Source organism: Haloarcula vallismortis ATCC 29715 (genome assembly GCF_000337775.1).
In the GTDB taxonomy this organism is placed as follows: Archaea; Halobacteriota; Halobacteria; order Halobacteriales; family Haloarculaceae; genus Haloarcula; species Haloarcula vallismortis.
Genome location: NZ_AOLQ01000021.1, coordinates 55770 through 109801, shown reverse-complemented (window position 1 = coordinate 109801; position 54032 = coordinate 55770). Strand labels below are relative to the sequence as shown.

Here is a 54032-nt window from a genome sequence, read left to right as displayed (position 1 = left end):
CTTCATGCACGGCGGGAACAGCTCCGGGACGACGGTGTCGATCTCGCGGGTGAGTTCCAGTTCCGAGAGGACTTCCTCTAACCGGTCGACCTCTTCGGTCAGTTCGTCGGCGATAGCGTCGGGAACGTTGAACGGCAGCCCATCGGTGACCCGATGGCGAATCGCCTGTTTCAACAGAACGTTCAGTTCCTCGGCGGTGACCCTGACTTCGCCGTCTGTCAGTGGCCGATTGACCAGCCGCCAGGAATCGCCCCGCTGGTCGGCTGCCAGGTCGAGGTACGCCCCGACCTCGACGTGGTAGCGGTCGCCCGTCTCCCTGACCGCGCTTGCGAGGTCGAACTCCGCAAGCAGTTCCGTGCGGTCGAGCGTCTCGCGCTGGGTCGATTTCAGCTCCGTCGTCGTCTCGAACTCCGCAGTGAACCGGTCGTAGGCCGCCTCGGCCTCCGCCTGCGCGTACTTCCGGGTGCAGATGTGGACGTCGACGAGCGACACCAGTACGCGAGCGACCGGGTACGAAAGCAGTTCGACGCGGGTCCGCCGGTGTGGCTCCCCGATGGTGCCGTCCGTGATTGCCGATTCGACCCGCTCCAGCGCGCGCGCTGTGACCGTCTCGTCCGTGGCGACGATTTCGCCCAGATCTACCGCCGCGGCTTCGACAGCGTCCCGCGACCGCGCCAGAAAGGGGTAGCGAGCGTGGAGCGGTTCCATTGCCACCACCTTTCGGACGGGAGCGAATAAAATTGCCGTCACCGGGACGGTCGGTGTTGGATTCCCGACAGTCAGTCCGTGGGACGGGGCGACCATGTTGTGGGGCTATATACATAGAGTCGGACCGGCGGCGAGTGAATACAGCTAGTAGACAAGCGGATACCTGCAACCCCCTACTGACAAAGTGTGGTAAGGACGCGGGTCGGCAACTGCACTCGGTCCGGTCGGGGAACTGGACCAGTGCAGTCATCCGACGAGGTAACTGCCAGACGAGACACGGAGCACACCGATGACGCACGAACACGATACCGATTCACAAGAGGGCATCAGAGCGACATTCGAAGAGTACGACGTCGGCGTGGATACGGTCGCCCACATCGGCGACCCTGAAAATCCGTCTGCGTGGATTCAGTCGACACTCTTCGTCGACGTAACTGAGTAGGACCGGTCGACGTATCGGCGACACCAGCGAAGCGGGCGGTTTTGTGTCTGTATGGAGTGAGTAACCCCACCCAGCCGATCGGTCGCGGTGGGCAACCCGTTTGCTAGGAAGTGGAGGCCGATGTTCTGTGCCAGTCTCAGAGAGAGCGCCGTACCGTTTCCGTGGCGCTCCGGACCACGGTCTCGGCAGGGACGTCCTCGGTTACAGTAGTTCCGGCCCCGATGACAGCGTTTTCCCCGACCGTGACGCCCGGAAGGACCACCGCGTTAGCGCCGACGAAAGCCCCGTTCTCGATAGCTATCTCGTCGAACGTGTCGTTCCGGAACTCCATGCCCGTGTCAGAGAGGTCGTGGGTTACGCCGACGATGGAGGCGTTGGGCCCGACCTGAACGGACTCGCCAAGCGTCGCGTTCTCGACGTATACGTTTGCATTGATATCGGTCGGTCCGTGGATGGTCGCCTTTTTGATCGAGGCTCCCTCATAAATTTGGACGCCATCAGCTATGTCGGCGTCGTGGATTGTCACGTATTCTCGAACCTCGGCAGTGCCCAGCGTCGTATTCTCGACCTGAGCGGTCTCGTGGACAGCCATATGCAGACGTCAGCGCCGACGGTAATCATCGTGGCGGCAGCCAGTGCTGGAGCTGGGGAGAGTCGCCACAGCGCGGCTCAAAAAGTCGCAGTGACCAGCGGTCTGAGAGGTGTCCTCGTTCGAGACTGACTCTGTATCCTCCGCGGGTCGCTTCGCTCCCCGTTCCGGTTCGAGGTTCTTCGCTGCGGTTGGCCTCGCTACTGCTCGCGGTTCCCTTCGGTCACCGCTGCGCGTCTGGCGGGCCGCTCCCTGCGGTCGCGCCCCGCCCTACGTCGCGGCTTCGCCGCTCGCAGTTTGGAGACCCTCGCTCCGCTCGGAGTCTCCCTACGTCCCGTGCTGCCAGGAGTCCATATACTCGGCCTGAGTGTCAGTCAGGGAGTCGAAGTCAACGCCTTCGGCGTCGAGTTTGATTTCCGCGACTTCCTTGTCGAGCCGGTCCGGGACAGCGTGCACACCGGCCTCGTAGTCGTCGCCGTTTTCGACCAGTTCGCGGACACAGACCGCCTGCACGCCGAAGCTCTGGTCCATCACCTCGACGGGGTGGCCCAGTGCGATGGGCGTCGCGAGATTGACCAGACGGCCCTCGGCCAGCACGTTCAGGCGGCGACCGTCAGCCATCTCGTAGGTCTGGACGCCGTCACGGGCCGCGTAGGTGTCGACGGCGAGGTCCGACAGCGCGTCGAGGTCGACCTCCACGTCGAAGTGACCAGCGTTGGCGAGCAGGACGCCGTCCTGCATCGTCTCGAAGTGCTCTTCGACGATGACATCGCGATTGCCGGTGGTCGTGATGAACACGTCGCCCTCGGCGGCGGCTTCGGCCATCGGCTTGACCTCGTAGCCCTCCATGTGCGCTTCGAGTGCACGGCGGGGTTCGACTTCAGTGACGATCACGTCTGCGTTCTGGCCGCTGGCTTTCTTCGCGACACCCTTGCCGCAGTCACCGTAGCCGGAGACGACGACAGTCTTGCCGGCCCACGAGAGGTTCGTCGTCATCGCAATCGAGGCCAGCGAGGACTCGCCGGTGCCATGGACGTTGTCGAACAGGCGCTTCATCGGCGTGTCGTTGACCGCGAACACGGGGTAGTCGAGTTCGCCGTCCTCGTCCATGGCGCGCAGGCGGTGGACGCCGGTCGTCGTCTCCTCTGCCCCACCGATGATGGTGTCGATGAGTTCTGGGTAGTCCTCGTGGATGGCCGCAACGAGGTCCATCCCGTCGTCGACAGTGATGGTCGGCTCGTGGTCGATGACGGCCTCGATGGCCGCGTAGTACTCCTCATCGTCGACGCCACGCTCGGCGTAGGAGGTGACACCGTCGACAGCGTCGAGGGCGGCGCTCACGTCGTCGTGTGTCGAGAGCGGATTACAGCCGGTGATGGCGACTTCCGCGCCGCCGGCCGCGAGGATTTCCGTGAGGACGGCGGTCTTGGCTTCGACGTGCATCGCCATGCCGATTCGCTCGCCGTCGAAGGGCTGGTCGGCCTCGAACTGCTCGCGGAGCGCGCCGCAGATGGGCATATGCTGGATGGCCCAGTCCATCTTTCGGCGCCCGGAATCGCGAGCCTCGTCGAGGTCGTCAAGTCGCTCAGAGATAGGCGTCGTCATGTCGCGATAGAGGAAGAGAACGCCTAAAACGCTACCGAAGCGGTTCAGTTACCGCGGTCGTCCGGCGGGCCGGCGTCGTCCGGTCGGCCGCGGTCGCCGTCGTCGTCATCGTCATCATCGTCGCTATCGTCATCGTCGTCTTGCTCATCCGCGTCCCCAGACTCGTCTTCCGATTCCTCGGTCTCGTTGTCTTCGGTTTCGGTCTCCGAGTCGTCGTCATCGCGGTCCGCGGGTGGGCCAGCGTCTTCAGGCGGGCCACGGCGGTCGTCGTCTGTTTCGTTCTCGTCTGCAGTTTCGTTGTCGTCGTCATCGCGGTCCGGACCGCGGTCCGCAGGCGGACCAGCATCCTCGGGCGGGCCGCGTCGGTCGTCTGTTTCGTTCTCGTCTGCGGTCTCGTTGGCATCGTCACCGAAAATGTCGGCTGGCGGCCCCTGTCGCTCGCTGGGATGGGTTTCGTTCGCGCTCTCGTTCTCACCGGTGACGTGTGCGGGCGGGCCGGCGTGGTCCGGCGCGTTGCCGGGGTTGTTCGCCGTCACGAAGCTGGCGACGGCCGGGCCGATGCCACCGGTCCGGTTCTCGTCGCTCAGCAGGTCGCTGACATAGGCCGATACTTCGAGTCCGAAGGTGTCGAACTCGGTGACGTTCTCGGGTGCGACGGTCAGGTCCGCCGTCGTCGTCGCGGTGTGATTGTCGACTGTCGCGGTCACGTCGACCGTGACATTCTGCTCGGGGGCGGGTAGTCCGACCGTCCCGTTGCTGTCGGCGGTGTAGTTGCCAGTTCCGGCATAGGAAGCGTTGCCAGCGGTCTCCACCGCGACCGAGGCGTTCTCGACGCCCGTCTCGTTCTGTGTGACCGATACCGTCGCGCTGCCGTCGTCGGCCTGCGAGATACCGACCGCGAGGGTATTCCCTGCGCTGGTGTTGCCGGCCGAGTCCGCAGCGGCCGCCAGACCCGGACCGACGGCCAGTAGCGCCAGTCCGACAGCGGCGTACAGTGCGAAGAGTTTGGTGCGCATCGTACCCGGTACGTTCGCCGAGAGAGCGATAAACACCCTCTCCCGTTCATCTCGTTCAGGCCGTTTGCGGGATTAAAAACACCCACTGAGAAATAGTTATACCGTTTAAAGACAGCTCTCAGCGTTTATTCCGCACACTCAGTCGCTAGCTCGTTCGACCAGCGCGGCCGCGTGCTCGCTCGCGCGGTCGCGGACGGCCCGTTCGTTGAACACCTCGACCGAGCGGTCCCGCATGAGGACCTCGCCGTCACAGACCGTATGGCGCACGTCGCTCCCGTGGACGGCATAGGCCAGATGCGAGACGAGGTCGTGGGCGGGCGTCAGGTGCGGCGCGTCGAGGTCGATGACCGCCAGGTCGGCGTTCGTGCCGGCTTCGAGACGGCCGCTGTCGAAGCCGAGCAGGTCCGCGCCGTTTTGTGTTGCCATTTCCACGACTGTCCCGGCGTCGACCGCGCTGGCATCGTCGGCTGCGAGTTTGCCGATCATCGCTGCATCGCGCATCTCGTCGAACATGTCGAGGTCGTTGTTCGAGGCCGCGCCGTCGGTTCCGATACCCACGGTGACGCCGGCGTCAAGCAGGTCCTGAACGGGAGCCATTCCGCTGGCGAGTTTCATATTCGAGGCCGGACAGTGGGCGACGCCGGTGCCGGTCTCGGCCAGCAGGTCGATTTCACTGTCGTCGACGTGGACGCCGTGGGCCACGTAGGTGTCGCCGTCGAGCAGGCCGATGTCGTCGGCGTAGGCGAGCGGACGCTGGCCGTGCTCGTCGACGATGGGCGTCACCTCGTCGCGCGTTTCGTTGGCGTGCAGGTGAATCGAAAGATCATCGGAAAGAGCCTCTGGGACGAACTCACGGAGGTAGTCCTCGCCGACGGTCGTGAGCGAGTGCGGCTGGAACGTCGTCCGAATCCGGCCGTCAGCCGCACCATCGAGTTTCCGAGCTACGTCGAGGCTCTCCCGGAGGTCAGACCGCGCGGCCTCGTCGTCTTTACCGACGGTGACCGCGGTAAAGCCCAGAACTGCCCGCATCCCGGCCTGATCGACGGCGTCTGCGATTTCTTCGACCTCGAAATACATATCCGACAACGCTGTCGTCCCCGACCGAATCATTTCGATCAGCCCGAGTTCTGCCCCGGCGCGGATGTCTTCGGCGGTCAGTTCAGCCTCGACAGGCCAGACATCCTCCTGCAGCCACGCATCGAGCGGTTTGTCGTCAGCGAGGCCCCGCAACAGCGTCATCGCGACGTGGGTGTGAGCGTTGACCAGTCCAGGGATGACCAAGCCGCCGCTGGCGTCGAGTTCGTCGTCACCGTCCAGCGCACCCGGTTCGTCGACTGCCACGATGTCGCCGCTGTCCTGTGAAACCAGTACGTCCGCACGCTCGACAGTCAGGTCCGGGCGGAGAACCTGCCCGCCGGTGACGAGGAGTTCACTCATGGCAGTGGCTTCGCAACCGCGGGTCTTAGTTCGCCGGGTCCACAGCGCCGCTGTGTGGCGTACTGCCACACCGATACAGCGAGCTGACCGCCGAGACGGTGCCTGTTCCGTAGGGGTCTTTCCCCTCCGGCGCGTTCGGGAGGGCAAGAGAATGGCGGCGGCAGAGCAACTCCGACAGCGAGTCAGCGCGATGCGACACGGTAGCCCAGCCCGAATGCTGCTTGCCGTCGCTGCCGGCTGGTTCCTCGTTCTCGGGATGCGGTTTGTCGTGCCTGCGGTGTTGCCGACGATACGGGAGGAGTTCGTCATCTCGAACGCACAGGCAGGGCTGGCGGTCACGGTACTCTGGCTCACGTACGCAGCAGTGCAGTTTCCCGCCGGGGTGCTAATCGACCGAATCGGGGAACGGACACTGCTGGTGGCAGCAGCGTTGCTTTCGGGCGTCGGACTGCTTGGCTACTTCTTCGCACCAGTGTTCTCGCTGTTTCTCATCGCAACAGGCGCGTTCGGGTTCGGGACGGGGCTGTACGGCCCGACACGCGGGACCGCGCTCTCACGGACGTTCGACGCCCGCGAGGGGACCGCCTTCGGTATCGTGATGGCCGCCGGCTCCCTCGGAGCGGCGGCACTTCCTGCCGTCGCCGCGTTCGTCACGACCCGCTACGGCTGGCGACTGGCGCTTGCCAGCGCCGCGCCGCTTTTCATGCTTGTCGCCGTCGCACTCTGGCTCTCAGTCTCGGACCGTCCGACCGTCGAGTCCGAGCGGAGCCTCCGGCGGGACCTCCGAACAGTGCTCGCCGGCTTTCGCAACCGCCGGCTCGTGCTGTCGGTTTCGGGCAAGACACTGATGCTGTTCGCCTTTCAGGCCGTGACAGCGTTTCTCACTACGTATCTAGTCACGGTCCGGGACCTCTCACAGGGGACCGCCGGGGCGCTGCTCTCGGTGCTATTCGTCGGTGGCGCACTCTCACAGACGGTCACTGGCCGGCTCGCCGACCGGTACGGCACGCCCAGTGTCCTGACCGCTGTTGCGCTCGTCAGTACCGTGCCACTCGTACTTATTCCGTCCGTCCACGGCGTGATACCGTTGGCCGTCGTCTCCGGTCTCATTGGAGTTCGGATGAGCGTCGGCCCGCTGGCCAACGCCTACATCGTCGACACGCTGCCTGAGACCGCCGAAGGAACCGGCTGGGGACTGCTCCGGACCGGCTTCTTCGCGATCAGTTCGCTGGGCTCGACCGCTGTTGGCCTGCTCGCCGACCGAAACCTGTTTGCCGTCGCGTTCTACGGTCTCGCTGGCCTGACACTGCTGGCTGGGGCTACCTTCGTTGTCCTCCCACGCCGGGATCGCCTGTAACGGCTCTGCCAACAGGCCCCGGCCGGCCCGAGGGGAAAGACAGTTGCCCCACGGCCTGCCAGTAGACGTATGCGAATCGCCGTCCCCAACAAGGGCCGCCTGCACGAACCAAGCGAGGAACTGCTCGAACGGGCCGGCCTCCATCTGGTCGACGGGGCCGACCGCCAACTGCACGCCGAGACAGTCGACCCGGACGTAACTGTCCTGTACGCCCGTGCCGCCGATATCCCCGAGTACGTCGCAGACGGGGCTGCCGACGTAGGCATCACCGGCCTCGACCAGGTTCGGGAGTCCGATACTGACGACCTCGTCGAGCTCCGCGATCTGGATTTCGGCCGCTGTCGTCTCGTCCTCGCCGCGCCGGAGGACAGCGACATCGAGACCGTTTACGACTTCGAAGGGGGCCGTATCGCCACGGAGTTCCCCACAATCACCCGGCAGTACTTCGACCGGGTCGATGTCGACGTGGATGTGACAGAGGTGTCCGGCGCGACAGAACTGACCCCGCACGTCGACATCGCCGACGGCATCGTCGACATCACCTCGACCGGGACCACGCTCCGGATGAACAGATTGGCCGTCGTCGACGAGGTGCTCGAAAGCTCCGTCCGCCTGTTCGCCCGCGAGGACACTGCCGACGACGAGAAGGTGAAGCAGGTCGACACCGCGCTCGGCTCCGTCCTCGCCGCCGAAGACAAACGCTATCTGATGATGAACGCTCCCGAGAGCGCCCTCGATGACGTGAAAGACGTACTTCCGGGGATGGGCGGCCCAACAGTGATGGACATCGCCGGCTCAGACCAGCTCGCCGTTCACGCCGTCGTCGAGGAGCGGGCCGTCTTCGAAACCATCAGCTCGCTCAAGGACGTGGGCGCGAGCGATATTCTCGTGACGGAGATCGAGCGGCTGGTCGAGTAGTCTCTTTTTATTATCCGTCTCCTCGCGCGCGCTCCCCGCTCAAAAGAACATGAAGATGTTGTTCAGCGCGAACCCGAGTACCGCCGCAAACGCCAGGTGTAACGCGACGAGCGGGGCCGTCGAGCGGGTCGATAGTCGGTAGGAGACGCTGATGGCGATACCGTCGGCGACGAGAGTGAGAAACAGGACGACGGCAACGCCGAGGTCGGCCGAGACGACGCCGGATTCGATTCCCCAGCGCTGGAGGACCAAGGAGACGAGTGCCGGTGCGAGAGCCGCTTTCGCGGCGAGCTGGCTCGGCACGTCACCGATGAAAAACGTCGCAGCCAGGTGGAGCGTGACAGCGTAAAAGAGCCAGGTGACGAGGACGGTCACGAGGACCGCGAGGATACCACCGCCGGTCAGGCTGGAGAACCCGGACTGGAGCATACCCGGGGTTCGGCGGCCGCTCGCTTGTGCGTTTTGTTCCCGGGCGGGACCGGCACGCTCATAGCCGCTCGCCCACACCGCTCGGGCGTGTACGTCCTCGAACTCGGCGGGCAAGACGACGCGTTCGCGCGGCGGGAAGCCGCAAGCGCCGCGAGCGCCGTCGACACCCTCGCGCCCGGACTGGCGACAGCACGGGGCATCAGCGACCGCGTTCGCCACCTCGCGTTCACCCATCGGGCCTGTGACCTGCTCGGAACCACCGACCCAGACATCGAGAGCGCCGCGGCGTTGCTGTCGGCTGCGACCATCGACCGTGAGGGGAGCGTCGCCGTGCGGGCGGTCGACGTGCGAGCGAGCACCGGCATCGACACCCAACAGGCCGAGCGGACGCTGGGCGGCGTGCTCACCGACCGCGACTTTGCCGTCGACCTCGACGACCCCGACCACGTCCTGTATGCCTACCTCTCGGACCCTGCCGGCGACGAGGAGGGTGGAACCGGCGAGGCCTGCTGTGCGCTGGGCTGGCTCGCCGCCGAGAGCGTGCGGGACTTCGGCCAGAGACAGCCAACGGACCGGCCGTTCTTCCAGCCCGGCAGCATGGACCCGCTCGAAGCCCGCGCGCTGGTCAACATCGCCGGAGCAGGGCCGGATACCACGGTACTGGACCCGATGTGTGGCACCGGCGGCCTCCTGCTAGAGGCGGGGCTGGTCGGGGCCGACGTGGTCGGCGGCGATGCACAGGAAAAGATGGTCTCGGGGACGCGCGAGAACCTCAAATACGCGCTCGACGGGGATGGCCACCCTGACAGAGATGCCTATCCCGAGCCGGGCGACTGGGGAGTGGTCCGCTCCGATGCGTCCGCCCTGCCGGTAGCCGGCGACGCTGTCGATGCCGTCGTCTTCGACGCTCCCTATGGCCGCCAGTCCCGTATCGAGGGGGAGTTGGCACCCCTCGTTTCTGGTGCACTCGGCGAAGCCAGTCGCGTTGCAGGGCGGTGCGTACTGGTCGCCGACCGCGACTGGCGGGAGGCTGCCGTCGGCGCGGGCTGGACCGTCACCGACTACTTCCGGCGGCGAGTCCACCGTTCACTTGTCAGGCACGTTCACGTTCTTGAGTGAACATACGTCCACCTTCTCTGGACAGTCATTGTGATTTATTGCGGTATGAGCAAGGTTTATGCCATGACAAATGCTAATTAGTACCAAGTATGCCAACGTGGTCAGACCCCGCCCCATGCGACGACGACGAACAGCTGTTCGAATGTCCCGAGTGTGGCAAGCGCCTCTGCAGTGAACTCTCCACGGTGAGCTGTGACCGCTGTGAGACAGAAATGCAGAACCTCAGCGTCCCGCGACCGGAGTAAGTAGAACAGTACCACTCGAGGAATACACCGACCGCACCACTGTCGTGTGGTCGGATGGATGTTGAATTTCCACCGCTACGATTACTTCGCGTATTGCTTTCTACCGCCGACACGGACAGCCACCCGCATCAATATCCGTTGTTCGCAGTGTATATGGATTCAAGTACACAATTAGGAGGGGAAAACTGCACAAAAGTGGGTCGCTTGTGCCCCGATAGGTGAATCATCAGGGATGTCATTACAGTCTGTTTATCGATACGGGGAGATATATTACCATCTGCTTATCATGCGTCTAAATTATAATCCCACACATAACAATGCAGGCCGTTTGCTAACTGGCTGATAGTACCACAGCTTATGCACTCGCCGAACCCACCTAATGTTGTCTGGCTTACGTTAGATAGCGTACGGGCAGACCACACGACGATGGGTGGGTACGAGCGAGATACCACTCCAGCGCTGCAACGACTCGCTGCCGACGAGCAGGGGAGATACTTCGACCAGTGTCTCAGTCACGGCCGCTACACGCGTGTGTCGAGTAGTTCGATGCTTACTGGAACGTATCCGTCCCGGCATCAGATCGGCTACGGGAATCAGGCAATTCCGTCGTCAATCACCACGGTCGCGGAGCGATTTCAGGACCAGTCCTACCGTACCGGACTTATCTCCGATAACCTGTTCGTCAGCGGTGCACTGGGACTCGACAGAGGGTTCGATAAGTCCGCCTGCCTCATGCCATCGTCGTTGTCGGACCTTCCGGGAACAGTACTCCAGCATGTGGGAGTGAAATCGCTGATAGAGTACCTCGTTGGGCTTCGGAAACACTCGGCTGGGTTTACGACTGATCTGACCAAACACTCCCGGACGCATCTCATTGATTCCGTCGCAACGGAGTGGCTGTCCTCGTTTGAGAGCGAGGAACCGTTCTTTCTGTACATTCACAACGACCAGACCCACAGGCCCTACACCCCGCCGCTGCCGTACCGGGACGAGTTCCTCGACAACACCGACCTCTCGGCGGAGGACGCGTCTGAGACCGCGTTTCGGATTCACGACGAACTGGTCGACATCGTCGCCAATGGCTGCGATCTTACCGAGGACGAGTGGGATGCGCTGTACGCGATGTACGATGCGACACTCCGATACGTCGACGAGTGGCTTGGCGAGTTCGTCGAGTACATCCAGAACGGCCCCTTCGGCGAAACCATTGTTGTCGTCACGTCCGACCACGGGGAATTCTTCGGCGAACACGGACTGCTGGCCCACAAGTGGATACTCGACGATGTCCTCCTCAACGTCCCGCTGGTCACCCACGGACTCGACGTCGAAACCGAGGGCGTGGTCCAGCACAGCGACATAATGGCGACGCTCCTCGGAGTAGCCGGTGCAGACACCGACGGCATCCAGGGGGTCGACCTCCGACACGAGAATCGGGAGTACGCGATCGCACAGGACCACCAGACCAACGCCCCGGAGACGCTCGTATCATACGATGCCGATGTGAGCATCCCCCGCCTGTCGACGACAGAACGGAGCGTCATCCACGACGGGGAGTACAAGCTCCGATTAGATGGCAACTCTCAAGAACTGTACCGGTTGCCCGACGAGACGACCGACGTGTCTGCGGAGTATCCGGAGGCACACGAACGGTTAGCGGACGAACTCACGGAGTGGTTGGAGTCTGAGGGGCAGTCCATCGACGGAACGGCTCGGGGCGAGTTCTCTGATGACATGCGGTCACATCTCGCCGACCTCGGGTACATGGAAAACGAACTGCCGGAAGACGAACGCGCCTGACCGAAAGCCCCGCGATTCAATTCGGAGGCCACACGAACGCCCGTACGTCAGAACGAAACGCTACACGGAGACCAGGTCGAACGCCCTCTCGGTATCGCCGTCCATCCGCTCCAGCAGCGACCGGACCCGGTCCCGGTCCCGCGCCGCCTCGCCGCAGTCCGCCAGCACCATCCCCTCGTCCGGCTGCCCGTACACCACGCTGGCCCCGGCCGGCGCGGCGAGCACTGCGGGGAGTGTGGCGAGGTCCTCCTCACCCTCGACATCCAGAAGCGTGGTTTCGTCGTTGTCGATACCCTCCCTGAGCGCAGCAAGCAGTTCCGCGGTGAGTGTCGCGGCCGGGTTCGCCACCGCCCGCGTCCGGTCGAAACCGTTGATTGTCGCCGCCACGTCCGCGTCGACGGCCGAGCGTTTGGTTCGTTCGTCGACCAGCGCGAGGTCAGGCACCCGTCCGGCCTCGATAAGGTGGTACGTGACCATGTCGCCGACGGCGATGATTGGGTCGCCGGCGTCGGCGAGCAGCGCCGCTGTATCGGTGTAAATCTCTCCGAGCGGCTCTTTCAGCTCGTGCCGGAGGTCACTCGGGAGTTCGAGAACGACGGCGGACACGTTAGCGGACTTTCAGCGCGTACTTGCCCGGCTCGGTCACTTCCATCTCCTCGGCGATGTCGGAGCGCTCCGGATGCGCGATGACGACGTAGCCGGCCCAGTCCTCTGTCAGTGCGGTGCCGCCACAGGCCTCACACTGGCTTTCGATCTCCGCGCCCTGGACGCGGTGACAGTCGCGACAGACGAGTCGGTCCGCCATCAGCTATCACCGGCTTCCGCCGTGCCCTCGCGGCGCTCGCGCTCCTCCTGGAGCCAGCCGTGCTTGCCCAGGCCGACCTGTTTCGCCGTCAGGCCGATCTTGGAGTCCCGTGGGTTGCGCTCGTCGATGCTCTTCGTGACGATGCGCGCCCGGACGGCGTCGCCGACGGTGAGCGTGCGGTTGGACTCTCTGGAGGCCAGTTGCTGGTTCTCCTCGTCGTAGGCCAGATACTCGTCGGAGATCTGGGAGACGTGGAGCAGGCCATCGACCGGCCCGATGCCGATGAAGGCCCCGAAGTTGACGACCTCGACGACCTCGCCGTCGACCACTTCCTGCATCTGTGGGTCGAACGTGAGGGCGTCGAACTCGGCCTCGTAGTAGACGCCGGGCTTGTTCGGCAACACGGCGCCGGTGCCGATGTCGTGGACCTCGATGACGGAGACGACGCTGCCGACGTCCTCGTCCATTCGACCTTCGAGCTTCTCTTGCAGGAGCCGTTTGACCAGCCCCGGACTGACCTCCGCCAGAAAGCGTGGCGGGACTTCGACCGTATCGCGTAGGCGTACCCGTTTATACATGTGTTATGGTTGAGTGATACCCAGTTTGTTCCCGCCCCTTAAACTAATTACTGGAACGCCCGCGTCCAGCAGGCGTCGTTTGAGGGGGTTGTCGTTCGTGACCGCGTGCGTTGCATCGTCCGTCTGTGCCAGTTCGAGGACAGCGTCGTCCGCGTAGTCCGCCGTCGTCTCCCGGACCGTACAGCGGTCGAGCAGGTCCTGCCCGACCGAGGCGGCGGTCGCTTCCGCGCCGGCCCCGTCGGCCAGTTTCACCAGCTCGTCGCGGACGGCGGTGGGCGCGACGTACTCTGTCGCGTCCGGGAGCACCCTGTCGAGTTCCTCGAACAGTCGGACGTTGCATTCGACCGGCATCATCAGCGCGTTCGTGTCGAGCACGATCATCACCGCAGCGTGCCGACGCCGATGAGCCGCCACCGAGCGCCGACACGGCGGTTGATGGCGATCTTCGAGCCCGACGCCGCACAGACCGGGCGCTTGAGCGCGACTTCACATTCGTCGTCGCGCGCGCTCGTGACCGAGCCGACCGTAGTAGCGGTGCCGATAGTCAACATGAGCGGTTCGCCGGTCGAAATCTCGTCGACCTCGCCGCCGTCGTCACCGACGATGCGCTCGAGCAGGTCCACGTCCATCGTGAACGTCTCGTGGACCGGCGGGAGGCTGCCGGGCGGGCCGGCGACCTGGCCGGCGAGCGCGTCGCCTTTCGTGATTGCGGGGTCGAGACCGGTCCCGACGCCGAGCAGGCCACCGGGCGTGACCGTGTCCACGAAGTCGCCGCCGGACTGCAACGAGCGGACCGTCGTCGTCACGGGCTGCCACTCCGTCTGCCCGCCTTCCTCGACCTCACGGCCAGGGCGGAGTTCGATCTCGTCGTCGACGTCGAGTTGACCGCCGACGAGCGACCCGCCGAGCACGCCGCCCATCAGGTCCTCCCAGGTCGTCCCCGGGCGGTTGATGTCGAACGACCGTGCAACCATCATGCGGGCGTCCTCGTCGGGGTCCCGTTCCGGCGTCGGGATCTCGGACTGGATGGCCTCGATGAGCAGGTCGATGTTGGCTTCCTGGCCCGCGCTGATCGGGACGATAGGTGCACCCTCAGCGACGGTACCTTCGACGAACTCCTGGATCTGCTCGTAGTTCTGCATCGCCCGGTCCTCGTCGACGAGGTCGACCTTGTTCTGGGCGATGACGATGTTGTCGATACCGATGATGTCGAGCGCGCTCAGGTGCTCCTCGGTCTGGGCCTGCGGGACGGGCTCAGTGGCCGAGATGACGAGGACGGCCCCGTCCATGATGGCCGCGCCGGAGAGCATGGTCGCCATTAGCGTCTCGTGGCCGGGCGCGTCCACGAACGACACCGTCCGGAGGTGGTCGGTGTCGACGTCGTGGTCGTCGCAGTGCTCGTCGACGGTAAAGGCCTCCGGCTCCTCGGCCTCCGGGCAGCGACGGAACGTCGCGTCGGCGTAGCCGAGTCGGATAGAGATACCGCGTTTCATCTCCTCGGAGTGCTGGTCGGTCCATTCGCCGGACAGCGCCTGTACGAGCGTCGTCTTTCCGTGGTCGACGTGCCCGACGAGTCCGATGTTCACCTCCGGTTGTTTGTTCGATGTCATTTCGAGAGTAATCTTGGTGGAGTTTCGCCGCGTGCAACTGATAAACCTACTGTTTGCGCCCCGCCGAACCCGGTTCAGTCGCCAATCTGGTCCCTACTGACGGCGACAACGTCACCGTATTGCCCGGTATCGCCCGTGGTATAGCGACGCGACCCCTGTCGCCGAGCGCAAGCGACGGACTGGACGGGTCGGATGTCACGCCGGCAGTCGCCATTGTGATAGATTCAGTTTGGTGACGGAGAGTCCGCCGCCGAGGCAAGCGCGGGCGACAGTCCACACCTCTCAGAAGTGTTACGTAACTGTATTTCTGTGAACGCTTTTGTTCCCAGGGCGAAACGTTCGTGTACGATGCGAGCCGATGAGTCCCCCGAAACTGATGCCGACATCGCTCCGGCGACAGCGTTCTCGGTCATTGCGAGTGAGACGCGTCTGGACATCCTCGAGGCGCTGTGGCGCGCAGACGACCGACCGGTTCGCTTCTCGGAGCTGTTCGATGCCGTGGAACTGGCCGATAGCGGGCAGTTCAACTATCATCTGCAGGAACTCACCGACCAGTTCGTCAGCCAGAGTTCGGCTGGGTACGACCTCCGGCACGCCGGAGCACAGGTCATCCGCGCGGTGCGGGCAGGAACGTTCACGCGGACCCCCGATGTCGAGCCGTTTCCGGTGACGGGAGCCTGTACGCGGTGTGGCGGCGGCCTGCTGGCCGAGTACGCCGACGAGCAGTTCGCCATCGGCTGTGAGGACTGCGGGAAGGCCCACGGCGAGTACCCGTTCCCGCCGGGGGGTCTGGTCGACCGGACGCCGGCAGAAGTCGCAACGGCCTTCGCCGAGCGGGTGCGGCACCTCCACTGTCTGGCCGCCGACGGCGTCTGCCCCGACTGCGCCGGCCGGATGGGGACAGAGATATCTCGTGATGGCGACTGCTGTCTCGACGTGTCGATTCGAGCCGAGTTCGTCTGTGAACAGTGTCGCCACGAACTCTGTTCACCCGTCGGCCTGACGCTTCTGGACGACTCCCGCGTCGCAGCGTTCTACGACGACCACGGCGTCGACCTGTCGAGTCGGCCCTACTGGACGCTTCCCTGGTGTGTCGACGACCAGTACACCACCGTCGAGGACACCGACCCGTGGCGACTCGCGGTCCGGATTCCGCTGGCCGAGGCGGAACTGACTGCCTATCTGGACGGGGCGCTCCAGCCGGTCGAGTTCGAGCGACAGGCCTGCGAGCACTGAGCCGACCCGCCGAATATTCGGTCGGTGCTGTGCCGGCGAGCTGTTTTCTCGCTGACTGAAATCGTCTTCAGGAGAGCGCTCAGACGCGCTCTCCACAGAAATATCATTCAGATTATGCTTATCGCGTTTCGGGACCACCGTCTTACTGTAATGTACCAACCCGCGCCCTACGCCGATCCCGAGCTGTACCGGCCGACGTACCCACCGCTGAGCGTTCGTTCCCTCCTCGGAGTTCTGACTGCATATCTCGGGTTGCTGACGATACTCTCACAGAGTCTGGTCCTCGCGCTAGCGGCGCTGACGTGTTTCGTTGTCGCTACCCGGTAACCGGGCGCGGGGCTTTTGGCCGTCCCAGCCCTGCCTCCGGTCGTGCGGGAGTTCGACTTCGAACTGGCGCTGTGTGCCCACCTCGAACGCGAGGGCCGGATAGTGAGCCGCCAGCTGGGCGGGGCCGTCCACGGCCGGCGCGTCCTCGACACCGTCGTCGTCGAGCCGGGCCCGGAGTTCGACGAGCGAGCAGCCATCACTCCCAGGCCGTTACCGACGGCGGCAATCGAAAGTAGCGTCGGCCCGGGCCGCGCCCGGTACTGGAAAGACGCCTTCGACTGCCATCCCGACCGCGCCGAGCGGGCCGTCGAACTGGCTGTCGAGCGAGGCTTTTTCGAGCGCGAGCGCCGCGGCGGCCGGACCTACGTCCGCCAGACGGCGCGATATCCCGACTGGTTCGACGGCATTCTGGCTATCGAGAACAAGCCCGACCTCGGCCGGCCCGGCGATCTGGAATCACAGTTGCGGACCGACGTGTCGCTGGCGCTCGCCGACCGCGTCGTGCTGGCGACGGCCTCCTACGTCACCGGCGCCCACCTCAACCGGATTCCCGAGGAGGTCGGTGTCTGGCGGTTCGACCCTGACAGCGGGAAGATAGACATCCGCCGAGCGGCGACACAACTGCCGACAGACGACGCCGCTATCGAACTCCTCGAAGAGCGCCCGGTCCAGACGGATGTGCGCGTAGTCAGCGCCGCGGAGAAGGGGCGTGCGCGCCGGCAACTGGCCGAGCGGGCCTACGGCAAGGGGTGGAGAAGCTTCGACTACCCGGCGTGTGACCGCTGTTTGCCCGACGACGATGGGATTCCGTACTGTGAGTGGAAGGACCGCGCGGTCCGCGAGAGCGACGAATGCAGCCCGGACTGCGGCGGGTACGAGGCAGCCGACCCACCAGCTATCGACGGCGAGTCGCTCCGGGCCGAGCGAACGCCGTGGCGAGCGGACCCTGACGGCCGCCAGCGTCGCCAGTCGGGACTAGATCGGTTCGGGTAGCCGCGAGGAGTCGGCAAGGCTACCGGTCGTTGTTCGTTGCGGACGCGTCATCGGCCGGGACGCCACCGTCGCCCGCGGTCGGGCGGCCGTGCTGTTCATAGTTGTCTTCGGTCACCGCCGGTGCCTCGGTGGCGACCTGGGCTGCGTGTTTCGTTCTGGCTTGGTAGTTCGCCGCGGCCGCGATACCGACACAGGCCGCCAGTCCCACCACAAGCACCCAGTCGATACTGCTCGCGATGATCTGCTGGGCGGTGATTGCGAGAACGCCGCCGGCCAGCGACAGCCCACCGACCTCCGCGATGCCACGCCTGTCCATACAGTCGGATCATTCGCCAGTGCCTATAAGCTACGGCCTGTTTCACGGAGCCGAACGGGGCATTAGAGCGTGAATCGCTCGCCGTCGAGCCCGATGTCGTCGGCGAAGGCTCGGTCCGCAGGGACATAGTGGGCAGTGTGGACGATACGATAGTCGTCGGCGTCGATGTCTTCGGCGAAGTCCCGCGCGCCGGGCAGAGTCATATGTTTCGTGCCGAAGGTCCGCGGGACACCGTCATCGGTGAAGTGGTCGCCACCTTTCGGGTGGTACTCGCAGGCCTCCGGATGGACGATGCCCTCGACGAGTGCGAGGTCGGCCCCGGTCAGCACGGCTTTCGAGCGGTCGGGCACGTCGTAGCAGGTGTCCCCGGAGATCGACAGCACCGCCCCAGTCTGTGGCTCCTCGATGCGCAGGCCGTAACACAGCAACGGCGGGTGCGTGACCGGGACCAGCGTCACCTCGAAGCCGGCGATAGTGAATGGCTCGAACGGGGTCTGTGCGTGGACCGACACCGTATCGAGGTACTCATAGCGACTCCGGATACCCTCGGCGACGCTCTCGCCGGTCACCGGATCGGTCTCGTCGGCGGCGTGGACTGGCAGTTCATCGAACAGTCGGTAGGCGTTGCCGAGGCCGTCGAGGTGGTCGAAGTGGACGTGCGTGACGATAGCCGCGTCCGGCAGCGGGACCGACTCGCGGAGGAACTGGTGGCGGAAATCCGGGCTCAGGTCGATGAGTAGCGACTCCCCGGTTTCGCCGTTCGCCACGGCGACGGAGAAGCGCGACCGTTCGACGCCGCCAGTCGGGTCGATGCCGCGCTCGCGAACGCGGGCCCGGAGTTTCTCGTCGGGGTCGCGTGCCCGTTCGCACGTGTTACAGTCGCACTGGACAGTCGGCGTCCCCGTCGTGTCGCCGGTCCCAAGCAGCGTGACCTCCATTATTGGTCCTTCGGAGGGCGGCCCGCCTAAGCCCCTCGCTTTCGTTACTGGCTATCGGCTAGGTCCGCGGGGTCGATGCCCTGTCGCTCCACCGTCGTCGCCAGCAGAGACCGGGCGCGCTCGTCCGCAAGGTCATCGAACAGGCACTCGAAGAACCCCTCAAGTAACTCCGGCCGGATGCGCAGGTCGACGTACTCGACCTGTTTCTCGGCGATAACCACGTCGACGTCCCACTCGCCTTCGTCGGGGTCAGTCATGCGAACGTCGACCCACGACTCCGCGGGGTCGTCTGTCTCAGTGAACACGTCGTCGGATGCCATGGCTACACCAAATGGTTTCTGAGTTGATAAGTAGATCGGCCACAGCGACGATAGCTGGCGGTCGTTAGACGGGAGGCCGCTCAGTGGTCGTGATCGTGGTCGTGATCACTGCCACCGTCGCCGGAGAAGCCGCCGCTCCCGGCGACCAGCGCGTCGGCGTCGCCGTCCATCATGTCCATGTTCTTCAGATTGTCACGCTCTTCGAAGTCGATGATCGCGTCCTCAAGATCCTGCTGGGTCAGCGTGGTCCGCTCTTCGGTCAGGGCGTTGAGGACGGCCTCACGGAGCACGAGTCGGAGGTCGCTGCCAGTCAGTCCCTCGGTTAGCTCCGCCAGCGTCTCCGGGTCGAAGTCATCGATCTCCATCTGCTGGGTGACAATGCGGAGGATGTCCGCGCGCATCCCGCTGTCGGGCTTCGGGAAGTTAACGATCTCGTCGAAGCGCCGCCAGGCGGCGGCGTCGAGCTGGTCGGGGTGGTTCGTCGCGCCGATGAGCAACACCTCGTCCTGGATGAGCGAAATCTCGTCGATGCTCTTGAGCAGGGTGTTGACGGCCCGCTTGATGGCAGCGTGTTCGTCGGAGGAACGCGTCTTGGCGACGAAGTCGAACTCGTCCATGAAGAGGATACACGGCGAGAGTCGCTTTGCGACCTCGAACACCTTCTCGACGTTCTTGGCCGTCTCGCCGAGGTACTGGCTGGTAATCATCGACAGCTTCACCTCGACAAAGGGGAGGTCGAGGTCGTGAGCGAGCGCACGAGCGACGCTGGTCTTGCCGGTCCCCGGCGGCCCGACAAAGAGCAGTTTCCCGATCTCCCGCAGCCCGATGCGGGCGAGGTAGTCGCGGTGTTCGATGGCCTTGACGATTTTCTGGATCTCGTCTTCCTGGTCGGTGGTCAACACCAGGTCGGCCAGCGTCATCTCGACCTCCTCGGGAGCGCGCACGTCGACCAGGTCGAGCATCTCCTCGTCGTCCTCGTCGTCGGTGTCGAACGCCTCCTCCAGTTTGGCGTCGATGAACGCACGGTCGGCCCGTGACGGGCGGTTCTGCTCGCGGGCCCGCTCGTAGTCAGCGCCCTCGACCTGATCCTCGAAGGCCTTCGCAAGGACCGGGTTGTCTTCGAGATCCGAGGCGTCGACCCGTTCGAGGAACCACTCCTCGGCGAGGTCGCGGTCCGTCATGGAAATACTCCCCGAGAAATCGTCGCGGTCTGTGAACATCAGGCCGGAGATAGCTGCCCAGGGCCGGTCGATACCGGTGGCCTCGCTCGCGGTTGTGTTGGTAACCGACAGCGGTCGTTCGATCTCGCCGTCGCTCCAGAAGACGGTCCGGTACGAGGCCGGCAAATCGTCCGGCTCAAGGTCCCGCCGCTCGCTGTAGATAGTGGCCGTCAGCAGAAACTCAACGACATCCAGTTCCGGATTGCTCATTCCCACTGATGTTACCACGCAATCGGTATAAGTCACTCGAAGCCCCGGTGACGGACACCAATGTAATATACCACCGCAGTGTCTACCCGACGTGGCAACTGACAACGCATTAATATCTGTGTACCGGAGTCGAATCGGTGAGCCGACAACCGATGACGAGGTCTACGGCTACTGGCTGTTCGTCATCGGCATCGTACTCGGCATTGTCGGTCTCCTGCTGTTTTACCTGACAGCGTCCCGCAGCACGCCGCGACAGTTCGGCTATCTGCTGGGAGCCATCGGCCTCATCTCGCTGTTTGCAGGGCCGACGATTCGGTTACCGCTGACACGTCGGGGCCTGATACTCACCTACCTCGGTGCCGTGGTGGGGCTGGTTGCGATGGTGTGGTTCACCACGTTCTATCCCTCGAACTGGAGTGGCCCCGAGGGGAACCCGGCGGTGACGCTATACATCGTCGGCCTCGGGCTGATGGCGGTCGGCGCGGTCGTCTCGCCGCTGTTGACCGGCCGGAAAGAGGCCTACGACGAGGCCGTACGGACGGCACAGGAAGCGACCGAAGTGGCCGAACAGGCCACCCAAGAGGCTGAGACGGCCTCGCGGGAAGCGACACAGCAGTCCCAGGCCGCCGAACAGGCGAGCCGCGAGCGCGACACGCTGGCCGAGCAACTGATGACCAGCGAGGCTGCCCGCGAAGAAATGGAAACGGTCACGGCGGCCACCGAGGCCGAACTCGCCGCGGCGCAGGCCACCATCGCGGCTGCGATGGACAGCAAGGCGACGTTCGAACTGTACGAGGACTCGGCGGGCAAGTTCCGCTGGCGGCTCCGCCACCGGAACTCAAACGTCATCGCCGACAGCGCACAGGGGTACTCCTCGCGCCAGAAGGCGATGCAGGGACTCCGCAGCGTCCAGTCCAACGCCGCCGGCGGAGCCGTGGTCTTCTTCGAGGACGCGACCGAGGACGACGCCGCCGAGGACGTCCCGGTCGTGCCGGCACCGGAAAGCGAGGCTACGTTCGAACTGTTCGAGGATTCGGCCGAGGAGTTCCGCTGGCGTCTCCGCCACGACAACGGCAACATCCTCGCCGACAGCGGCGAGGGGTATTCCTCGAAGTCGAACGTCCGCCGGGCGCTGAAAAGTGTGCGCGCACACGTCCCCGGCGCGGCCTATCTCAAGGTCGACCCCGTGGCCTATGAAGTGTACGCCGATGCCGCCGGTCAGTTCCGCTGGCGTCTACTCCACCGAAACGGCAACATCCTCGCCGACAGCGGTGAGGGGTACAGTTCCCGGTCGAACGCCCGACGGGCGGCCCGGCGGGTCAGCGAACTCGCGCCCGACTCCGCGGTCGATGAGCGGTTCGAGGTGTACGAGGACGCTGGCGAGGAGTGGCGCTGGCGGCTGCGGGCCGACAACGGTGAACTCGTCGCCGACAGCGGTGAGGGGTACGCGAACCGGTCGAAAGCCATGGATGCCGTCGAGCGAGTCCAGTCATATGCCGCCGACGCCGATCTACTGGAGATCGGCAGCGCGGCGTTCGAAGTGTACGAGGACCGGGGTAACGAGTGGCGCTGGCGACTCCGCCATCGCAACGGCGAGATCATCGCCGACTCCGGTGAGGGGTACGCCGAGCGCAACAAGGCCGTCGCCGCTATCGAGCGAATCAAGCGCCACGCGCCCGGTGCACCACAGGAAGAGTAGCCCCGGCTGAGAGCCCCCAGCCGCGCAATTCTCCGTAGCGAAGAATAGCCGAATTAATTATACAGGTTTCGGCCGAAGTTACACCCATATGACAATAGACTCACTCGAATCGGCCGGACTCACGCACATGGACGACAGCGACATCGGGGCGTTTCTGTCGAACCAGCGGGTCGGCGTGCTGGGCCTGCCGACCGAGAACGGACCGTACATGATTCCCCTGTCGTTCGGGTACGACGGTGACCGCTCGCTGTACTTCACCTTCATCGGTGGGTCGGGGAGTCGCAAGCAACAGCTGACTGAGGCGGCGGCGGACGCGACCGTGCTCGTGTACAACGTCGAATCGATGTTCCACTGGGAGAGTGTCCTGTTACAGGGCGGTATCGAGGCCGTCCCCGAGTCCGAGTGGGCCGACCTCGCGGAGGTGCTCGACGGGGCGTGGCGACCGGAGGTGTTCGCGGACGCGATCGAGCAAGAGGATGTCGCAATCTACCGGTTCCGTATCGACGAGGAGGAAGGGCTCAGACACGCCGGTCTGCCACCGGGGTTCGAACCCGAGTGAACTCCCTGCGCACCCGCAGTGGGGAGCGGTTGGGCCGGTCGGCCGACAACGGTTCCCCCACTGTGTAGAGTTTGTCAGGATTTAACATAGGTGGCGACGTTCCGTTGTCCATGCCCACACCTGTCATCGTGGATGCAGTCAGAACACCACAGGGAAAGGAGGACGGCGCGCTCGCCGGCGTCCGAAGCGAAGACCTCTCTGTGCCGCTCATCAACCAGCTCCTCGCGTCGACCGGCGTCGAGGCCGAGGCTGTCGACGACCTGCTATGGGGGTGTGCCCAGCAGCGCGGGGAACAGGGCAACAACATGGCCCGCGTCATCGCACTGTTGTCGGACCTCGGCGAGAGCGTCCCCGCATCGACCATCAACCGCTGGTGTGCGTCCTCCGCCGAGGCGCTGATGCGGGCCGCCGACGCCATCGCAGCCGGCCAGCGTGACGTGCTTATCGCCGGCGGCGTCGAGTCGATGTCCCGCGTGCAGATGGACGAAAACACACACAACGTCCATCCGCGACTTGCCGAACACTACAACATCGGGGAACTCCAGATGGGGATGACCGCCGAAAAGGTCGCCAACGAGATGGAGGTCGCCCGGCAGGAACAGGACGAGTATGCGCTTCGGAGCCACCAGCGCGCCGCCGACGCGACGGAATCCGGTCGCTTCGACGACGAAATCGTCCCAATCGATACAGAGGACGGACAGCTCGAGGCAGACGAGGGTATCCGCCCCGACACCACGCTCGAAAAGCTGTCCCAGCTACCGACAGTGTTCAAATCCGACGGCACGGTCACGCCGGGCAACGCCTCGCAGGTCTCCGACGGCGCAGCGGGGCTGATGGTCACCTCCCGTGAATTCGCGGAGGACCGCGGACTCGACATCCTGGCGGAAATCGGTTCCCACGAGGTCGCCGGCGTCGACCCGACCGTGATGGGTATCGGCCCAGTTCCTGCCGTCCGCAAACTCACCGAACGGACAGACCGTGAGACCGAGGACTACGACCTCGTGGAACTCAACGAGGCCTTCGCCTCCCAGTGTCTGTACTGCCAGCGCGAACTCGGCTTCGACGACGACATCTACAACGTCAACGGCGGCGCAATCGCCATCGGCCACCCACTCGGGGCCTCTGGGGCACGACTGCCAGTGACGCTCGTCCACGAGATGAACCGCCGCGACGCGGAGCTTGGTCTGGCGACCGAGTGTGTCGGCTTCGGTCAAGGAGCGGCCATCGAGTTCCGGCTGCCCTGACCGCGAGAACACATGTTTTTCGAGGTGTCACACAGCAAGCAGCGCGCGGGCAGTGCAACAACAAACGGAAGGAACTAATCGGCAGCGACGTCGCCGGCTGTCGCCGCCTCGGCGGGACGCGTGAGCGAGTGAAGATAGTCGTCGAGATCGAGTGCGAAGGTGGCGTCGGTTGGGAGGTCAATCCACGAGAACTCGAACTCCGCGCCGCGCTCCTCGCCCGTCCCGGTGACAGTGTGGACCCAGTGGTCCCGGGTCTCGTGGACGGGGAGATGGTAGAACGACCGCACGTACCGCTTTGGGGGCGACCGGCGGCGGGTCCAGACATCGGTTGCTATGTGTTGCAGGCACTCGAAAGAAGCGAGGCCGCTCTCCTCGACGGCCTCCCGCTGTACGGCGACCCGCGGTTTTTCGCCCGGTTCGACAGTTCCCTTCGGTATCTGTAGCCCGTCGTGGCCCGGGCCGTCAAACACCAGCAGTTCCGACCCGTTTCTGGTGATGTAAGCACAGGCTTTCTTCACGTACGTCGCCCGCTGTGGTTGCATGCCAACCGGTACTGACGGGGAACATATAGTAGTACCCACATATCTGCCTAAAATCATATTAGGACAGCAGATGACTGCATAGGGAATGATTTCGACCAGTAAACCGGGCGCAAGGCCGCCACAGTATGCTGGCGTCCGCATTCTCGGTCGAGAGGACACCGCGATAGTGGCAGTTCCGGATGGCAATCGAGCGTTTCAGAGATGTTAATTTTATATTTTGTCGTTATATTTTAAGTGTTATCAGACAGGATTACTGTATATGGACGGTCACATCACGCCCGGCGAGTGGGAGCGAATCGAAGCGTTCGCACAGAGGCCGAGCTACCTGCGTCGCCCGGAGCACCTGCTTCCAGAAGCAGCTGCGGAAGGCAAAGAGGGAGAGGAGGCGGTAGCAAGCGATTGACAGGAGTGGCTCCCGGAAGAACCGACCACACTTGACCCGTTGCTGTCCGTTCTCGGAGGCTTATCAGACTCGCTTCCGTGGAAATAGCCATGAGTCTCAAATCGATGTTCAACGACATCCCGTTTGTCAAGCAGTTAGGGATGGAGGTCACAGCCGTCGATGACGGCTATGCGGCAGGCGAACTTCCGCTAGAGGACGGCCACTCCTCGAACCCCGAATCGATAATCGCACACGGTGGCGTTACGTACTCGCTTGTCGACACCGTCGGCGGGGCGGCCGTTATCTCGCAATCCGGCACCGTCTCGCCGACAGTTGATATGCGGATCGATTACCTCGCACCAGCGACCGCCGATTTACGGACTGAGGCGGAGGTAATCCGAAGCGGCGGGAGCGTCTCCGTCGTCGACGCAGAAGTGTACGACACCGATGGCCACCACATCGCGAGCGCTCGTGGGACATACAAGACGGACGGCGACCGCGGCGAGTCGCCGTGGACAGCAGGGGTCGACGAATCAGACGTCACCCATCTGACCGACGACTAGTCGCCACTGACCATTTTCATCCCGTCGCGCACGGACTCTCGCCGGCCCAGCAGCGTCACCATGTCGCCTTCTTCGAGGACGTAGTCGGCCGTGGGTACCTCGGCGTTCTCGTGGAGCTCCCCGCTGACAAGCGCGACCAGACAGGCGTCAGGCAGCATCGGCCCGATCTCGCTGATCGGCCTGCCGATGAGGTCCTGATTCTTGACCTCGACCTCCTGAACGTCGCCGCTCCGCCCGACATCAGTCATCCAGTGGGCGATAGCCGGCCGCTCGATCTGGTTGTCGATGGCCCAGGCCGTCGCCATCGCCGAGGAGATGGTCCGGACGCCCAGATCCTCGAAGGCTTCGACGTTGTCCGGATTGTTCGCGCGGGCGATCACTCGGTCGACGCCAAACTTCGAACTCGCCAGCTGTGACACCAGCAGGTTCGCGTCGTCGTCACCGGTCGCCGCGACGACGGTTTTGGCGTTTTCAGCCCCGGCCGACCGCAGTATGTCGGTGTCGGTGCCGTCACCGATCTCGACGGCGTACCCCTCGTTGCGGGCTCGTTCGACAATCTCTTCTTCCTGTTCGATGATGACGACGTTCTCGCCCCGGTCTTCGAGGCGCGCGGCGAGCGCTCGGCCCACCTGTCCGCCGCCAACGATGATGACTCGCATTGGTATCACATCCAGTTTTTCCGCGATGAACCGCGCCAGCCCGCCCTCGAACAGGGCGGTCGCAAAGATGACAAGGAAGACAGTTCCCAGCAGGATGTCTGCCTGCGTTCCCAGCAGTTCAGCCTGTGCCCCGGTGACCTCCTCAGCCGCGGCGTTCAGTTCGACGGCAAACAGCGTCGCGACGGACGCGGGAATAATACCGCGTGGCCCGACAAAGCTGACGAACAGCTTCTCGTTGGTGGTAAACCGGTCACCGACCGTCGAAATAAACACCAGTGCCGGGCGGATGAGCAGGGCGACCGCGAGGACGACGATGATGCCCGACAGCCCGACGTCGATGAGCGAGGCCAGTTCCAGTTGCGCCGCCAGTGCGATGAACACGAACGACAGCACCAACAACGTGATATCGCCTTTGAACTCCTCGATATCTTCCTCGTACGGGTGGTCGACGTTCCCAAGCGCCATCCCCGCCGTGGCGGCGGCGGCGACGCCGGCTTCGGTCGCAATCGTGTTCGCGCCCGCGTAGGCGATGAGCGCCCCGGCGAGTACGAGCAGACGGGAGTTCCGCGGTGCGTCACCGGGCGAGAGGTCGACGTACTGGACGAGGTAGTACACGACGCCAGCGACGATGAGACCAACGAGTAGTCCCGTCCCCAGTCTAAGTGCGAATCCGCGGAGGAGGTTCTCGCTGGTAACGGCGGGGTTGACCGTCTCGAAGATGACAACGGCGATGATGGCCGCGGTCACGTCGTTGACGATTCCTTCCGTCTCCAGCGCGGCGGCGACGCGGTCTCGAACCGGGACGACATCGAGAATTGGCGTGATGACTGTCGGCCCGGTTGCGACCAGCAGTGCACCGATCAGGAACGCAAGGTTCCAGGAGACGGCCGCGGAGTTGAACGCGAACTTGACGGCGATAGCGGTGCCCACGAGCGCGATAGCCGCACCGACGGTCACGAGCCGGAACGTCGCAGCCGGAGCCTCCCGCAGACGGTCGAACCGGAGGTGGTAGGCCCCTTCGAAGACGATGATTGCGACCGCTAAGCCGACGATAGCCGACAGCGCCCCGCCGAAGGTCCCGTCACCGATGATACCCAGTCCGGGCTGGCCGATGATGACACCGACCAGCAAGTAGAAGATGATACTGGGAACGCGAAGTCGTGCAGCGAGGACCTGCGCAAGGACCCCGAGTCCGATGATGCCGGCGACAAGCGGAATCAGTAGCCCCGAGCTACCAGCCACAGTTACCCTCCATCTGTCCAGCCTAACGCATCGCCATCGTATAAGCGCACTCACTCACCGGTAGACGGGGGCGCTATCACTCAGTCTCAGGCCCACTGTGGCGCTGTCTATTCCTCGCGGTTATCGAGCGCCACGAGGACGCCACGGACGTTCAGGCGCATCTCTGCACGGCCTTTGCGCTCGCCCCAAGTGTCGGTGTCAGCCCGCTCGACGAAGTAATCGATGACTGCTTCGTCGTCAGCGAGTTCTTCGCGCTTTCGCTCGACGTCGGCGACCCACTCTGGCAGAATCTCGGCGTAGGTCTCCAGTTTATCGCCGGTTTCGGCGGCACCGAAGTGGCCGAACATGAGTATCTCCGGGCCGAGGTCCTGCAACATCGCCACGTCGTCGAGCGCCTGATCGAGTGTGAAGTTGACCGGCGGCGTCGTGACGTGCATCTCGTCGGTCGTCGGATTGTAGATGCCGGCGGCGTCGGCGGTGAACACGCCGTCGATGACAGGGTCGTAAAAGACGACCTGATGCGGGGCGTGGCCCGGCGCGTACAGGGCTTCGAGGGAGTGGTCGCCCAGGTCGATAACGTCGCCGTCGGTCAGCGTCTCGATGCGGTCGTCGGCGACCGGGACCGGCTTACCGTAGAACTCGATCTGGTCGCCAACGGCGTGTTTGGTCCCCTCCCAGAGCCGTTCGGGGTCGACAAGGTGGCGCTTCCCGGCTTCGTGGATGTACACCGTCGCGTTCGGACAGTCCTCGGCGAGGTAGCCGGCCCCGCCGGCGTGGTCCAGGTGGACGTGGGTCGTCGCGATGACTTCCAGATCCTCTGGCGAGATACCGACCGATTCCATCGCCGAGAGGATAGTTTCGTGTCGCGCGCCGGTGCCGGTGTCGACCAGCGCCGGTCGCTCGGCGTCGATTATGTAGACGGGCCCGTATTCGGCCACGCCGTACATCCCAACGTCGACGTAGTAGACGTCCGTGCAGTCCCCGACCGTCACCTCGTAAACGTCACCGATTCCCATACACTCTCTCCGAACCGGCGGGGGCAAAACCGTTGTGCTGTGGCCGTCGTGACAGCCGGGCATCAGGAAGGGCAAAGCCATTTATCCACACTCAGAAACACCACTGTATGTACGACGCCGTACTCGTTCCGACCGATGGCTCCGACGGGTCTGCCACTGCGGCCGAACACGCCATCGACCTCGCACAGCGTCACAACGCGAGTCTGCACGCGCTACACGTCCTCGAAACCGAACAGGTAGTCGACCAGATACCCGATTTCGAGGACAGCAGCATCTTCGACCGCCTCGCGGACGCCGGCCAGCAAGCCGTCGACGACATCCGCACGCAGGCGGCGGACGCGGGCGTGAATGCCGTCACGTCGGCGGTCGAGCAGGGAGTTCCCCACGAGGAGGTCGTCGATTACATCGAGCGCCACGACATCGACGTCGTGGTGATGGCGACGGAGGGGCGGACCGGGCCGTCCAGGGAACTCATCGGCAGCGTCACCGAATCGGTCGTTCGGGCTTCGCCGGTGCCGGTGCTGGCGGTCAAGGTCGGCGGCGAATCGTAGCGGGGGGTCGACGGTCGGGGCCAGCCCCACCGCGGGACCGACACGCCTAATTTCTGCCGTCGAGAACCGTCGCCCATGTTATCGAGACAGTTCGTCCGGGAGCACCCCGAGACGGTTCGTGACGCTATCGAGCGAAAGGGCGTCACGGGCGTCGACCTCGACGAAATCCTCGAGATCGACGAGGAGTGGCGTGAACTGAAGGCCAAAGGCGACGGCCTCCGACAGGAGCGCAACGAAGTGTCGAGCAAGATCGGCCAACTCAAACAGGAGGGCAAGGACGAGGAGGCACAGGAGGCCATCGACCGCTCGCAGGAACTCAAAGACGAACTGCAGGGCGTCGAAGAGCGCGCCGACGAGCTGGAGTCCCAGCTGGAGGACGCCCTGCTGGAACTGCCGAACATCCCCCACGAGTCGGTGCCGACCGGCGAGGACGAGGCAGACAACGTCGAGCGCTACCGCGAGGGGTTCGACGACCTGCGGGACCTGCCTGACGAAGTGATTCCACACTACGACCTCGGCGAGGACCTGGACCTGCTCGACTTCGAGCGCGGCGCAAAGGTGTCCGGTGGCGGGTACCAGTTCGTCAAAGGCGACGGCGCGCGACTGGAGCACGCACTCATCCAGTTCATGCTCGACGTCCACCGCGAGCAGGAGTACGTCGACGTGCTCCCGCCGATTCCGGTCAACTCCGATTCGATGGAGGGGACCGGCCAGCTGCCGAAGTTCGCCGAGGACGCCTACCGCGTCGGGGCCAGACAGGACGACGACTACGACAGCGACGACCTGTGGCTGCTCCCGACGGCCGAAGTGCCGGTCACCAACATGTACCGCGGCGAGATTCTGCTGGACGACGACCTCCCGGTCAAACATCAGGCGTTCTCGCCGAACTTCCGCCGCGAGGCCGGCGAACACGGGACTGAGACGCGAGGGTACGTCCGCGTCCACCAGTTCCACAAGGTCGAACTCGTCAACTTCGTCCGGCCGGAGAACAGCTACGACCGGCTCGAAGGACTGCTGGACGAAGCCGCCGAGGTACTCGACCGCCTCGAACTGCCCTACCGCGTGCTCGACATGTGCACCGGCGACATGGGCTTCACCCAGGCCAAGAAGTACGACATCGAGGTGTGGGCCCCCGGCGACGACATGGAAGACGGCCCCGACCGCGGCGGTCGCTGGCTCGAAGTCTCCTCGGTGTCGAACTTCGAGGACTTCCAGGCCCGGCGGGCCGGCCTGCGGTACCGGCCCGAACGGCACGAGTCCGCCGACTATCTCCACACGCTGAACGGCTCCGGACTGGCCGTCCCGCGCGTCCTCGTCGCCATCATGGAGTACTACCAGAACGACGACGGCACAATCACCGTGCCCGAACCCCTCCGCCCGTACATGGGCGGTCAGGAGGTCATCGACGGCTCCGAGAAAATCGGCGAGAGCGCCGTCGGTGCGGGCGAGCGGGACTAAGCCACCCGCGGTTCGTTGCCCACGGTCACTTGTGTGTGGCGTGTTACACGAAACCATATTTCAATACACTATTACAATCGTTCGTCAGCACTGTCGGGATATGCCCGATGACGCCTTCGGCCGGATGGTACTGGACTTCCACCGCGACGCCCTCACCGAACAGCCCCGCTACCGTCGTGACGACGACGATGTGACCGAGGCGCATCTAGCGGGGTACTTCGAGCCGCCATCGGCGTGGCATCCCATCGAGCGGGACCTGTTCTCGACGGTGACAGGCCGTGTCCTCGATGCCGGCTGTGGCGTCGGCCGGCACACACTCCCACTGCAGGAGCGGGGCCACAGCGTGCTGGCCGTCGACCGGAGTCCGGGAGCCATCGCGGTCGCCCGCGAGCGCGGCGTCACACATCCTGTTGTCGGCGATCTCCGGCAGCCGCCGGGCGACGGGTTCGAGACGGTCGTTGCGCTGGGCAAGCAGCTCGGCCTCGGCAGTTCGCTTGCCGACCTCCGGACAACGCTCACCGAACTGGCAGCAGTGACACAGCCCGGTGGTCGGCTCGTCGCCGACATGGACACGCTCGACCGGGCAGACCCGGAGACCGACGCGGCCCACCGCACCCGGCCCGGTCTCGCCTACCGGACCTTCCGCGTCGAGTACGACGGGCTGGCCGGCCCGTGGACCGACCTGTTGCTGGTCACGCCGTCGGGCTTTCGCGACGCGGTCAGCGAGACGCCGTGGACCGTGGACGCGTTCGTCGGGACCGAAATCGATGGCTCAGCCTACGGAGTCCAGCTCTCGCTGCCGGAACAGTGAAATACAACTCCGCGGGCGGGCCTCAGCGCGTGTACGTCTCGATGCGCTCGATGTCGTCTCCAGCGAAGGTGAACACGTCGACGAACCCGACGATGCGCTCGCCGTCGGCATCGAGCAGGCGGCCGCGAGCGATGACCTCCGCCGTCGCCGTGTCGTCGTGGGCTGGGTCAACCGCACTGTCCTCCTGACGACAGTAGAGGCCGTCGAGCGGATGGGTGGTGTCTGTCTGGGGCCGTTCTTCGCGCATGAACTGGACGAACTGGCCCCGGCCTTCGATGGTTCGGTCGGGACGGTCGTGGGCGAACGACGGGGCGAGCAGCGAAGCCAACCGGTCGTAATCGTCGCCGTCGATGGCGTCATAGTAGGCCCGTGTCCGCTGAAGGAGCGCGGGTCGCATCACAGGCCTGATTCGGATTCCTCAGGCGTGTCTCTGTCGCTCTCCGTGTCGGATGTCTCGTCAGCTGCTTCTGGACCGGAATCGTCAGCTTGCTCGGGTTCGGCTGCGTCGCCCGTATCGCCGTCGTCGGCCGTCGGGTCGGCCAGGTCCAGCTCGACTGCGTCGTCGGTCTCCGTCTCCGAGGCGGTGGCGGCCTCCGGCGACGAGCCGGCAGTCGACTGCTCGCCGTCCGGCACGTCCTGTGCGGAAGCGTCGTCCGTTTCGCCGACCGTGTCGGGGGGCGCTTCGACCATGGCAGTCGGGGCCTCGTCCAGCGGCTCCGTCGGCTCGGTCTCGGCCTCGCTGGCGGCCAGTTCGGCCTGTATCTCCTCGATATCGGTGTCGTCGACGTCCGAGATCTCTCCCTCCCCGTCAGCCGCCGACACCGGTTCCGGCGGCGCGTCGTCGGCTCCCGACACGCTATCGTCGTCCGCTGTCGACGGGTCCGAAGGTGTGGTCGCAGTCTCCGGACTTGCCGTTTCGTCGGCTGCGTCTTGCATCTCGTCAGTCTCGTCCGCACCCTCGGACGGCGGTATCGAATCCGGCGGCGATTCAGGGGCCGATGGAGCCGTCTCTGCTAGTTCACTGTCTGTCTGCTCGACTTCCTCGTCGATATCAACGTCAAGCGAGGTATCCACAGCCGTCTCGTCCTGCGTGAGGAACGCCGGTCGGTCGTCGTCGTCCTTTTCCAGCGTCTCCATATCTGGCGGCCATGGACCGTCGGGGTCCGGTGGCTCTTCGTAGCCGCGGGCCGTTTCCAGCGGCCGCTCGGCGTCGTCCCGGAGTTGCTGGCCTTCTGCTCCGTCCCCGCTAGAGTACTCGCGGGCGGCCTGTGTGAGCCAGTCGCTAGCCTGCCACAGCGAGTTCGCCTTGGTCTTTGTGTCCTCGTAAATCGGTCTCAGAGACCCATCATCAACGAACCGGACAGCCGTGTCGAAGTGGTCTTCGGCATCGGCGAACTCGTCGCGTGCCTGCTGGAAGTCACCCTGTGCGACCATCCACTCCGACTCGCGGAAAGCATTCATCGCCGCAGTGAACGCGCGCCGACCCTCGGTGTAGTGGGCGTGGCCGACGCGGTAGCGGGCGAACGCGGTGTCGTCGCCACCGGTGTCGGCGATGGCGTCCTTGATTTCTCCGACGCGAGGGAGCTGCTGGAGGTCGTCAGTACTCCACGCGTACTGCACGTCGCCGTCGTGGTCGATGACGACGACGGCCCGCTCGATGAGCTGCTGGCCGATATCGTCGATAAAATCGAGTCCGTACTCGCGGGCGACATCGTGGTCGGTGTCGGACAGGAGCGGGATGTTCAGGCCGTAGCGATCAGCAAAGGCCCGGTGGCTGTACACCGAGTCCGGGCTGATTCCCAGAATAGTCACGTCCTTTTGCATCGTAAACAGGTCGAGTTCGTCCAGGTCACAGGACGTCTCGTCACAGGCCGGATTGAAATCCGCCGGGTAGAACGCGAGGATGACCACGTCCTCGCCGAGATAGTCGGACAGCCCGACTCGCTGGCAGTCGCCGTCGACGAGTGCCGGCAGTTCGAACAGTGGTGCTGCCGTCCCCTCTGAAAGCACACGTTGTACAACCCAGTCCGGCTATAACAGTGTTTGCACGCTATCACAGAACGAGTCGCTTTTATCCGCCACAGTGATAGCTCTCCTGTGGAACTGCACGTCCGGTACGAGGGCGACGACGACCCAGACAAATGTAGCGCGCGGAAACTGGCCCGCATGGACGAGGCCGAACTTCACCGCGCGACGCGGTCGACGCCGCCCGGCATCGTGCTCAACCCCTTCGCCGAGCAGGCGCTGTCCCCGGCTGACCGACCGACCGCCGGCGACGGCGCTCGCCACAGCCGCCTGGTCGCGCTGGATTGCTCCTGGGAAACCGCCGAGCGAGAGGCGTTCGACCTCGAAGGGGTGCACCGCTCGCTCCCCTTCCTCGTCGCCGGCAATCCGGTCAACTACGGAACGGCGTTCCAGCTCAACACCGTCGAAGCGTTCGCCGGCGCACTCGCCATTCTCGGGGAACGTGACCACGCCGAGCGGATTCTCTCGACGTTCTCCTGGGGCCACACGTTTCTGGAACTGAACGAGGAGCCGCTGGCGCGGTACGCGAACTGCGAGGACTCGGGCGACGTTATCGACGTACAGGACGACTACCTCACCGAGGAGTAGTCATCCGGACGTTGCTGGCTTCTCGTGGAGTGGTGCATCACAGTGTGGACAGGCCCGCCGTGCGTGTGCCTCCAGCACGTCGTCGATGCGTTCTCCACAGGCTTGACACCGCATGAGAATAGTTAGTATCCGTACAATAATGTAGCTTCGCCTTCACTTCTCAGGGTGTTTACTGGAACCCGGTTCCGATGCCGCTCGGAGCCGCTGGCGGGGTCAACGGACTCGTCGGCAGGTCCATGTCCGGGTCGGGGTCGTTGTAGCCGCCGGGCGCGACGTCGTTTGGACCGTCGGGGTAGCACAGCGACGCCAGCGCCTGAATATGGTCGCGGCCGACGCCGAGTTCGAACTGGCCGCCGCCGTACAGGTCGATATCGTGTTCCTCGCAGTAGTCGATGGTCGCAAGCACCGACTCGACAGTCCCGCACCGCGAGGGTTTCATGTTGAGCCACGCCGGTTCGAACGGGAGCGCTTCGATGCTCTCGACGCCGGTGATAGGCACGTCCCAGGTGACACGGGCTTCTCGGCCGTCGAAAATCGGCCGGGTCGCCTCGGTCAGGTCGGGGTCTTCGACCAGCGCGTCCGGGAGGCCGTCGACGACGCGGCGGTAGAACTCTGGGTCAGCCGCCACATCGACATCGGTCCCCTCATACAGCCCTTTCAGGTCCAGCACCCGAACGTCGTAGTCGGTCAGTTCGTCGACGAGGGCGTCGCTCCAGGACGGTGTGGGGTCGAGTTTGAACGACAGGTCACCGTAGCGCTCACACAGCGTCGCCAGTCTGTCAGTCGTCGGCGGCGTGTCGTCGTCCGCGTTCGAGAGTCGCGTCGAGACGACGAAGTTCACCGGGTCGTACTGCCGGTCGAGTGCCGTCCCGAGGTCCGTATCGGCCTGCTTCAGCGCCAGGTCCAGCGCCGCGCTCTCGAACCCCCAGCGCCGGTAGTGCCGGAACCGCTCCTCATCTGAGGGTTCGGGCCACAGATCGGCTTCGGAAAGCGCCGTCGAGAACGAGTCGACGGTGTACTCGCCGGCTAGCGGGGAGTCCGCGCCCTGCAGCGCATCGCTGTCCTGCAGCGCGTCGTGAGCCTCGGTCGTGTACGTCACGTCCTCGCCGCTGCCAGTCTCACCCGCACCGGAGAGGTGGACAACAGTCGTCACCCGGTCGAATCCGCTGGAGGTGGCCCGTTCCCGGCGCTCGAACGCACAGCTCTCGACGGTGATCGGGAGGTCTGCGACGTGGTCGTACATACTCCGGCTTCGCCGCTCGGACATCTAAAGCCAGCGGCGACTGGCAGAGGCCCTTCAGACAGCCAGAGGCCCACCCGGTGGCCGTCTGGGCGGCCAAGACGGGAGGGGCGTTCTGGCTCTCGGTATCGTTCCACGCTGAATGGGTTCCGGCCCGAAACTCAAAGCTTAAACGCGCGCACCGGAAACAATCGTGCATGGCTAGCTTCGAGACAGCGTCCGACCGACTCCTCAACAAGCAGATCTGCATGCGGTGTAACGCTCGGAACCCAGAGCGCGCCCAACAGTGCCGGAAATGCGGCTACGGCAACCTGCGCCCGAAGGCGAAAGAAACCCGTAGCGCCTGATTTTCGGCCCAGTTACCGCCGCCATCCGGTGGCAGTTCGTCGTCAGTCCGCTACTGTCCAGTGTGTTCACTGTCCACGGACTGTCGGTCGAGCGTCGCCATGCGAACCGACGCGTGTGAGACGATGAGTTCCAGCAGCTTTTGATCTTCTTCGCCGACAGCCGTCTCATCCGTCGTGACCGAGATGACGACTGTCGTCGTGTCCTCGTCGTCCAGAGCGACCGCCGACACACAATCGGTGACGGATTCGGGGATGTCAACGGGGAACGGCCGGTCGTGAACAGTGACCGCACCCTGTTGCTGTGTCCGGACCGCGCGGGCAAACTCGCCGACGACGTCGGCAGGGATAGTTCGAACAGTGTTCGCGAACGTGACCGTATCACCGTCGCTGAGCCGGATAACGGCCGTTTCATCCATGCCAGTCATCGTACCGAAGGCCTCGACGACGAAGGCAGCGACGCCGTCGACGCTGGGGGCACTTGCGATGGCGCGTCCGTAGTTGTTCACGTCGGCCGCTTTCCCGGCGAACGCTTCGACGCGGTCGCGTTCGGCCGTTAGTTCGCGCAGCCGATTGCGACTTCGGGCATCGTAGAGGCCGACCAGAACGCCCGCAAGCGCGCCGACGGTGATGAGGTCCACTGTCAGATACGACGCTCGGGCGAGTGAGCCGGAGGTCACACGCTGGCTGAACAACAGCAGCGCCGCGATGGCGGCAAACGCCACAACGCCGCCGGCAGCCCATACCGCAACACGGGACGTGGCCCCCTCGAACGTCGTGTCACGAGCGAGCCAGATACCCGCGTACGCTATCGCAAGCCCCATCGCCGCAAAGGGAAGCGCGTCGACCGCGACCGCCACTGGAATCTGTGTCTGCTGGACTGCATGCAGCACCTGCATCGCTGCCAAGATGACACCGGAGAGCGCGAGCGTCGCCCCCGTCAGAAGTCGCTGGTTCATGCAGTCGAGTGTCGGCCCTACCACTAGAGCGTTGTGCCGGTGTCAGGTAGTCACTCGTCGGGGTACTTCGGCTCTCGACGCTCGGCCCGCTCAAGAGCGCGCTCGACGACTTCGCGGACATCGCCGTGGAAGACACCGCCGTGGCCCGAATACATGTGTTCGACGCCTGCCGGCATGCGATCGAGAATGCGCTCGATGCTCTCGATGAGGCGCTCGCGGGACTGACCCGGGCGGTCGGTACGGCCGAAGGAGCCGTCGTCGAACGCGCCGTCGTCGTGGACGACCACGTCACCCGAAAACAGGGACGACTCAGAGACGAGCGAGACGTGGTCGTCGGCGTGGCCCGGAGTATAGATGACCGAACACTCCTCGTCGCCAACGGTGAGCGTGTCGCCGTCGGCGAGGGCGTGGTCCCGGCGCGGATGGGAGCCGTAAGCGTACAGCGGCGCGTCGAAGGCGTCGAGGACAGCGTCGAGTTGCTGGACGTGGTCGCCGTGCTGGTGAGTCAACACGACGGCGTCGAGCGCATCGGCGTGTTCGCGGATGACATCGACGACGCCACGCATCGCGCCGGCGTCGACCAGCGTCGTCTGCGCACCGGTCGCAAGATAGGCGTTGCAGGTGAACGTCTCGGCTTCGGCAGTGACGTTGTGAACGTCCATACACGAAGTCAGTGGCGCGGCTTGCTTGAGTGTACTGTCCGGTTTAGCCGCAGTTGCCACAGCGGTTTCGGCAAAAAAACCGGAGAATATCATGTTGATAGGCTAACACGCCTGAGTCGCCGAGTGATTTTTTACTGTGAACGTCATAGTTGTACACGTACCATGGGGTTCGGGAGCTACGACGAATCGGAACAAGACAATCAGGAGTACGACACAGACTTCGAGGACGAGGACGGCCTCGATGCTGAAGAAAACGCCCACGAGGGCGACATCGAGTACGAGTTCACCGCGTCGAACGACGAACTACTCGACAGACTGGAAGACATCAAGGACAACCAGAACACGTGAAAGCAGGGGCACGGGCCCTCGGCGTCGCGGAGTCGTACCGAGCGGAAACCAGTCAGTTTGCTGGCGCTGTCGTCCGCGCCAGCAGAGTGACTGACGGCTTTGTTTTCAGCACTGCCACGGTCGGCGGGAGCAACGCGACCGAGACGGTGTGTGCGATGGTCGACCGACTGGACCGCGAGGACATCCGCTACCTGCTGGTGGCGGGAATCGCGCCGGCGTGGTTCAACGTCCTCGACCTCCGGCGGATTCACGACCACATCGACCTGCCGGTCGTCTCGGTCACCTTCGAGTCCTCGCCAGGGCTCGAAGGGGCCATCCGCGAGGCGTTCGATGACCCCGATGTCGTGCAGGACCGACTGGCGACCTACCGCGCCCAGCCGGAGCGCCGACCGGTGACGGTGAACGACGAGACGGTGTACGTCCGGAGCGTCGGCCTCGACGACAGCACCGCCGCGGATGTGGTTCGGGCATTCACGCCGGAAGGCGGCCGTCCGGAGCCGCTCCGGGTCGCCCGACTGGCGGCGCGGGGGCTGGTCGAGATGGAGTAAGTCGTACAGCGGTGGTGACAGACCGGAAACGACGTAACGCGAGTCACCAAAACAGCGCCACGGCTGTCAGTTGCCACACCAAAAGTTGGCTATTGCTAAATTAGATATAGCGTTTTGGGGGTATTCAGGCCATTAATGTCGTACAACATCTTACTATTAGCAATAGCTAAAGACAGCCTGATTGTCCGGCACTGTGTTTGTAGAGATACAATGGCAGAAAGCAGAACACAGGCACGGAATGCCGTAGAGCCCGCAGACACGGACGAGCAGACGAATGTCGACAGTAGCGTGAGCCGCTACGAGGGCGACCAGCCGACAGAACACAGCGTCTACGGCACGCGCCAGCAAGACGACCAACTCGTGTTCTTCGACGGCCAGTTCCCCGACGCGGAAACGGTTCGCAGCGGCGACGTGCAGGCACAGACGCTCGCCGCGCTCGACCAGATTCGTGCCATGGCTGCCGAATCCGGTCTCGAACCGCGTGACCTGATGCGGACGACGGTGTACCTCACGGAAATGGAGCAGCTCCCGGCCGTCAAGCAGGCGTACGCAGCATTTTTCGACGGACGGCGACCGTCACGAACCGTCGTCGGCGTTACAGACCTGCCGAACGACGCGGCGGTGCAGATCGAAGCAACGGGTGTACGGCGGTAGTCGCTGCCAGCGTTTTCCGTTGTCGGCCTTAATCCGCGGCCTCCCGGCGGACCGCTGCGTTTGAGAGTCCCCGGTGCAAACGGCAGAGCATGGAGCAGATGGACGGCCTCGACGTCGTCGGCTGTGAGCGCTGTGATGCCCTCTGCAACTCGCGCTCGCGCATTGTCAACGGCGTCGGCCCCGAAGATGCGGACCTGCTGTTCGTCGGGGAGGCCCCCGGCGCGAACGAGGACGAACAGGGCGAGCCGTTCGTCGGGCGGAGCGGTGACGTGCTCGACGAGGCGTTGCGCGAGGCTGGCCTCGACCGCGGCGACGTGCGCATCACCAACTGCGTGCGTTGTCGCCCACCGGACAACCGCGACCCGCGAAAAGGCGAACTCGCGAACTGCCGTGCGTATCTGGAGACAGAAATCGACCGCGTCGACCCTGAAGTCGTGGTGACGCTCGGGAAAGTACCGGCCGAGCACCTGCTAGAGCGCGACGTGGCCGTCACCGGCGAAGCCGGCGACGTGTTCGACGTGGCTATCGCCGGCCAGCCACGCCGCGTCCTCGTCTCCGTCCACCCGGCGGCGACGCTGTATGACCCCAGCCAGAAAGAAACGTTCGAGGCAGCGCTTTCGACCGCCGCAGAGTTCACTGACGCACAAAGCGGACAGTCACGGCTCGGCGAATTTTAACTGTTCCCAGACGTGTCCGGCAGACAGGCTACGCCGTCGCCAGTTCCATCGCCTCTGCCTTCGTGTCGACCAGTGAAATGTCGACACCTGAAATCTCGCCGACCCGACTCTTGAGCGCCATCTTCTTGATCCCTTCAGAGACGATAATCCAGTCTGAGATACCGAACTCCTTGCCCGCCTCCGCGGCCTCCTGTGCGCGTGTGAACACGTCGTCGTTCAGTGACGCCTCCATCTGGAGATTCGAGATGTGCGTATCGACCGCCGGCTGTGAGGCGAGTTCCTCGAACCGTTCATTGACTTTCGCAAACGTCTCGTCCGTCATCTCCATCTCTTCGGGAAACTCAGCGATGAGAACGTTACCGTCGACGTACAGCACGTCTGTAATATCAACCATCACCGACCGTATGCAGTAGATGAATAAAACTGGACAGCCTTATTTTCACAGTTGATATTCTCGTCGGCCCGGGTGTCTGGCTGGCAGCGGCACCACCCATCGGCCAGTGGTTGTACGGAAAGCTTGTTCGAACAGGAAACCACTTACCCCCCGTTCGCCTACGACAACGTATGAGTGTCAGACAGACGACCGCGGACGTGGTCGTCGTCGATTACGGACTGGGAAACCTCCGGAGCGTCACGCGTGGGCTGGAGCGGGCCGGCGCGGACGTGACTCTCTCAGAGGACCCCGCGGAGTTCGACGCGGCCGACGGCATCGTCCTGCCGGGCGTCGGAGCCTTCTCCGAAGGGATGGACAACGCCGGGCCGTTCCGCGAAGCGCTGGTCGAACAGGCCGAGGCCGGCAAGCCACTGTTCGGAATCTGTCTCGGGATGCAGATGCTCCTGACGACGAGCGAGGAGGCGGACCACGAGGGGCAGGGCGACGCCGAGGGGCTGGACCTCATCCCCGGGAAGAACGTCCGGTTCAGCCGCGACCAGACCGTGCCACACATGGGCTGGAACGAACTCGACGTGACGCGGGACCACCCACTTGTCGAGGGTGTCGACGGCGAGCACGCGTACTTCGTCCACTCCTACTACGCCGTCCCCGACGACGAGCACGCGACGGTGGCGACGACGGACTACGGGACGGACTTCGCCTCGATCGTCGCCAACGACGCCGGCAACGTCTTCGGGACGCAGTTCCACCCAGAGAAGTCGGGTGAGACAGGGCTGCGTATCCTCCGGAACTACGTCGACTACTGCCTCGACCGCTGAGCGGTCGCTCGGGGATTCGTATGTCTACAGAAGATTCTGTCGTCCTGCTCACCGGCGCAGCGTCGGGTATCGGCGCGGCGACGGCGCGGGCGTTCGCCGACGCGGGCTGGACCGTCTACGCGACGGACATCGAAAGTGGGTTTCCAGACGACATCCGCGAGCGCTGTCGCTGTCTCGAACTCGACGTGACCGACGACGCACAGATAGCAGCTGTTGTCGACCACATCGGCTCGGAGGCGGGCCGGCTCGATTGTCTGGTGAACAACGCCGGGTACGGTGTTGCCGGCCCAGTTGAAGACGTCTCCAGCGACGAGGTTCGGGAGCAGTTCGACGTGCTGGTTCACGGCCCACACCGGCTCGTACAGGCGGTGCTCCCCGAGATGCGCGAGCACGGTGGGCGCATCATCACGGTCTCCAGCGTGCTGGGCCACACCGCGTCGCCCGGCCTCGGCGCGTATTCGGCCGGGAAAGCCGCCGTAGAGTCGCTTACCGACGCGCTTCGGATCGAGATCGCCGGAGCGGACGAACTCCACGTCTCGCTCGTCGAACCGGCGTGGGTCGAGACCGGCTTCGCCGATGGCGCGCTGGGGCGTCTGAGCGAGGAGGACCGGACGCCGGCCTACGACCGGACGTACGACGGGCTAGAGGACGGCTGGGTACTCACCGGTGGGCCACTGGCGACGACGCCGGAGGCCGTCGCGGCGTCGGTGCTGGCCGCAGCGACCGACGACCCACCGAAGGCCCGCTACCCCGTCGGAGCCTTCGCCACGTTCGTCCGGTGGACCCACTGGCTTCCGGCGCGACTGCAGGACCCGATACACCGCGGGTTCGGTCGAGCAAGCGCGTTTCTGGGGCGGTGGTTGGGATGACGAAACTGACCGACTGCGACCGGGTTCGACTCTCGACCGGCCACGAGGTGACGCTCCCGCTGGTCACCGAGGCGACGGTCGCCGGGGCGATGCTCCCAGCGCGGTACGACGTTGCGGCGTCGCTGCTGCCCGACGGACTGACGCCGGTCCGAGCGACGGCCCGGAGAGCCGCGGTCGTGCTCCTCTGTGTCGAGTACCATCGCATCGGCGACGACGCGATGGCCCCCTACGACGAGTTCGCGGTGATGATTCCAGCGACCACGGCGGGCTGGCGGCCACCGCTGCTCCCACTCCTGACTCGGGCGGCCGGCAGCTACGTCTGGTCGCTGCCGGTGACGACCGAGCCCGCTCGCGCTCTCGGCGACGAAATCTGGGGCTACCCGAAGACGGTCGCCGACATCACCCACCGCGACAACGCGACCCGCCGCGAGACGACGGTCGTCGAGGACGGCGACCGCGTGGCAACGGTCGGCATCGACTGGCCCCGGACCTGGGAGCGCCGGGAAACGCTCGAGAGCTACGCAGTTCGGGAGGGACAGCTCGAACGGACACCAATCGAGTTCCAGGGGAAACTGGGGGCCACACCGCTGAGCGGTCGCGTCGACGTGGACCCGGGCGACCACGAGCGGGCCGACACGCTCCGCTCGCTCGAACTCGGCTCTCGGTCACTACTACGATTCTCGCTGGAGGGACGGATTACGTACGGCGCTGGGCGGCCGGTGGAGCGGTAGCAGGGCAGTCGTTGTAGCAGTAGCACGTCGATAAAATGCAAAACGGTGCGGAAACTGTGCCGCAAGCATACCGCGCGCCAACAGCGCGTGGTTTCACGCGAATCGCGGCGCGATTCGCGCCTTTTTCGCCACCGAAAGACTCGCTTCGCTTGTCTTTCGAGCCTTGCTTCGCTTCGCTCAGCAAAACCACGTTTTTGCCGCGAGCGGTGCGCGTGTAGCGCTCACCCGAGCGGAAAAAAGGTGGTCTAGAGGAATTCGCGGACCTCCGAGTACCACATGTCGTGGTCGTCGACGGCGTCGATGGCCTCGGCGATGCGAACGGCAATCGCATGCCAGCAGAGCTGGTCGGGGTCGTCGGCGTCGAGATTGTACTCGCTGTCGGCGCAGGTACAGCCGCCGTCCTCGACGATGTACTCGTCGTCGTGGCCGACGACGACGGTGAAATCGCGGTACTGCTTGACGCGGCTCTCGCCGACAGCCTCGATGGCCTGATGGCCGCGATCATCGTGGACGGCGACGATAGCCGACACTGCATCCGGGGTCAGCTCCCCGGCGGCTTTGAGCTCGGCCACCCACTCCTCGACTGCGGTCACATCCATGCTACGGAAAGGGGTGACAAAACGGCGTCGGCTTCAATAGCCACGTCCCGGCTGTCTGGCAACCGTCGGAGGAGTTATCAATGCTTGTACTGTGCCCAGAAGCATAAACACGGAGTACAGGTTTGTTCCAACATGAACCTCGACTTCCCGTGGCTGGCGCTGGGCTCGTTTGCCTCGGGAATCGGGTCGCTGTATCTGCTGGCCCAGCTCCAGACGCACTGGGACAAGCCCGGCGCGCGGTGGTTCGTCGCGACCATCGTCACGCAGATAGTCTGGTGTTTCAGCTACGGCGTGGCGCTGCTGGTGTTCGACCGGACACTGCGCCTCGCTCTGGAGATGGTGTCCTGGCTTGGCATCATCTGGATCGGCTTCTGTTTCCTCTCCTTTGCGCTTGGCTACACCGGCCGGACGAACGTCCTCGAAAGTGGCTGGTACCGGGGTGTGGCGGTGCTCCCGCTCGCTGGAACGGCGCTCGTCGTCACGAACCCGCTCCACACAGTCGTCTGGGAGGGGTTCCGGGTCGTGTCGACCGCTGGCAGCGCCGGAGCGGACTACGCCGTCTTGCCGATGGGGCTGCTCACGATCATCGTCGCGATGCTGTTCGTCAGTTTCGGGACCCTGCTGGTGTTCGATACAGTCGTCAGCTACGGCCCGCTGTACCGGCGCGAGGCGCTGGCGGTCGGTCTGAGCCCGATTCCGCCCGGAGCCGCGGTGTTGGTGTGGGCCGGCGGCATCGGACCGGTTCCGACCGTCAATCTGACGACGCTCCTGTTTCTGCCCCACGTCGCGCTGGACCTGTACGCGTTTGTTCGCAGCGACATGTTCGAGTTCCACCCGGCGACCCGCCGGGCCGGCGAGCGGGCGGCCATCCACGATATCGCCACGCCGGTCGCCATCGTGGACGACCAGAGGCGGGTGGTGAACCTCAACCCCGCCGCCGAGGGAATGCTCGGCGTGGATAAGCGTGAGGGGCTGACAGAACCACTGAACGGCTTCCTGATCGGTGATGACATCCCACCCGACGGCGAGAGTTCCCGGGTGTCCATCGAAACCGGAGGCCGACGCCGCGAGTTCAAAATCCGGCAGACGGCGCTCCGTGACGAGGCGGGCACGCAACTGGGATACACGGTCGTCTTTCAGGACATCACCGACGAGATCCGTCGGGAGCGCCGCCTCGAAGTGCTCAATCGCTTTCTCAGACACAACGTCCGCAACGAGAGTGTCGTCATCCAAGCCCGGGCGGAGTTGCTAGCGGCGGAGCTCGACGGCGACCACGCCGACCACGCAGCGACCATCGAGCGGTCGGTCAGTCGTCTGGTCGATTCCGGACAGAAGGCCCGAACACTCGCAGAAGCGGGTGCTGGCGACGCAGCTCTCGAATCCGTTTCACTGGCTGACCTCGTAACCGAAGTCATAGCGACTGCCCGCGACGGAAACGATGGCTCGGTCGCCGTGGAGATACCCGACGACCTCCGGCTGACGACCCAGCCCGCCCTGCTGGAGATTCTACTTGCGAACCTCGTCGAGAACGCCCTCCAGCACGTCCCGGACGCCGTCGTCACCGTCGGCGCGACGGTGGATGGCGGCGACGTCGTGCTGACCGTCAGCGACAACGGACCTGGTATTCCAGAGCACGAACTCGGCGTGCTGGAGCGGGGCCGCGAGACGGACCTGAACCACGGCAGCGGCATCGGCCTCTGGCTCGTCCGCTGGACGACCACGACGCTTGAGGGGGAGCTCGAATTCGACACGAGCGACGGGACGACGGTGACTGTTCGATTGCCCCGAGAGCGGACGGCCGCCGAAGCGGCGTGAGCGGTACTCGCGGAGCCGGTTCGCTGACCGTGCTAAGTGCGATTGTACAGCCGACGTTCTCAGTGCGATGACACCATCAACGTCGGGCGGGACTGAAAGGGGCGAGGCGCTGGCGGACGGCGGGCGATGCAAGCACTGGACGAGCGACTGTAAGGAGCGAGGAAGCGCGCAACGAGCCCCCCCGATGCCAGCGCCTCGGGGCTTTCTGGCTGTTCACAGTTGCCTGAGGAATAGCTGAGACAACAGGCAGGTTCGAACGACTTAACGGCGCAGACACGGACCGGTGAGTATGCGCGTCAGTGAGGGCCGGGTGACGGTCACGGTGCCGGAACAGCCGGAAGCGGGGAAGGGCGCGGACGTGTTCTTCAATCCCGTTCAGGAGCTGAACCGAGACATCACCGTGGCGGCGCTACGGGCCTACCGAGAGCGAACCCCCCGCGTGTCGACATATCTGGACGCCACCGCCGCCAGCGGCATCCGGGGCGTCCGCGCGGCGGCCAACGACTGGGAGACGACGCTGTGTGACATCGACGACGACGCGACGGCGCTGTGTGAACAGAACCTCGAACGCAACGACCTCGCGGCTTCGGTTCGGCGGTCGGACGCGAACGTGCTGATGCACTCAGAGGCGTTCGACGTGGTGGACGTGGACCCCTTTGGCACGCCGATTCCCTTCGCCGACGCGGCTATCCAGGGGACCAAACACCTCCTCTGTGTGACGGCCACCGACACGGCTCCCCTCTGCGGAGCGCACTTCGAGAGCGGCGTCCGCTCCTACGGTGCCGTCCCGCGAAACACCGAGTTCCACGCCGAGATGGGAATGCGCGTCCTGCTGTCGGCGATGGTCCGGACGGCGGCCCGCTACGACATCGCCGCTCGGCCGATTCTCAGCCACGCGACGAAACACTACGCCCGGACCTACCTGGCGTTCGACCACGGCGCGAAGGTCGCCAACGACTGCATCGACGAACTGGGCTATGTCCACCACTGCCAGCACTGCCTCTGGCGCGACCACGATTACGGCCTCATCGCCGACCCGCCCGAGGAGTGTCCGGTCTGTGAGAAACACCTCCAGACGGCTGGCCCTATCTGGCTGGGCCGGACCTGCGACCCCGACTTTACCGACGCCGTCGCCGGCCAGATCACCGAAGAGATGGGCACTGCCGACGAGGCGACAGAGTTGCTGGCGACGCTCGGAGCGGAGATCGACACGCCGACCCACTACGACCAGCACCGCCTCTGCAAACGCTGGGGGCGCGGCGCGGAGGCGATGGATGCTTTCATCGAGAAACTGCGCGACGCCGGCTACGCGGCCTCCCGGACCCACTACGGCGGCACGACGTTCAAGACGGACGCCGACGTGGTGGCAATCCGAGAGGCGACGGCGGAGTAGTGGAGCCGAGAACCGCAACCAATACCGAGAATTGCGACAAGATTGTGACGTTCGAACTGCTTCCTACCGACCGTTTGCACGGCCAAGGCTCTCTCGAACCGCGGAGGCGAGGTCGTAGGCGAGCAGGTACACCGGGCGCAGGAAGTAGTTCGCCATCCCCGCGAGACCGAGCAGCCCGCCGATGGCCTGCACCTCACCGGGCGTGGCAGACAGGCGGACGAGCAGCGCCAGCGCCGTAGCAAGTGGCGCGAGGTACAGCGACCGGCCGACGCCCCCCAGATCGACACCCGCGACGAGACCGAATCGGTCTTCGTCAGGACGAGCAGCGAACAGAACAGCCGTCAGTGCCAGCAGGCCTACGACAATCGGCAGAGACGCGCCGATGCCGGCGACGCCGAGGCCGATAGCCAGTGCGGCCGCGACGAGCAACAGGACGGTTACCTGCATCGTCCCGTGCCGGATGGCCGCTTCCGTATCCATATCCGGTCGTTGCAGCGGCGCTGTATAAACCCTGTGAGGGCGACGCCCCTTTCTTAACACCTTTCCGGGTCGACCGCAAAGCGGCGGCGAACACGTGCCCTCCACGTACAACCCGGTCCGCGGCGTTCTGCTGTTCATCGGTGGCCTGCTCGCGCAGTTCGACCTCGTCGAGCGCGAGCGGGTCCGCCGGGCGACGGACCTGTCCTGGCCCCGGATCGTCACCGGGCTCGCCCGGATGTCGAAGTCGACGGTTGACGTGGCGATGGTCGGCCTGGCACTCGGGCCGACTGCTATCGCCGGCGTGGGCTTCGCCGCCCCGTTCTGGGAACTCGTGTTCGCGCTAGGTGGGGGTGTCGCCGGCGGGACAATCGGGATGGTGTCACAGCGCTACGGAGCCGACGCCGACGAGGAACTGGCGGTCACCGTCACGACCAGCGCCGTCGTCGTAGTTGCAGTGACAGTCCCGTTTGCGGCAGTGTACTGGACCCTACCCAGCACCCTCGTCGCGTTGGTCGGGACAGGTAACCAAGCAATCGGGTACGGTGTACAGTACCTGCGTGTCGTGGCGCTTGGCGTTCCATTCGCGGTGCTCAATCTCATCGGAAGCCGGGCGCTCGTCGGAGCCGACGACGCCTGGACGCCGATGCTGTTGCGGGCCGGCGGCGCGGTCGGAAACATCGTCCTGAGTGCCCTGCTCATTTTTGTGGCTGACCTCGGGGTCGTCGGTGCGGCGCTTGGGACAGTCGTCGCGAACGTTCTCGTCACGGCCGGGTTCGCCGTCGGACTGGCTCGTGGGCGGCTCCCGATTGTCGGTTCGTTGCCGATCCAGATACCGGTCTCTCGACCGTTCTTCGATAGCGAGGTGGCTCGCGACCTCACACGGACCGGGGCACCGCTGGTGGGGGCCAACCTCGCGCGGACCGGGGCGCAGTTCCCCCGACTGTTCATCGTCGGCCTGATCGGCCCTGGCGTCGTATCAGCATACGTCGTGGCGCTACGGGTCCGTGCGCTGCTTGACACGCCGAACTGGGGGCTGAGCCTGGCGTCGAGCAGCCTCGTCGGGCAGGCGCTTGGCGACGGCGATGAAGCCGAGGCAACCGTCTGGGGACAGACCGTCCTCCGACTGAGTATCGGCGTGTACATCGTCGTCGCGGCGACGCTGCTCCCGTTCTCGCGGGGCATCGCCCGCCTGTTCGTCTCTGACCCCACAGTGCTCCCGCTGGTGACGGTATTCGTCGCTGTTGCGTGTGCCAGCGTCGTGTTCAGGGGTGTCGACGGCGGCTCGACCGGGCCGCTCCGTGCCAGCGGCGACACGCGCTGGCCGTTTTACTCACAGCTGGCCGGGATGTACCTCTTTGCCCTCCCGCTGGCGTATCTCGGCTACGTCACGCCGCTCGATGAACTCGCACTGTACGCCTCGCTGGTGGTCGAGACGGCCGTTCCCGCGGCAGTGACCTACTATCGCTTCCGGTCAGGGACGTGGCGGATCGTGAGCCGCTCGTACCGGCCGGACGCGGCGCTCGACGATTGACTGCTGTCGTCCCGGTCGGCTGACATCAGCCAGTCGACAGTATATTTGTGGCTCCACCCAGATGTGCTCGCGTGGACCGCACACGCGCTGTCTCCGTCGGTCGGAATGTCGTCCGCACCATCCGGGAGGAAGAGGTCTCCTTTCTCGCCGCCGGCATCGCCTACTACATGTTCGTCTCGCTGCTGCCCCTGTTGTTGCTGACGCTGGTCGTCGGCACACTGGCGGGCGGGGAGGCATTTGCCGAGCGAATCGTGGCGGCTGCTGGGGACGTGCTCTCGCCGACCGCCTCGACACTGCTTGAAGACGCGCTGACCAGCGGGGCCGGCCGCGGCGGCGCGACCGTCCTCGGTGTTGGCGTTACACTCTGGAGCGCGCTCAAGGTGTTCCGCGGGCTGGATACGGCTTTCAGTCGCGTCTACGGGACGGACGGCCCCGACTCGATTATCGGGGAGCTCGTGGACGGACTAGCCGCGCTGGGCGGCATCGGCGTCGCGCTGGTCGGCCTCGGCGTCATCGGCGCGCTCGGAACAGTACTCGGCGTACAGGTCGCACTCGGCGGCCTCGCGCTCGTTCCCGTGCTGGCAGTCGCCTTCCTCCCGCTGTACTACCTGTTCCCCGACGAGGAAATGACCATCCGGGAGGCCGTCCCCGGCGCAGTGGTCGCCGGCCTCGGGTGGACCCTGCTCGGCACTGGGTTCAACGTCTACGCGGCGCAGGCCGACTCGTATCAGGTGTACGGCGTCATCGGCGCGGTGCTCCTGCTCGTGACGTGGTTCTACTTCGCCGGGCAGGTGCTCCTCGTGGGCGCAGCGGTCAACGCGGCGCTCGCGGACCGGCAACTACAACAGGTATCGCGCCGACGGTCCGGCAAAGCGATGAGTGAGGACGCTGACGAGACCGACACGCCGCCGCCAGCCGGTGCTGACACGTCACGGACGCCCGACGACCTGACCGACGAGGAACTACAGGAACTCCGCGAGGAGTTCGAGTCGTTCCGCGAGGAAATCGAGGGGCGGACGTTGCACCGCGACGAAGTGAAATCGGACCTCAAGCAGTACGTCCGCCGCCGGATGCGGCGCGGCCACGCCCGACAGTGGGGCCCCTACATCGTCTTGCTGTACGGCACCATAATGACTCTTGGCGCGTTCTACTACCTGAAGGAGATATGGGCCGTGCTAGCGATGCTGGTCATCTGGCTGTCGGTGCTGGGCCTTTACGCCATCATGATTGCGGTCGGCGTGACCCTGACTGCGACCGGTCTCCCCGGACGACTCGTCGACCGCGTGCGCGACTGGCGACAGTGATACGGGCTGTCGGCGTCACCGAGGTGCTGTCAGCGCTGCCCGGCGCAGTCGTCGTGCTGTTCGCCCTCATCACCCAACTGGGCGATTTCTGGTTCACCTTCCTGGCCTGTGGCCTGCTGTACTGGCTCGGCCCGTGGACGCCGAAACTCGGTCGCGGCCTCACTCGCGACCGGACGGCGATGCTGGTGGCGCTGCTCGCAGTTGGCGTCGCGCTCGTCGTATCACTGAAGGGACTGTTCATGCTGCCGCGGCCGCCCGGAGCAGGCGCGGCCACCCACGCCGAACTACTTCCAGCGGCGCTACGGGGCGTCTACGAGTCGATGGCGACCGGTGAGGGCTTTGGCTTCCCCAGCGGCCACGCCACCCTTTCGCTGCTCGTCTGGGGCGGTATCGCGTGGGCACTCCGGGTCGGCACGCGCCGACAGCGTACCGCTGCCGCCGGGACAATCATTGCCCTCATCGGACTCTCCCGGCTAGTACTGGGCGTCCACTACCTCGCCGATATCCTCGCAGGCTTTGTCATCGCCGGGACGGCCTTCGCACTCGCTCTCGGGGCGCTCAAAACGCCCGAGCGGGTGTTCGGACTCGCAGCCGTCATCGCCGTGCTGGGACTGCTCGTCACCGGTGTCTCCCGCGATTCGGCCGGGGCGTTGGGTGTCGCCGTTGCGGGTGCCGCTGTCTGGTCGCTACTGGGTGAGACGATTCCGGAACCAACCCGGCGCGGTGTCGGTATCACGGCGTTGCTGGGCGTTGTCTCGGTCGGGACGTTTCTCGGCGTGACATTCGGGTTAGACCCGTCACCGGTCGCCGTCACGCTGCTTGCAGGACTTGGGACCGGGGCCTTGCTGACGCTACCGCTAGCCGGTGAGGGCCTCGTGAAAAAATACTGAACCGGCGGCCGTTTAGAACTTCTCGAGGTAGCGGTCGAGTTCCCAGTCGGAGACGTCGACCAGGTACTCCTTGTGTTCCTGACGCTTGGCCTCGATGAAGTTCTCGAAGACGTGCTCGCCGAGAGCGTCGCTGATGACCTCGTCCTTTTCGAGTTCGTCGACGGCTTCGCCGAGGTTCTCCGGCAGCGTGGTGATGCCGTACTCCTCGCGTTTCTCCTCGTCGAAGTCGTAGATGTTCTCGCGGACCGGGTCTTCACACTCGAGATCTCGCTCGATGCCGTCGAGCCCGGCGTGAATGAGCGCCGCGAAGGCGAGGTACGGGTTACACGACGGGTCGGGGAAGCGAGCCTCGATACGGCTGGCGGCCGGCGTGCGGGCGGCCGGCTTGCGGATGAGCGCCGAGCGGTTGCGGTCCGACCAAGCGACGTAGACCGGGGCTTCGTAGCCCGGGACCAGACGCTTGTAGGAGTTCACCGTCGGGTTAGTGACCGCGGTGATGGCCGGCGCGTGTTCGAGGATACCGGCGGTGAAGCTCTTGGCTGTCTCGGAGAGGTTGAACTCATCGTCCTCGTCGTGGAACGCGTTCTCGCCGTCATCGGTGAACAGCGAGATGTGCGTGTGCATCCCGGAGCCGTTGATTTTCGGGATCGGCTTGGGCATGAACGTCGCGTGCAGGTCGTGCTCGGCCGCGATGGCGCGAACGACGGACCGGAAGGTGGCGACGTTGTCGGCCGTGGTCAGGGCGTCGTCGTAGGTGAAGTTGATCTCGTGTTGCCCCTGTGCGACCTCGTGATGGGAGGCTTCGATGTCGAAGCCCATGTCTTCGAGGCCATAGATGATGTCACGGCGTACGTCGGACGCGAGGTCCTTCGGCGCGAGGTCGAAGTAGCCACCGGCGTCGTTGGTCTTGGTGGTCGCGCGACCGTCTTCGTCTTCCTCGAAGAGGAAGAACTCGGGCTCGGGTGCGGCGTTGACCGTATAGCCCATGTCCTCGGCGCGCTCGATTGCACGCTTCAGGACGCCACGCGGGTCGCCGGAGAACGGCTTGCCGGTCGAAGTGTCGATGACATCACAGATGAGACGGGCACTGGAACCGCCTTCGACGTTTTCTCTCCACGGGAGCACGGAGAACGTCGACGGGTCCGGGTCCAGACGCATGTCGGACTCCTGAATCCGGACGAAGCCGTTAATCGAGGAACCGTCGAAGTAGATTCCCTCTGTGAACGCTTTCTCTGCCTGGTCGGCTGTGATCGAGACGTTCTTGATCGTGCCGAGGATGTCGGTAAACTGGAGTCGGAGGAAATCGACGTTCTTCTCTTCGATCTCCTCAAGTACCTCCTCCGCCGCCTCTGAAAGTTCGCTTGTCATCTTTGGACACCCGATAGGAGCGGTGCTACTACTAAAACCCTGCTGATTTGCGCAAAGGTTTCGACGCTTTCGCTTACATTTGGACATTCGTAAAATTCTAATCCCTGGGGGGCGTCCCCCAATGTAATGACGTACGAAAATCTCGACCGTGAGCTAGTGAATGCCCTTCTTGGGGATGGCCGTGCCAGCCTCCGAAGCCTCGGAGAAGACCTCGACGTGTCGGTAACGACCGTCTCAAACCACCTGTCCGATCTCGAGGATGAGGGGATCATCAACGGGTACACCCCCAAGGTCGATTACGACAAGCTCGGCTACGACGTGACGGCCATCATCCAGCTCAAGGTGGAAGGGTCGTCGCTCCCGGCAGTCACCGATGACCTCGAAGAGCACAAGCAGATGATCTCGGTGTACGAGGTCACCGGCGACTACGACGTCATCGCGGTCGGGAAGTTCACCGACACCGACGGCATGAACGCCCAGATCAAGGAACTCCTCACCGACCCGGACATCAGGGAGTCGAACACCTCCGTCGTGCTCAACGCCGCGAGCGAACACGAGCAGTTCGACCTCGACCTGAAGGAGTAGCGACCGCCCTTCTGCAGTCGATCTGAACGATTTCAGAGCGACAGCTATGGGAGTCTGATTCCCGAGTGACATGGTATGCAACCCCACCCGCAAACAGTACCGACGAATACTTGACTGACCAGTCAGTTAGTCACACGTAATGAACGACGGCGACACGGCCGACGATATTATGGACGCGACGTACCGTGCGCTGTGTACGCACGGCTATGCGGATCTGACGATGCAGGACATCGCCGACGAGTCGGACAAGAGTAAGGCCGCCCTCCACTACCACTACGACAGCAAGCACGACCTCCTCTGTGCATTCCTCGAATATCTGTACGACGGGTTCGTCGACCGGATCGAAGACCCCGACGGCGAGACCCCACACGAGCGCCTGCTGTCGCTCATCGATTCCGTGCTGGACAAGCCGGACGACGGGAGCGAGGAATTCGGGACCGCAATTCTCGAAATCCGCGCCCACGCGCCATACGAACCCGGTTTTCGTGAGCGGCTCACGAAGTTCGACGACTACCTTATCGGCGAGCTCGAAGCGATTCTCGAAGACGGCATCGCCGACGGGACGTTCAAATCTGACCTCGACGCCGAGGAGACCGCCCGGTTCATCGTCACCGTCCTGACCGGGGCCGCGACCGAACGCGTCACGACCGGCCGCCCGGTCGAATGCACCCGGAACATGCTCGCCGAGTACGTTGAAACGCATCTCCTAGACGGTCAGGAGGAGGTCACAGCGTGAGCGTCCGGCAGAAACTGGGCCGTCTCGGTGCGCGGCTCGGCGGTCTGTTCAAGGGGCAGGACGAGCTGGACCTGACCAGCGGCGACATCGGCAAGCCGCTACTGTTCCTTTCTTTCCCCATCGTCATCACGAACCTGCTACAGGTGGCGTACAACTTGGCCGATACGTTCTGGCTGGGCCAGTACTCCACGACGGCGCTTGCGGCCATCTCCTTTGCCTTCCCGATGATCTTCCTGCTCATCTCGCTCGGGATGGGGCTGTCGGTTGCGGGGAGCGTACTGGTCGCGCAGCACACCGGGGCCGAAGAGCACCGCGAGGCCGAGTACGCTGCCTCCCAGACTGTGACGTTCGCACTGCTAGCCTCCGTGTTGCTCGGCGCGACTGGCTACTTCTTCGTCGAGGACTTCCTGTCGCTTCTGGGCGCGTCCAGCGAAGTGCTCCCGGGCGCGACGGGCTATCTACAGGTCGTCTCGCTCGGGCTGACGGCGATGTTCGGCTTCTTCGTGTTCATCTCGCTGATGCGCGGAGCCGGCGACACCATCACGCCGATGCTGGTGATGTTCGGGACCGTTGTGCTGAACATCGTCATCGACCCGTTCCTCATCTTCGGCTGGGGCCCGTTCCCCGAGATGGGCGTCGTCGGCGCGGCCGTCGCGACCATCTTCTCGCGTGGCGTCGCGCTGGTCGTCGGTATCGGTATCCTGCTATCGGGCAGGCGCGGGGTGCGGATTCACCTCGGCGATATGGCACCCGACTTAGAGTATCTCCGGAAGCTGCTCAGGCTGGGCATCCCGGCCTCCGTCGAGGGGACCGGGCGGGCGCTGTCGGTCAACGCCATGCTGTTCATCGTCGGGACGTTTTCCGTTACTGTCGTGGCGGCCTTCGGCGTCGGTATCCGTGTGTTCTCGCTGGTGTTCATGCCCGCTATCGCAATGGATCGGGGCGTCGAGACGATGACCGGCCAGAACCTCGGCGCGGAGCGGCCGGACCGCGCGGCGACGGCCAACCACTTCGCCGCAAAGGTGTCGTTCGCCATCCTCACCGTCCTCGGTGCGATCACTATCTTCGCCGCACCGGCCGTCGTCAGCGTGTTCAGCGACGACCCCGAAGTCGTTCGTATCGGCGCAGAGTTCCTCCAGTGGGTCGCCCCGACCTTCGGGTTCATCGGCATCGTCCGGGCCTACTCCGGCGGGTTCCGCGGGGCCGGCAAGACGCTCACGTCGGCGGCGCTGGCAGTCACCATGCTGGGAATCATCCGTCTGCCAGTCGCCTGGGTCGCCTCCCGCCCGGTCGCCGTCCCGGCCTGGCTCGGTCCGCAGATTGGTGACCTCTTCGCGTACTCGTTGGCCGAGCAGGGCATCTGGCTGGCCTTCGCCGTCTCGAACGTCCTTGCGGCCGGCCTCGCAGCGGCCTGGTTCCTTCGGGGAACGTGGCGCGAGGCCGACGCACGGGCCGGCAGCGAACCGGCCGTCGCCGACGACTGACTGCGTGGCTTGGTGAGAGAGCCACAAAAGGTTCTGCCAGCGCGCGTCA

62 protein-coding genes (2 of these 62 cut by a window edge) are annotated in these 54032 nt (G+C 64.6%); 34 read left to right on the top strand and 28 right to left on the bottom strand.

The window, feature by feature from the left end; genetic code table 11:
- Nucleotides 1-708: the 5' portion of a DNA primase regulatory subunit PriL gene (priL, locus tag C437_RS06040; RefSeq protein WP_004516021.1), read on the bottom strand. 369 nt of this gene lie to the left of the window's left edge; 708 of the gene's 1077 nt are visible here — the first part of the coding sequence; the start codon lies at nucleotides 706-708; the stop codon falls past the left edge of the window.
- Between the two features lie 289 nt (nucleotides 709-997).
- Here priL and C437_RS20505 point away from each other — a divergent pair, with 289 nt between their 5' ends.
- Complete coding sequence (locus C437_RS20505) at nucleotides 998-1150, top strand: hypothetical protein (RefSeq protein WP_004516020.1); 153 nt, start codon at nucleotides 998-1000, stop codon at nucleotides 1148-1150.
- 136 nt (nucleotides 1151-1286) lie between these two features.
- Here the strand turns inward: C437_RS20505 and C437_RS06035 are convergent, their stop codons facing one another.
- From C437_RS06035 to C437_RS06020, 4 genes are all read right to left on the bottom strand, one after another.
- Nucleotides 1287-1742, bottom strand: coding sequence for an acyltransferase (locus tag C437_RS06035; protein WP_004516019.1), 456 nt, complete (start codon nucleotides 1740-1742; stop codon nucleotides 1287-1289).
- A 324-nt stretch (nucleotides 1743-2066) separates the two neighbouring features.
- Nucleotides 2067-3344: an adenosylhomocysteinase gene (locus tag C437_RS06030; protein WP_004516018.1), complete on the bottom strand. Its 1278-nt coding sequence runs from the start codon at nucleotides 3342-3344 to the stop codon at nucleotides 2067-2069.
- A gap of 44 nt (nucleotides 3345-3388) precedes the next feature.
- A complete protein-coding gene (locus C437_RS06025) occupies nucleotides 3389-4360 on the bottom strand; it encodes a hypothetical protein (protein WP_004516017.1) in 972 nt (323 codons plus the stop codon).
- A 138-nt stretch (nucleotides 4361-4498) separates the two neighbouring features.
- Nucleotides 4499-5797, bottom strand: a complete 1299-nt coding sequence (locus C437_RS06020; RefSeq protein WP_004516016.1) for an amidohydrolase — start codon at nucleotides 5795-5797, stop codon at nucleotides 4499-4501.
- Nucleotides 5798-6011: 214 nt separating this feature from the next.
- Between C437_RS06020 and C437_RS06015 the strand changes: the two genes are divergently transcribed.
- Together C437_RS06015 and hisG are read left to right on the top strand one after the other, a co-directional pair.
- Nucleotides 6012-7154, top strand: a complete 1143-nt coding sequence (locus tag C437_RS06015) for an MFS transporter (RefSeq protein ID WP_004516015.1) — start codon at nucleotides 6012-6014, stop codon at nucleotides 7152-7154.
- A gap of 69 nt (nucleotides 7155-7223) precedes the next feature.
- On the top strand, nucleotides 7224-8072 hold the full coding sequence (hisG, locus tag C437_RS06010) for an ATP phosphoribosyltransferase (protein ID WP_004516014.1): 849 nt from the start codon (nucleotides 7224-7226) through the stop codon (nucleotides 8070-8072).
- 39 nt (nucleotides 8073-8111) lie between these two features.
- Here the strand turns inward: hisG and C437_RS06005 are convergent, their stop codons facing one another.
- Nucleotides 8112-8501, bottom strand: a complete 390-nt coding sequence (locus C437_RS06005; protein ID WP_004516013.1) for a DUF7473 family protein — start codon at nucleotides 8499-8501, stop codon at nucleotides 8112-8114.
- Nucleotides 8502-8588: 87 nt separating this feature from the next.
- Here C437_RS06005 and C437_RS06000 point away from each other — a divergent pair, with 87 nt between their 5' ends.
- The 3 genes from C437_RS06000 (at nucleotide 8589) to C437_RS05995 (ending at nucleotide 11662) form a co-directional block, all read left to right on the top strand.
- Nucleotides 8589-9620, top strand: coding sequence for an RNA methylase (locus C437_RS06000; protein ID WP_004516012.1), 1032 nt, complete (start codon nucleotides 8589-8591; stop codon nucleotides 9618-9620).
- 89 nt (nucleotides 9621-9709) lie between these two features.
- Nucleotides 9710-9865 (top strand): rubrerythrin-like domain-containing protein, encoded by a 156-nt coding sequence (locus C437_RS20115; RefSeq protein ID WP_004516011.1) that lies wholly within the window; start codon nucleotides 9710-9712, stop codon nucleotides 9863-9865.
- 357 nt (nucleotides 9866-10222) lie between these two features.
- A complete protein-coding gene (locus tag C437_RS05995; RefSeq protein ID WP_074654906.1) occupies nucleotides 10223-11662 on the top strand; it encodes a sulfatase-like hydrolase/transferase in 1440 nt (479 codons plus the stop codon).
- A 60-nt stretch (nucleotides 11663-11722) separates the two neighbouring features.
- Here C437_RS05995 and C437_RS05990 read toward each other — a convergent pair whose 3' ends face one another.
- The 5 genes from C437_RS05990 to C437_RS05970 are packed head-to-tail and all read right to left on the bottom strand — an operon-like array spanning nucleotide 11723 to nucleotide 14655.
- Entirely contained in the window at nucleotides 11723-12268 is a 546-nt protein-coding gene (locus tag C437_RS05990) for a GTP-dependent dephospho-CoA kinase family protein (protein ID WP_004516009.1), read from the bottom strand.
- Nucleotide 12269: 1 nt separating this feature from the next.
- Nucleotides 12270-12467: a transcription elongation factor subunit Spt4 gene (gene spt4, locus C437_RS05985; protein WP_004516008.1), complete on the bottom strand. Its 198-nt coding sequence runs from the start codon at nucleotides 12465-12467 to the stop codon at nucleotides 12270-12272.
- The gene (locus C437_RS05980; RefSeq protein ID WP_004516007.1) at nucleotides 12467-13045 is read right to left on the bottom strand and encodes a DNA-directed RNA polymerase; all 579 of its coding nucleotides are present in this window, start codon (nucleotides 13043-13045) and stop codon (nucleotides 12467-12469) included. Before C437_RS05980 ends, spt4 begins: the two co-directional genes overlap by 1 nt.
- 3 nt (nucleotides 13046-13048) lie before the next feature.
- On the bottom strand, nucleotides 13049-13426 hold the full coding sequence (locus tag C437_RS05975; protein ID WP_004516006.1) for a hypothetical protein: 378 nt from the start codon (nucleotides 13424-13426) through the stop codon (nucleotides 13049-13051).
- Nucleotides 13426-14655: a translation initiation factor IF-2 subunit gamma gene (locus tag C437_RS05970; RefSeq protein ID WP_004516005.1), complete on the bottom strand. Its 1230-nt coding sequence runs from the start codon at nucleotides 14653-14655 to the stop codon at nucleotides 13426-13428. Before C437_RS05970 ends, C437_RS05975 begins: the two co-directional genes overlap by 1 nt.
- A gap of 348 nt (nucleotides 14656-15003) precedes the next feature.
- Between C437_RS05970 and C437_RS05965 the strand changes: the two genes are divergently transcribed.
- The 3 genes from C437_RS05965 to C437_RS05960 all read left to right on the top strand — a co-directional run bounded on the left by C437_RS05965 (nucleotide 15004) and on the right by C437_RS05960 (nucleotide 17211).
- Nucleotides 15004-15891: a DUF7351 domain-containing protein gene (locus C437_RS05965; protein ID WP_004516004.1), complete on the top strand. Its 888-nt coding sequence runs from the start codon at nucleotides 15004-15006 to the stop codon at nucleotides 15889-15891.
- Between the two features lie 150 nt (nucleotides 15892-16041).
- Nucleotides 16042-16218 (top strand): hypothetical protein, encoded by a 177-nt coding sequence (locus C437_RS20500; protein WP_169331082.1) that lies wholly within the window; start codon nucleotides 16042-16044, stop codon nucleotides 16216-16218.
- Between the two features lie 42 nt (nucleotides 16219-16260).
- A complete protein-coding gene (locus C437_RS05960) occupies nucleotides 16261-17211 on the top strand; it encodes a DUF5787 family protein (RefSeq protein WP_004516002.1) in 951 nt (316 codons plus the stop codon).
- A gap of 19 nt (nucleotides 17212-17230) precedes the next feature.
- Here C437_RS05960 and C437_RS05955 read toward each other — a convergent pair whose 3' ends face one another.
- From C437_RS05955 to C437_RS05940, 4 genes are all read right to left on the bottom strand, one after another.
- Complete coding sequence (locus C437_RS05955; protein ID WP_004516001.1) at nucleotides 17231-17527, bottom strand: hypothetical protein; 297 nt, start codon at nucleotides 17525-17527, stop codon at nucleotides 17231-17233.
- A 62-nt stretch (nucleotides 17528-17589) separates the two neighbouring features.
- Entirely contained in the window at nucleotides 17590-18465 is an 876-nt protein-coding gene (locus C437_RS05950) for an MBL fold metallo-hydrolase (RefSeq protein WP_004516000.1), read from the bottom strand.
- Nucleotides 18466-18509: 44 nt separating this feature from the next.
- Entirely contained in the window at nucleotides 18510-18785 is a 276-nt protein-coding gene (locus C437_RS05945; protein ID WP_004515999.1) for a hypothetical protein, read from the bottom strand.
- 80 nt (nucleotides 18786-18865) lie between these two features.
- Nucleotides 18866-20215: an ATP-binding protein gene (locus C437_RS05940; protein WP_004515998.1), complete on the bottom strand. Its 1350-nt coding sequence runs from the start codon at nucleotides 20213-20215 to the stop codon at nucleotides 18866-18868.
- A gap of 118 nt (nucleotides 20216-20333) precedes the next feature.
- Between C437_RS05940 and C437_RS05935 the strand changes: the two genes are divergently transcribed.
- The 3 genes from C437_RS05935 (at nucleotide 20334) to C437_RS05925 (ending at nucleotide 23717) form a co-directional block, all read left to right on the top strand.
- Entirely contained in the window at nucleotides 20334-21914 is a 1581-nt protein-coding gene (locus C437_RS05935) for a YegP family protein (RefSeq protein WP_004515997.1), read from the top strand.
- An 88-nt stretch (nucleotides 21915-22002) separates the two neighbouring features.
- Nucleotides 22003-22473, top strand: a complete 471-nt coding sequence (locus C437_RS05930; protein WP_004515996.1) for a pyridoxamine 5'-phosphate oxidase family protein — start codon at nucleotides 22003-22005, stop codon at nucleotides 22471-22473.
- 110 nt (nucleotides 22474-22583) lie between these two features.
- Complete coding sequence (locus C437_RS05925) at nucleotides 22584-23717, top strand: thiolase family protein (RefSeq protein WP_004515995.1); 1134 nt, start codon at nucleotides 22584-22586, stop codon at nucleotides 23715-23717.
- 74 nt (nucleotides 23718-23791) lie between these two features.
- Here the strand turns inward: C437_RS05925 and C437_RS05920 are convergent, their stop codons facing one another.
- On the bottom strand, nucleotides 23792-24259 hold the full coding sequence (locus C437_RS05920) for an NUDIX hydrolase (protein ID WP_004515994.1): 468 nt from the start codon (nucleotides 24257-24259) through the stop codon (nucleotides 23792-23794).
- Between the two features lie 259 nt (nucleotides 24260-24518).
- On the opposite strand from C437_RS05920, the gene C437_RS20495 reads away from it, so the two are divergent.
- Both C437_RS20495 and C437_RS05915 read left to right on the top strand, forming a co-directional pair.
- Nucleotides 24519-24662 (top strand): hypothetical protein, encoded by a 144-nt coding sequence (locus C437_RS20495; protein ID WP_004515993.1) that lies wholly within the window; start codon nucleotides 24519-24521, stop codon nucleotides 24660-24662.
- An 89-nt stretch (nucleotides 24663-24751) separates the two neighbouring features.
- On the top strand, nucleotides 24752-25204 hold the full coding sequence (locus C437_RS05915) for a PaaI family thioesterase (RefSeq protein WP_004515992.1): 453 nt from the start codon (nucleotides 24752-24754) through the stop codon (nucleotides 25202-25204).
- Here C437_RS05915 and C437_RS05910 read toward each other — a convergent pair.
- Together C437_RS05910 and C437_RS05905 are read right to left on the bottom strand one after the other, a co-directional pair.
- On the bottom strand, nucleotides 25201-27105 hold the full coding sequence (locus C437_RS05910) for a cation:proton antiporter domain-containing protein (RefSeq protein WP_004515991.1): 1905 nt from the start codon (nucleotides 27103-27105) through the stop codon (nucleotides 25201-25203). The two genes, C437_RS05915 and C437_RS05910, sit on opposite strands and share 4 nt — an antisense overlap.
- A gap of 107 nt (nucleotides 27106-27212) precedes the next feature.
- On the bottom strand, nucleotides 27213-28121 hold the full coding sequence (locus tag C437_RS05905; RefSeq protein ID WP_004515990.1) for an MBL fold metallo-hydrolase: 909 nt from the start codon (nucleotides 28119-28121) through the stop codon (nucleotides 27213-27215).
- A gap of 107 nt (nucleotides 28122-28228) precedes the next feature.
- On the opposite strand from C437_RS05905, the gene C437_RS05900 reads away from it, so the two are divergent.
- The 3 genes from C437_RS05900 to C437_RS05890 all read left to right on the top strand — a co-directional run bounded on the left by C437_RS05900 (nucleotide 28229) and on the right by C437_RS05890 (nucleotide 30941).
- The gene (locus tag C437_RS05900; protein WP_004515989.1) at nucleotides 28229-28672 is read left to right on the top strand and encodes a universal stress protein; all 444 of its coding nucleotides are present in this window, start codon (nucleotides 28229-28231) and stop codon (nucleotides 28670-28672) included.
- Between the two features lie 75 nt (nucleotides 28673-28747).
- Nucleotides 28748-30130 (top strand): serine--tRNA ligase, encoded by a 1383-nt coding sequence (gene serS, locus C437_RS05895; RefSeq protein WP_004515988.1) that lies wholly within the window; start codon nucleotides 28748-28750, stop codon nucleotides 30128-30130.
- Nucleotides 30131-30230: 100 nt separating this feature from the next.
- Nucleotides 30231-30941: a class I SAM-dependent methyltransferase gene (locus C437_RS05890; protein ID WP_004515987.1), complete on the top strand. Its 711-nt coding sequence runs from the start codon at nucleotides 30231-30233 to the stop codon at nucleotides 30939-30941.
- A gap of 22 nt (nucleotides 30942-30963) precedes the next feature.
- Here the strand turns inward: C437_RS05890 and C437_RS05885 are convergent, their stop codons facing one another.
- On the bottom strand, nucleotides 30964-31341 hold the full coding sequence (locus tag C437_RS05885) for a nuclear transport factor 2 family protein (RefSeq protein WP_049919641.1): 378 nt from the start codon (nucleotides 31339-31341) through the stop codon (nucleotides 30964-30966).
- Nucleotides 31338-32951 carry a redoxin domain-containing protein gene (locus tag C437_RS05880; RefSeq protein ID WP_004515985.1) on the bottom strand — a complete coding sequence of 538 codons (1614 nt, stop codon included), beginning with the start codon at nucleotides 32949-32951 and terminating at the stop codon, nucleotides 31338-31340. The genes C437_RS05885 and C437_RS05880 overlap by 4 nt, the downstream gene beginning before the upstream one ends.
- Nucleotides 32952-33038: 87 nt before the next feature.
- On the opposite strand from C437_RS05880, the gene C437_RS05875 reads away from it, so the two are divergent.
- Nucleotides 33039-33554 carry a DUF367 family protein gene (locus C437_RS05875; RefSeq protein WP_004515984.1) on the top strand — a complete coding sequence of 172 codons (516 nt, stop codon included), beginning with the start codon at nucleotides 33039-33041 and terminating at the stop codon, nucleotides 33552-33554.
- Between the two features lie 169 nt (nucleotides 33555-33723).
- Here the strand turns inward: C437_RS05875 and C437_RS05870 are convergent, their stop codons facing one another.
- A complete protein-coding gene (locus C437_RS05870; RefSeq protein ID WP_004515983.1) occupies nucleotides 33724-34797 on the bottom strand; it encodes an enolase-like domain-containing protein in 1074 nt (357 codons plus the stop codon).
- 194 nt (nucleotides 34798-34991) lie between these two features.
- On the opposite strand from C437_RS05870, the gene C437_RS19775 reads away from it, so the two are divergent.
- Nucleotides 34992-35141 (top strand): 50S ribosomal protein L40e, encoded by a 150-nt coding sequence (locus tag C437_RS19775; protein ID WP_004515982.1) that lies wholly within the window; start codon nucleotides 34992-34994, stop codon nucleotides 35139-35141.
- Nucleotides 35142-35191: 50 nt separating this feature from the next.
- On the opposite strand, the gene C437_RS05865 is transcribed toward C437_RS19775, so the two are convergent.
- Both C437_RS05865 and C437_RS05860 read right to left on the bottom strand, forming a co-directional pair.
- A complete protein-coding gene (locus C437_RS05865; protein ID WP_004515981.1) occupies nucleotides 35192-36097 on the bottom strand; it encodes a hypothetical protein in 906 nt (301 codons plus the stop codon).
- Between the two features lie 50 nt (nucleotides 36098-36147).
- Nucleotides 36148-36759, bottom strand: a complete 612-nt coding sequence (locus tag C437_RS05860; protein WP_004515980.1) for an MBL fold metallo-hydrolase — start codon at nucleotides 36757-36759, stop codon at nucleotides 36148-36150.
- A gap of 162 nt (nucleotides 36760-36921) precedes the next feature.
- Between C437_RS05860 and C437_RS05855 the strand changes: the two genes are divergently transcribed.
- From C437_RS05855 to C437_RS05840, 4 genes are all read left to right on the top strand, one after another.
- On the top strand, nucleotides 36922-37107 hold the full coding sequence (locus C437_RS05855) for a DUF5786 family protein (RefSeq protein ID WP_004515979.1): 186 nt from the start codon (nucleotides 36922-36924) through the stop codon (nucleotides 37105-37107).
- The gene (locus C437_RS05850; protein WP_004515978.1) at nucleotides 37104-37655 is read left to right on the top strand and encodes an endonuclease dU; all 552 of its coding nucleotides are present in this window, start codon (nucleotides 37104-37106) and stop codon (nucleotides 37653-37655) included. Before C437_RS05855 ends, C437_RS05850 begins: the two co-directional genes overlap by 4 nt.
- Before the next feature lie 210 nt (nucleotides 37656-37865).
- Nucleotides 37866-38309 carry a RidA family protein gene (locus C437_RS05845; RefSeq protein WP_004515977.1) on the top strand — a complete coding sequence of 148 codons (444 nt, stop codon included), beginning with the start codon at nucleotides 37866-37868 and terminating at the stop codon, nucleotides 38307-38309.
- Nucleotides 38310-38398: 89 nt separating this feature from the next.
- The gene (locus C437_RS05840; protein WP_004515976.1) at nucleotides 38399-38986 is read left to right on the top strand and encodes a uracil-DNA glycosylase; all 588 of its coding nucleotides are present in this window, start codon (nucleotides 38399-38401) and stop codon (nucleotides 38984-38986) included.
- 28 nt (nucleotides 38987-39014) lie between these two features.
- Here C437_RS05840 and C437_RS05835 read toward each other — a convergent pair whose 3' ends face one another.
- Nucleotides 39015-39380 (bottom strand): hypothetical protein, encoded by a 366-nt coding sequence (locus C437_RS05835; RefSeq protein WP_004515975.1) that lies wholly within the window; start codon nucleotides 39378-39380, stop codon nucleotides 39015-39017.
- A 170-nt stretch (nucleotides 39381-39550) separates the two neighbouring features.
- On the opposite strand from C437_RS05835, the gene hisH reads away from it, so the two are divergent.
- Genes hisH through C437_RS05820 form a run of 3 tightly spaced genes read left to right on the top strand, consistent with a single transcriptional unit; the run spans nucleotide 39551 to nucleotide 41798 of the window.
- Entirely contained in the window at nucleotides 39551-40198 is a 648-nt protein-coding gene (hisH, locus tag C437_RS05830; RefSeq protein ID WP_004515974.1) for an imidazole glycerol phosphate synthase subunit HisH, read from the top strand.
- Between the two features lie 20 nt (nucleotides 40199-40218).
- Complete coding sequence (locus tag C437_RS05825) at nucleotides 40219-41067, top strand: SDR family NAD(P)-dependent oxidoreductase (RefSeq protein WP_004515973.1); 849 nt, start codon at nucleotides 40219-40221, stop codon at nucleotides 41065-41067.
- Nucleotides 41064-41798 (top strand): acetoacetate decarboxylase family protein, encoded by a 735-nt coding sequence (locus tag C437_RS05820; RefSeq protein ID WP_004515972.1) that lies wholly within the window; start codon nucleotides 41064-41066, stop codon nucleotides 41796-41798. The genes C437_RS05825 and C437_RS05820 overlap by 4 nt, the downstream gene beginning before the upstream one ends.
- A 245-nt stretch (nucleotides 41799-42043) precedes the next feature.
- On the opposite strand, the gene C437_RS05815 is transcribed toward C437_RS05820, so the two are convergent.
- Nucleotides 42044-42397 carry a hypothetical protein gene (locus C437_RS05815; protein WP_004515971.1) on the bottom strand — a complete coding sequence of 118 codons (354 nt, stop codon included), beginning with the start codon at nucleotides 42395-42397 and terminating at the stop codon, nucleotides 42044-42046.
- Between the two features lie 132 nt (nucleotides 42398-42529).
- On the opposite strand from C437_RS05815, the gene C437_RS05810 reads away from it, so the two are divergent.
- Together C437_RS05810 and C437_RS05805 are read left to right on the top strand one after the other, a co-directional pair.
- The gene (locus C437_RS05810) at nucleotides 42530-44212 is read left to right on the top strand and encodes a histidine kinase N-terminal 7TM domain-containing protein (RefSeq protein ID WP_004515970.1); all 1683 of its coding nucleotides are present in this window, start codon (nucleotides 42530-42532) and stop codon (nucleotides 44210-44212) included.
- 289 nt (nucleotides 44213-44501) lie between these two features.
- On the top strand, nucleotides 44502-45605 hold the full coding sequence (locus tag C437_RS05805; protein WP_004515969.1) for a tRNA (guanine(26)-N(2))-dimethyltransferase: 1104 nt from the start codon (nucleotides 44502-44504) through the stop codon (nucleotides 45603-45605).
- A gap of 63 nt (nucleotides 45606-45668) precedes the next feature.
- Here the strand turns inward: C437_RS05805 and C437_RS05800 are convergent, their stop codons facing one another.
- Nucleotides 45669-46085, bottom strand: a complete 417-nt coding sequence (locus C437_RS05800) for a hypothetical protein (protein WP_004515968.1) — start codon at nucleotides 46083-46085, stop codon at nucleotides 45669-45671.
- 94 nt (nucleotides 46086-46179) lie between these two features.
- Between C437_RS05800 and C437_RS05795 the strand changes: the two genes are divergently transcribed.
- From C437_RS05795 to C437_RS05785, 3 genes are all read left to right on the top strand, one after another.
- The gene (locus C437_RS05795) at nucleotides 46180-47616 is read left to right on the top strand and encodes an MATE family efflux transporter (protein WP_004515967.1); all 1437 of its coding nucleotides are present in this window, start codon (nucleotides 46180-46182) and stop codon (nucleotides 47614-47616) included.
- Nucleotides 47617-47687: 71 nt separating this feature from the next.
- Nucleotides 47688-48920, top strand: a complete 1233-nt coding sequence (locus C437_RS05790) for a YihY/virulence factor BrkB family protein (protein ID WP_004515966.1) — start codon at nucleotides 47688-47690, stop codon at nucleotides 48918-48920.
- Nucleotides 48917-49810: a phosphatase PAP2 family protein gene (locus C437_RS05785; protein ID WP_004515965.1), complete on the top strand. Its 894-nt coding sequence runs from the start codon at nucleotides 48917-48919 to the stop codon at nucleotides 49808-49810. Before C437_RS05790 ends, C437_RS05785 begins: the two co-directional genes overlap by 4 nt.
- Before the next feature lie 12 nt (nucleotides 49811-49822).
- Here the strand turns inward: C437_RS05785 and glnA are convergent, their stop codons facing one another.
- Complete coding sequence (gene glnA, locus C437_RS05780) at nucleotides 49823-51178, bottom strand: type I glutamate--ammonia ligase (protein ID WP_004515964.1); 1356 nt, start codon at nucleotides 51176-51178, stop codon at nucleotides 49823-49825.
- A gap of 126 nt (nucleotides 51179-51304) precedes the next feature.
- On the opposite strand from glnA, the gene lrp reads away from it, so the two are divergent.
- The 3 genes from lrp to C437_RS05765 all read left to right on the top strand — a co-directional run bounded on the left by lrp (nucleotide 51305) and on the right by C437_RS05765 (nucleotide 53983).
- Nucleotides 51305-51763 carry an HTH-type transcriptional regulator Lrp gene (gene lrp, locus C437_RS05775; protein WP_004515963.1) on the top strand — a complete coding sequence of 153 codons (459 nt, stop codon included), beginning with the start codon at nucleotides 51305-51307 and terminating at the stop codon, nucleotides 51761-51763.
- Nucleotides 51764-51902: 139 nt separating this feature from the next.
- Nucleotides 51903-52499 carry a TetR/AcrR family transcriptional regulator gene (locus C437_RS05770; protein ID WP_004515962.1) on the top strand — a complete coding sequence of 199 codons (597 nt, stop codon included), beginning with the start codon at nucleotides 51903-51905 and terminating at the stop codon, nucleotides 52497-52499.
- Nucleotides 52496-53983 carry an MATE family efflux transporter gene (locus C437_RS05765; protein WP_004515961.1) on the top strand — a complete coding sequence of 496 codons (1488 nt, stop codon included), beginning with the start codon at nucleotides 52496-52498 and terminating at the stop codon, nucleotides 53981-53983. Before C437_RS05770 ends, C437_RS05765 begins: the two co-directional genes overlap by 4 nt.
- Before the next feature lie 46 nt (nucleotides 53984-54029).
- On the opposite strand, the gene C437_RS05760 is transcribed toward C437_RS05765, so the two are convergent.
- A protein-coding gene (locus tag C437_RS05760; protein WP_004515960.1) for a Rieske (2Fe-2S) protein crosses the window boundary here: on the bottom strand, nucleotides 54030-54032 show its 3' portion. It continues 549 nt past the right edge of the window; 3 of the gene's 552 nt are visible here — the last part of the coding sequence; its start codon lies beyond the right edge, outside the window — the gene reads right to left on this strand; it ends in the stop codon at nucleotides 54030-54032.

What these genes read in the sequence shown, in the direction of transcription:
- C437_RS20505 (WP_004516020.1), top strand. Translation starts at nt 998, where the DNA reads ATGACGCACGAACACGATACCGATTCACAAGAGGGCATCAGAGCGACA.
- C437_RS06035 (WP_004516019.1), bottom strand. Translation starts at nt 1,742, where the DNA reads ATGGCTGTCCACGAGACCGCTCAGGTCGAGAATACGACGCTGGGCACT.
- C437_RS06030 (WP_004516018.1), bottom strand. Translation starts at nt 3,344, where the DNA reads ATGACGACGCCTATCTCTGAGCGACTTGACGACCTCGACGAGGCTCGC.
- C437_RS06025 (WP_004516017.1), bottom strand. Translation starts at nt 4,360, where the DNA reads ATGCGCACCAAACTCTTCGCACTGTACGCCGCTGTCGGACTGGCGCTA.
- C437_RS06020 (WP_004516016.1), bottom strand. Translation starts at nt 5,797, where the DNA reads ATGAGTGAACTCCTCGTCACCGGCGGGCAGGTTCTCCGCCCGGACCTG.
- C437_RS06015 (WP_004516015.1), top strand. Translation starts at nt 6,012, where the DNA reads ATGCTGCTTGCCGTCGCTGCCGGCTGGTTCCTCGTTCTCGGGATGCGG.
- hisG (WP_004516014.1), top strand. Translation starts at nt 7,224, where the DNA reads ATGCGAATCGCCGTCCCCAACAAGGGCCGCCTGCACGAACCAAGCGAG.
- C437_RS06005 (WP_004516013.1), bottom strand. Translation starts at nt 8,501, where the DNA reads ATGCTCCAGTCCGGGTTCTCCAGCCTGACCGGCGGTGGTATCCTCGCG.
- C437_RS20115 (WP_004516011.1), top strand. Translation starts at nt 9,710, where the DNA reads ATGCCAACGTGGTCAGACCCCGCCCCATGCGACGACGACGAACAGCTG.
- C437_RS05995 (WP_074654906.1), top strand. Translation starts at nt 10,223, where the DNA reads ATGCACTCGCCGAACCCACCTAATGTTGTCTGGCTTACGTTAGATAGC.
- spt4 (WP_004516008.1), bottom strand. Translation starts at nt 12,467, where the DNA reads ATGGCGGACCGACTCGTCTGTCGCGACTGTCACCGCGTCCAGGGCGCG.
- C437_RS05980 (WP_004516007.1), bottom strand. Translation starts at nt 13,045, where the DNA reads ATGTATAAACGGGTACGCCTACGCGATACGGTCGAAGTCCCGCCACGC.
- C437_RS05975 (WP_004516006.1), bottom strand. Translation starts at nt 13,426, where the DNA reads ATGATCGTGCTCGACACGAACGCGCTGATGATGCCGGTCGAATGCAAC.
- C437_RS05970 (WP_004516005.1), bottom strand. Translation starts at nt 14,655, where the DNA reads ATGACATCGAACAAACAACCGGAGGTGAACATCGGACTCGTCGGGCAC.
- C437_RS05965 (WP_004516004.1), top strand. Translation starts at nt 15,004, where the DNA reads ATGCGAGCCGATGAGTCCCCCGAAACTGATGCCGACATCGCTCCGGCG.
- C437_RS20500 (WP_169331082.1), top strand. Translation starts at nt 16,042, where the DNA reads ATGTACCAACCCGCGCCCTACGCCGATCCCGAGCTGTACCGGCCGACG.
- C437_RS05955 (WP_004516001.1), bottom strand. Translation starts at nt 17,527, where the DNA reads ATGGACAGGCGTGGCATCGCGGAGGTCGGTGGGCTGTCGCTGGCCGGC.
- C437_RS05950 (WP_004516000.1), bottom strand. Translation starts at nt 18,465, where the DNA reads ATGGAGGTCACGCTGCTTGGGACCGGCGACACGACGGGGACGCCGACT.
- C437_RS05945 (WP_004515999.1), bottom strand. Translation starts at nt 18,785, where the DNA reads ATGGCATCCGACGACGTGTTCACTGAGACAGACGACCCCGCGGAGTCG.
- C437_RS05940 (WP_004515998.1), bottom strand. Translation starts at nt 20,215, where the DNA reads ATGAGCAATCCGGAACTGGATGTCGTTGAGTTTCTGCTGACGGCCACT.
- C437_RS05930 (WP_004515996.1), top strand. Translation starts at nt 22,003, where the DNA reads ATGACAATAGACTCACTCGAATCGGCCGGACTCACGCACATGGACGAC.
- C437_RS05925 (WP_004515995.1), top strand. Translation starts at nt 22,584, where the DNA reads ATGCCCACACCTGTCATCGTGGATGCAGTCAGAACACCACAGGGAAAG.
- C437_RS05920 (WP_004515994.1), bottom strand. Translation starts at nt 24,259, where the DNA reads ATGCAACCACAGCGGGCGACGTACGTGAAGAAAGCCTGTGCTTACATC.
- C437_RS20495 (WP_004515993.1), top strand. Translation starts at nt 24,519, where the DNA reads ATGGACGGTCACATCACGCCCGGCGAGTGGGAGCGAATCGAAGCGTTC.
- C437_RS05915 (WP_004515992.1), top strand. Translation starts at nt 24,752, where the DNA reads ATGAGTCTCAAATCGATGTTCAACGACATCCCGTTTGTCAAGCAGTTA.
- C437_RS05905 (WP_004515990.1), bottom strand. Translation starts at nt 28,121, where the DNA reads ATGGGAATCGGTGACGTTTACGAGGTGACGGTCGGGGACTGCACGGAC.
- C437_RS05900 (WP_004515989.1), top strand. Translation starts at nt 28,229, where the DNA reads ATGTACGACGCCGTACTCGTTCCGACCGATGGCTCCGACGGGTCTGCC.
- serS (WP_004515988.1), top strand. Translation starts at nt 28,748, where the DNA reads ATGTTATCGAGACAGTTCGTCCGGGAGCACCCCGAGACGGTTCGTGAC.
- C437_RS05890 (WP_004515987.1), top strand. Translation starts at nt 30,231, where the DNA reads ATGCCCGATGACGCCTTCGGCCGGATGGTACTGGACTTCCACCGCGAC.
- C437_RS05870 (WP_004515983.1), bottom strand. Translation starts at nt 34,797, where the DNA reads ATGTACGACCACGTCGCAGACCTCCCGATCACCGTCGAGAGCTGTGCG.
- C437_RS19775 (WP_004515982.1), top strand. Translation starts at nt 34,992, where the DNA reads ATGGCTAGCTTCGAGACAGCGTCCGACCGACTCCTCAACAAGCAGATC.
- C437_RS05865 (WP_004515981.1), bottom strand. Translation starts at nt 36,097, where the DNA reads ATGAACCAGCGACTTCTGACGGGGGCGACGCTCGCGCTCTCCGGTGTC.
- C437_RS05860 (WP_004515980.1), bottom strand. Translation starts at nt 36,759, where the DNA reads ATGGACGTTCACAACGTCACTGCCGAAGCCGAGACGTTCACCTGCAAC.
- C437_RS05855 (WP_004515979.1), top strand. Translation starts at nt 36,922, where the DNA reads ATGGGGTTCGGGAGCTACGACGAATCGGAACAAGACAATCAGGAGTAC.
- C437_RS05845 (WP_004515977.1), top strand. Translation starts at nt 37,866, where the DNA reads ATGGCAGAAAGCAGAACACAGGCACGGAATGCCGTAGAGCCCGCAGAC.
- C437_RS05840 (WP_004515976.1), top strand. Translation starts at nt 38,399, where the DNA reads ATGGAGCAGATGGACGGCCTCGACGTCGTCGGCTGTGAGCGCTGTGAT.
- C437_RS05835 (WP_004515975.1), bottom strand. Translation starts at nt 39,380, where the DNA reads ATGGTTGATATTACAGACGTGCTGTACGTCGACGGTAACGTTCTCATC.
- hisH (WP_004515974.1), top strand. Translation starts at nt 39,551, where the DNA reads ATGAGTGTCAGACAGACGACCGCGGACGTGGTCGTCGTCGATTACGGA.
- C437_RS05825 (WP_004515973.1), top strand. Translation starts at nt 40,219, where the DNA reads ATGTCTACAGAAGATTCTGTCGTCCTGCTCACCGGCGCAGCGTCGGGT.
- C437_RS05820 (WP_004515972.1), top strand. Translation starts at nt 41,064, where the DNA reads ATGACGAAACTGACCGACTGCGACCGGGTTCGACTCTCGACCGGCCAC.
- C437_RS05815 (WP_004515971.1), bottom strand. Translation starts at nt 42,397, where the DNA reads ATGGATGTGACCGCAGTCGAGGAGTGGGTGGCCGAGCTCAAAGCCGCC.
- C437_RS05810 (WP_004515970.1), top strand. Translation starts at nt 42,530, where the DNA reads ATGAACCTCGACTTCCCGTGGCTGGCGCTGGGCTCGTTTGCCTCGGGA.
- C437_RS05805 (WP_004515969.1), top strand. Translation starts at nt 44,502, where the DNA reads ATGCGCGTCAGTGAGGGCCGGGTGACGGTCACGGTGCCGGAACAGCCG.
- C437_RS05800 (WP_004515968.1), bottom strand. Translation starts at nt 46,085, where the DNA reads ATGGATACGGAAGCGGCCATCCGGCACGGGACGATGCAGGTAACCGTC.
- glnA (WP_004515964.1), bottom strand. Translation starts at nt 51,178, where the DNA reads ATGACAAGCGAACTTTCAGAGGCGGCGGAGGAGGTACTTGAGGAGATC.
- lrp (WP_004515963.1), top strand. Translation starts at nt 51,305, where the DNA reads ATGACGTACGAAAATCTCGACCGTGAGCTAGTGAATGCCCTTCTTGGG.
- C437_RS05770 (WP_004515962.1), top strand. Translation starts at nt 51,903, where the DNA reads ATGAACGACGGCGACACGGCCGACGATATTATGGACGCGACGTACCGT.